The following is a 57,671-nucleotide window of genomic DNA, read 5'->3' on the forward strand; positions in this document are numbered from 1 at the left end:
GTAAAGCCGTTAGTGATTACCAAACGTATTCCATTGAAGGAACGTTTCCCTGAGACACTCATGTCTCATCAACTGGAGAAAAATAAAGCCAGTTGGATTATGTATTCTCATTATTTGTCTCCTGATATTTTCAATGATATGGATTTCTATATCGGTGAAACCAGCCGAATTCTCGACATTTGGCAGGTTGGGCAATATGAAGTGGCACTGATGGATGGCCAGTTAACCGCCGACCATAAAGTGATTCTGAATGAGCTCAAAGTGGATTGCGCAGCACTGTATGATGTTCCCGACCTCAATAAGCCGGGTGTGATTGTCTTGGATATGGACTCGACCGCCATTCAGATTGAGTGTATTGACGAAATCGCCAAACTTGCTGGAGTAGGTGAGCAGGTTGCAGAAGTAACAGAGCGAGCGATGCAAGGAGAGTTGGATTTTGAGGCGAGTTTGCGCCAACGTGTTGCAACATTAAAAGATGCAGATGAAGCGATTCTTGAGAGCGTTCGTTCACAGTTGCCGTTGATGCCAGAGTTAGAAGAAATGCTAAAAACTCTTCAGTCTTATGGCTGGAAAACGGCGATTGCGTCTGGTGGATTTACCTATTTTTCTGATTTCTTAAAGCAGAAATTAAATTTGGATTTTGCTCAATCAAATACGTTGGCGATTGAAAATGGCAAACTGACTGGCGAAGTACTTGGGGATGTCGTCTCAGCACAAACTAAAGCAGACATCTTGCTAGAGTTAGCGGAAGAGTATGATGTTGAGCCGCATAACACCATTGCCGTGGGTGATGGTGCCAATGACTTGGTGATGATGGCGGCGGCTGGTTTAGGTATTGCGTATCACGCAAAACCTAAAGTTGAAGCTCAGGCACAGGTAGCCATTAACCATGCAGGTTTAGGTGGGATTGTGTGTGTGCTGTCAGGGTTACTCGCAAGACAAAAACGAATCAACTGGTAAGTGAAAGATAACAAAGGGCGCATTGAGCGCCCTTTGTTTTATGGATGAAGCTTAATGATTTAGCTCTAAGCGAATTAATACTTCTTCTGTAATGTCGATAAGCTCGCAATAGCCGCAAATTGATGTCATCTCATTTTCTAAGTTGCGAGCGTGGCTCAAACTCAACGAAAGCAGTTCATTGATGTCTTTCTTCATCAAGGTTGTCAAAGCATCATACACCGGACCAGAGGAAATTCTTAACACGTAGAGTTCGCCCATACTTAGCGCATCTTTAATGAACTTAATCCGGCTTTGGGTGGACTCAAAGTCTTCGCGTAATTTGGTATGAATCGACTGAATACGTTGCCCTAGTTTCAATACTCCAATATACAGTTCGTGATAGACCGGCTTTGCTCCGGGCTTCTTCTTCATCGGTTCTGCAATTAACGTATTGCTGCGTCCTTTAAAAATAGGTTCTAAGGCAAATTTTTGATTGTGGCCAATTCGTTCCAAGAACTGCATATAGCCTGGCAGAGGGAAATTGACGCCAACAGTGCGACTCTTTATTGAGGTCCCTCGTTTATCGATATAGATAGGTGTTGAGACCATTTTAGCCAATAAGACGTTATGCAATGATTCCAGTAAAGCGGGACTTGGAAGCAGCTCTTGTTTAGCGATCAGCTTATCTTGGTTGTTATCAATCATGCCATTGAAAAAGGCGATGGTCTTGATGGTTTTGCCGGATTCGACAATCGATAAATGTACGGTTTTGCGATCCTGGGATAACCGAACCACCTCATAGGGGACTCGGTTCAATGGCAATCTGTCGTTATAGCGTTTCAGCTCCAAGTAATCTATCGAGATTAATGCCCCTGTTTTGACAGGCAACGGTTCCAATAGCTCTATGCTTGCACCACGTTTAGACAAGTCGAGCGTTTTTCCACGAATAACTGTGTTTTCATCACATTGAACAAACAGCGGCGTGCTGAATTGATATCGCGGTTCTTTTCGTCTGGATTGCGCATCGAAATACAACCCTCTTGGCTGGCTTTCTACTTTTCTTGGGTGTCTAAAGCGATTTAGACTGTTAGCCGGAAGACGAGGTTTTTCTGTAAATAGGTAGTCAGCGGCTGAATTAGCATCACTGATCTCCTGCAGAATACCGAAGTGAGTCAATTTTTCATTACCATTCACGAGATCGCTGTAGTTGTGCGAAATCGTGGTGACGTCTTCTTCGGACAGCTCGAATACGGAGAGACGAAACGCTTTCCAACTATCTCGACGTCCGCCAATATGCCAGAACAATTGACGTTCTTGACGATCTGCCTCTGGCATCATCATGGAATAAAACAGTTTCATCCCCTGATGTTCGTGGGTAAAGGTATAAAGTACGTTGCTACAGCCTTTGATGCCTGCTTTGACCAGTAAATCCATTCTCTCTCGAGAAAACAAAGCCCCCAGCGATTGTTGATTACGCTCATCATGCCAGTAGTGCCAAATGTCTTGGTTATTTTCTGTTAGCAGTGCCACCTTCAGTTCATTACCGCTAAAAAACAGCGGTAGGTTACAGGCGTGTTTAAGATAACTGTGTTCGAAACCTCGAGTACGAGCTCGGGTAATCCTATCTTGGTTATCGTGGCGGATTTTTTTTGATTCAGTATTCAGTAGCTTTTCAACCACCATTTCGACCGCATTAGTGCGCGACAATCTTAGTGTTCTTAGATACTTAACCGGGGATACACCGTGTAGACCATCGACACCGAGTACACGGTATTCGATCGGTTTGGTGATTTCCTTAACTTGACTGGTTTGGGCGAGTTCGTCAAAGCTAACACTAATCACTTGGCCTAAGTCGTAATCAAAGGTACCTGGCACTTTGAATTTGGCACCTGAACTGGAGAGATCGACACTAAGCCCAGTGACTACGTCTCCATTTTCCAATTGAATAGATACTTGAGATTCGAGTTTAAGGCGATTCTCTTTACGCTTCAGGTCGTAACCTAAGTTAATGGCGTCCGCCAGATAAGGACTTTGTGGATCGGTCAACTCGCCCTCATGCGCGGCGCGTTGCTCATCACCAAGATTGCTCAAGGTTTTCTTATTAACTAACGATTCCCATACGCCTTCGGTGTAGCCGCCAAATTTCTTGGTCAGTTTGTGGTAACTATCAAATGCACGGTCATCAAGCCAGTGAGCTAGCCCATTAAGTTGATACTCGTGGCAATTGCTGGTGACTCGACCACGAAGGTCAATACGCTTATGGCAAGGGGCCATAAGGCGATTAAGTTCCATTTTAACCAGGAGTTTTGTCGAGGGAGACTCACCCTCGGTCACTTGACTAAGTACATAATCAAAGTCATCAGCGTGATACGCCGAAATCAAGCGTTCTGCGATGGAAAGTATTTCAGGTTGCTGCATGAGTTTTGTTAAAGTGTCCCTTTGAGATGATGAGTGTCATCAAGAAATAGCACAGCGTGAAGCTATTATATCGGCTACCATGCCGAAAACCTTAATGTTATCTACTGATAAATATAAGGTAATTATCGGATCTATTTTTAGATTCTTGTCGATTCTTGACAAATTTTATCGCCGAACATTTTCGAAAATTAATACATTTCTCAATAAAAGGTGCAATGGATTGCATTTGTTTGAGTAATTATCGTGACGGGTTGAGTTAAAAATGGCAAAAGCGAAAAGAGCTTATGTATGTAATGACTGCGGGGCTGACTTCCCTCGTTGGCAGGGGCAATGTAATGCATGTGGTAGTTGGAACACCATCAGTGAGGTTCGTTTAGCGGCATCACCTCAAGTCGCTCGTAATGAACGCTTGACCGGTTACGCAGGCAGTTCCACGGAATCCAGCGTCCAAACCTTATCTGAGATTGACTTACAAGAGGTCCCTCGATTTACCAGTGGTTTTAAAGAACTTGACCGTGTACTTGGTGGCGGGGTGGTCCCCGGGGCAGCTATCCTCATTGGTGGTAACCCAGGGGCAGGTAAATCGACACTGCTTTTACAAGCAATGTGCTGGCTATCGTCGCAAATGCCAACCCTCTACGTAACGGGTGAAGAATCCTTGCAGCAGGTTGCCATGCGAGCATCTCGTTTAGGTTTGCCAAAAGAGCACCTAAAAATGCTGTCTGAAACCAACGTTGATCGTATTTGTCAAGTGGCAGAGAAGGAACAACCGAAGCTGATGGTTATCGACTCCATCCAAGTTATGCATGTGGCTGATGTTCAATCGTCGCCAGGCAGTGTGGCTCAGGTAAGAGAGTCGGCAACAGCATTAACTCGATATGCTAAACAGAATAACGTTGCTATCTTCATTGTTGGTCACGTGACTAAAGATGGCACGTTGGCAGGTCCTAAGGTTCTTGAGCATATTATTGACTGTTCGGTGTTGCTCGACGGTGGAACGGACAGCCGATTTAGAACGTTACGTAGCCACAAAAACCGTTTTGGTGCGGTCAATGAGCTAGGCGTATTCGCCATGACGGGACAAGGTTTGAAGGAAGTGAGTAACCCTTCGGCGATTTTCCTCTCTCGTGGTGAAGAAGAAACGTCAGGCAGCTCGGTTATGGTGGTGTGGGAAGGTACGCGTCCACTATTGGTTGAGATTCAAGCACTGGTAGATTATAGCCAGCTAGCAAACCCACGCCGAGTTGCAGTTGGCTTAGAGCAAAATCGCTTGTCTTTATTGCTTGCTGTTTTGCATAAACATGGCGGTCTGCAAATGGCTGATCAAGATGTATTTGTGAATGTGGTTGGTGGTGTCAAAGTGACCGAAACCAGTGCTGACCTTGCCTTGGTGATGGCCTTGCTTTCAAGCTTTAGAGACCGTCCACTACCTAAAGATGTCGTCGTGTTTGGTGAAGTTGGGCTGGCGGGTGAAATTCGTCCGGTTCCAAGTGGTCAAGAGCGATTAATGGAAGCGTTTAAGCACGGTTTCAAAAAAGCCATTGTACCAGCGGCAAATATGCCAAAAGGCGGTATTGAAGGTATGCAAATCCACGGAGTTAAGAAGCTATCTGAAGCGATTTCTGCTTTCGATGAACTTTAATGATGGTTTTTGTGAAAAATTAGGTAGAATGTCGCCAACAAAATGTATGATTTTACGAAATGACATCGAAAAATCACGAAGAGCAGCTAAAATTAACTGCGAACTAACAACAGTAGCCAACACGGATGAAGCTAGGTGTAACAAGCATTTAGAGGCAGTTTTGCTCTATTTGGCACCTTAATACGCCGCGAAGGCATAACTTTTTTTTAATACGAATGCACGCAAAGCTATCCGTCTTGACAGATTGTGATATACTCTGCGCGCATTTTATATCCTATTAACAGAGTAAAACGATGACTGATTTATCAAAATACAGAAATATTGGTATTTTCGCGCACGTTGATGCGGGTAAAACCACAACAACTGAGCGTATCCTAAAACTGACTGGCCAAATCCATAAGACTGGTGAAGTTCATGATGGTGAATCAACTACTGACTTCATGGAGCAGGAAGCTGAGCGTGGTATTACTATCCAATCAGCGGCAGTTAGCTGTTTCTGGAACGATCACCGTCTAAACGTTATCGATACTCCTGGACACGTTGACTTTACAGTTGAAGTATATCGTTCTCTGAAAGTACTAGATGGTGGTATCGGTGTATTCTGTGGTTCTGGTGGTGTTGAGCCTCAGTCAGAAACTAACTGGCGCTATGCGAACGAATCAGAAGTATCTCGTATCATCTTCGTTAACAAACTTGACCGTATGGGTGCAGACTTCTTCAACGTAGTTGATCAAGTTAAGAACGTTCTTGCTGCAAACCCACTAGTAATGGTTCTTCCAATCGGTCGTGAAGACGACTTCGTTGGTGTTGTAGACCTACTAAGCCGTAAAGCATACGTATGGGATGACTCTGGTCTTCCAGAAAACTACGAAGTTAAAGACGTTCCAGCTGACATGGTTGACGACGTTGAAGCTTACCGTGAAGAGCTTATCGAAACTGCTGTTGAGCAAGACGATGACCTAATGGAAGCGTACATGGAAGGTGAAGAGCCTTCAATCGAAGACATCAAGCGTTGTATCCGTAAAGGTACTCGTGACCTAGCATTCTTCCCAACATTCTGTGGTTCTGCATTTAAGAACAAGGGTGTTCAGCTAGTTCTTGACGCAGTTGTTGACTACCTACCATCTCCAACTGAAGTAGATCCTCAGCCTCTAACTGATCCAGAAACTGGTGAACCAACTGGCGAAGTTGCAACTGTATCTGCTGATGAGCCACTACGTGCTCTAGCATTTAAGATCATGGACGACCGTTTCGGTGCTCTAACGTTTATCCGTATCTACTCAGGTGTAATGAACAAGGGTGACACAATCCTTAACTCTGCAACTGGTAAAACTGAGCGTATCGGCCGTATGGTTGAGATGCAAGCAGATGAGCGTAACGAACTAACTACTGCACAAGCTGGTGACATCATCGCTGTTGTTGGTATGAAGAACGTTCAAACTGGTCACACTCTATGTGATCCTAAGCACGAGTGTACTCTTGAGCCAATGATCTTCCCTGAACCAGTAATCTCTATTGCTGTTTCTCCTAAGGACAAAGGTTCTACAGAGAAAATGGGTATCGCGATCGGTAAGATGGTTGCAGAAGATCCATCATTCCAGGTTGAGACTGACGAAGATTCAGGTGAAACTATCCTGAAAGGTATGGGTGAACTTCACCTAGACATCAAAGTAGACATCCTGAAGCGTACTTACGGCGTTGAGCTTGAAGTAGGTCAACCACAGGTTGCTTACCGTGAAACTATCACTCAAGCAGTTGAAGATAGCTACACGCACAAGAAACAGTCTGGTGGTTCTGGTCAGTTCGGTAAGATTGACTACCGTATCAAACCAGGTGAGCCAAACTCTGGCTTCACGTTCTCTTCAACAGTTGTTGGTGGTAACGTACCTAAAGAATTCTGGCCTGCAGTTGAGAAAGGTTTCGCATCTATGATGGAAACTGGTGTTCTAGCTGGCTTCCCAACGCTAGACGTTGAAGTTGAACTATACGACGGTGGTTTCCACGCAGTTGACTCGTCTGCAATCGCATTCGAAATCGCAGCGAAAGGTGCATTCCGTCAATCTATGCCAAAAGCTGGTGCTCAACTTCTAGAGCCAATCATGCACGTTGACGTGTTCTCTCCAGAAGACAACGTTGGTGATGTAATCGGTGACCTTAACCGTCGTCGTGGTATGATCAAAGACCAACAAGCTGGTGCTACTGGTGTTCGTATTAAAGCTGACGTTCCTCTATCTGAGATGTTCGGCTACATCGGTCACCTACGTACAATCACTTCTGGTCGTGGTCAGTTCTCTATGGAGTTCTCACACTACAGCGCTTGTCCAGCAAACGTTGCTGAAGAAGTTATTGCTAAAGCAAAAGAAGAGAAGAAGTAATTCGTCTTTTCCTTTGACTGATAAAACCCGCCTTATGGCGGGTTTTTTATTGCCTTTATAACGACCTGAGTACGTAGTCGGTGTCGATAATATCTAAATGAGACATATCGCACTGCTTAAAGTCAGCGACTTCTTGCTGTAGCCATTGAATAAAGATTTTGAGTTTAGGTCGATTGAAGTAATGCTCTGGAGCACACAGGTAATAGGCAAATTTAGGCTTGAGTGCGTAATTGCCGATTCGCACTAGGGTTCCTTCTTTGATATAGCGATAGGCTAGGCTGTGTTTGATAAGCCCAACGCCTTGAACAGACAGTGCGCCTTCGACAACGAAGTGCGAGCCGTTATATTGTAGCGTTCGATTGCCTACAGGCGCACCGACATGTTGTAGCCACAAGTTCCAATCCATATCCGGCCAAGTATCTTCAATCAGGTCGGCTCGATGCAAATCTTGAACATCATAAATCTGGTGTTGCTGTTGATACAGCGGGTGGCACACAGGGTAGATAATATCTTCCATGAGTAAGTGGCTTTGCACGCCCTCATAGATACCTTCACCATAACGTAGACAAATATCAACGGATTGATCCTGAAAAGAGACCAATTGGTTATTAGGCTCGATCAAAAGCGCAATATCAGGGTTTTGCTGACGAAAGCTTTGTATTCTCGGCACCAACCAGTGTTGAGCAAATGATGGCAATGTCGAGATGGACAAACGATTGGGGTTAGGATCTTGGTTGACACTCTGAACTCCGGTGAATATATGTTCAAAGCCCTTGGCAAGTTCTCTATATAGTTGTTGGCCCTCTGGCGTTAATAACACTTTCCTGTGCTGCCGATAAAACAAATGACAACCTAGGCTCTCTTCCAACTGTCGAATTTGTTGACTTACTGCAGCCGCTGAAACAAACAGGCGATTGGCGGCCATCTTAAAGCTGCCTAGCTCAGCCGCTTTATAGAAATAGTAAAGTCCTTGAAGGGGAGGCAGTTTTTCTTTCACTTAAGCTTTCCTTAACTCAAAGTCAAAATAGATCGTTTGTCACACATTGATGTTTTGCATAAAAATTATACAAAACAGAGGGGGATAGGCAATGGATAAAACAATCAACTCCAATCAATATGTACAAGATAGAGCGGTGAAAGGCTCGTTGACTAAGTTAATCTTAACTTACGTCAGGCAATGGCGTCAGAATCAACGTACTAGAAAAGTGTTATCGGAAATGCCAGATCATTTGTTAGAAGACATTGGAGTGACTAGAGAACAGGCCAATCGAGAAAGTCGAAGACCATTTTGGCAATACAAATAAAAAAGGCGACTAACGTCGCCTTTATCTAGTATGCATGAGTGCTACTCTTCCCAAACGACCAGTTTATCTTTAGGCCAGCTATGGCCGACTTCATGATACTTCTGTTCAAGCAAATGGCGTTTGATTTTCAGTGTTGGTGTTAGTAACCCGTTCTCAATACTCCATGGTTCCTTAACCATTAGCACACCTTTGATTTGCTCATGAGACTCAAGTTCTTGATTCATGCGCTTAACGACACGCTCAGCGGTACGTGCGTAGCGTGCTTTGTCAAAGTTAGGGAAGTCGTGAGGCACAACGAGTAAGATTGGAGCTGGTAAGCCTAAACCGATTAAACACATCATTTCGACACGGCTGTATTCCGCCAGCTTTTTCTCAATAGGTACAGGTGCGACAAACTTACCTTTAGCCGTTTTGAAGGTGTCTTTCTTACGACCCTGAATGGTTAGATAACCTTCGCCATCAATAGCGCCGATATCGCCAGTATGCAACCATCCTTCGCTATCAAATGCTTCTTGAGTCGCAATGTCATTTTTGTAGTAGCCCGAGAAGAGACCTTGTCCTCGAACCATGATTTCATCATCCTCAGCAATCTTAAGTTCAATACCTGGGCCTGCGTTACCAACAGTACCTATTTTGTCGGCCCTAAATGGGTAGTTAATGGTACTGTAAGCGAAAGATTCGGTCATGCCCCAGGCTTCAGTGATATTCAGCCCGACGCTGTGATACCAATCTAACAGAGCTGGAGGCACAGGAGCGGAACCACAACCAAGTACTCGTGCTTGGTCAAGTCCTAAGCCGTCTGCCAACTTCTTCTTAATCAATGAGTTGACGAACGGTATCTTAAGTAGAATGTTGAGTTTCTTCTGTGGCAGTTTATCTTGAATACGCTGCTGAAACAGAGTCCATAGTCGCGGCACTGAAATAAACAGTGTTGGACGCTGCATCTTCACATCTTCGATAAAGGTGTCTAATGACTCTGGGAATGCCGTCTGCACGCCTCCAACTACTGATGAACCAAAGATGTACACTCGCTCAGTAATATGAGCTAGCGGTAAATAAGAGAACAGACGATCGTTGGGTTCAATGCCAATATGGTCGATAAGTCTTTGTACCGACCAGCTAAATGCGCCATAGGTCAACATGGCACCCTTTGGTAGCCCTGAGGTGCCTGAGGTATAAACCAACGACATTAGCTTGTCGTCATAGTGAACAGGGCGCTCTTCACTTGGCTTGCTATCAGCGATCAATTGATTAAATGTGTGCTGGCAATCTGGCGCGGTATCGTAAGGCAGGGAAATCGTGATTAGATCACCAAGAGACTCAATGACAGAGGTGGTGGCTTTAGCATCATCAAGCTTACCTGCAATCAACACCTTACTTTCACTGTGTGTTAGACAGTATTCAATGGTATCGGCACCAGCGGTTGGGAAAATTGGTACACTGATGTAGTCGCCAAGCATCATCGCTAAATCGCAAATAAACCACTCTGCGCAGTTTTTAGAAATGAGCGCGACCTTTTCGCCTGGCTGTATGCCAAGACCACGAAGAGCAGAAACAAGACGTAATGCTTTATCTGCTACGTCAGCATAAGTGAATTCGACGAACTCACGATTGATAATTTGTTTTAAGTAAACTTCATTCGGTCTTTCTTGCGCCCACTTTAGGATCATCTCGTTGGGCGGCGGTAGGGTACAACTTGAGAGAGTGCTTTCATTAGGCAGTATCATTCCTGAACTCCGTTTTCGTGTAGAACGATAATTTATAGTTATTGTAATGTTAATGTGTTGTTAACATTACAATACTAGTCACAATGGGTAAGTACCGCAAGATGCTAATGACGGATTATTGTGGGCTCAAGCACATTATTGGAGCAAAAGCTCCAATAATGTGAGTTAAGTGGAATATAAGGATTTAGATTGTCCAATAAGATTTTAATGCCAAGGAATATGTGTGGAATACATAACAAGCTTGATTGCGTCTTGCTGGCAGCGCAATGCGTGCACACAATCGCTATCAATCTTGCCGAGTGCGACCATCTTTTCTAGTTCCAATAATGCATGGATCAAGGACCAAGATTCACTGTAATGACGGTGACTGGTTAGGGCATCAAAAATGTTAGCAACGGTAACAATACGAGCAGCAATAGGAATTTCGGCATGACTTAGTCCGTTTGGCGCACCTGAACCATCTAAATATTCATGATGATATTGGATGATATCTGTTAACAGTGTCATGCTGGTTGGCTTTCGATCGTGGATCTGTTTTGCGAGCTGGTTGACTAAGTTCAGCCCTTGTTGAATTTGTCCTTGCATTGCGACATTGCTATGCCACATTTCTTGCCACGGAGAGCTCTGTTTCGAACTCAATGAAGAGTACTTACCTATGTCGTGTAACTCTGCAAAGTGCACGATATAGTCGATGGTTTCATCATCGAGTTGATACAGTTCAGCCACTTGCAGCGCAATGAGCCTTGCGTACTGACCGACTCGGTAAGCATGATCGAGGCTCTCATCTAGATGTTCGAAATTGGTACTACGAACGGTATAGCCCATATCAGCCATGGCATTGACGTAGCTGCGCTGTTCGTTGACCGCTTTAGCGAGCTCATTGGTACAAGAGGTTAATTGTTCAACCGTAGTATTGTCGAAAAACTGAGGTTGATTTGCATCTAAAAATAGTAACCCAGTAAAGTGACCATCGTTGAGGACGGGTAAGGTTAATGAGGCCGCATAAGGCTGTTGTAACAACCAACTTGAGTGTTGCGATGAATTGGTAATAGCTGATGAAAGGTCATTAATGACGCGATGTTTATGCTTGCAGGCCAGTTGTCCAAGCGCGGAGTTAGCGCTAATAGGAGCACTGTATCGAAGCAGGGGCTCTCCTTGTAATGTACTATGTGCAAATGTACTCAACCTAGCATGCTGGGCATCGAAGAGCGCGACAGAGATTCTAACGATTTCGGGAGCATGAAGGCTAATAGCATGATGGGCACGTTTTAATTCATCATTAATAGAGCCTCGGCTCGAACTCCGATGATGGCTCCCAATAGAGCAGTCCTTTCTCATAACTCACCCCCTGTTTGTGTAGGTGTTTTAGCACCTAATCACTGCTTGTCGATATAAAACCCTTTTATTGAATTGAAACTGCAATGAGGGGAGCTCCCCTCATTAATTAGTGTATGACTAAGCTGAAACTGTGACGAGAAATATTACCTAAAATCAGAGTGATAATTGATTTAGATTAAACTTACCACGGCTGGTGATAGTAACCCTGCAAAAGCAAAGAACACCACCATCCAAACGATAGGCAGTTTAAACTGCTTCATAAGGAGTGCACCTAAAAGCACCCAAGCAAGATCCATTGCACCAAAAACAGCGCTAACAAAGACAGGCTGGTAGAGGGCAGACAATAACAAACCAACTACGGCGGCGTTTACGCCCACCAATGCACCAGAAATCGCCGGTATTTTAGCGAGCTGCTGCCAGTTTTTTAACACGCCGACAAGGAGCAAAAAGCCAGGAACAAATACACCAAGTGTTGCAACAATCGCCCCCCATACTGGTGCCGAAGGCATTAGCTCATAACCGATGTAAGTAGCAAAAGTGAACATTGGTCCTGGCACTGCCTGTGCTGCGGCATAACCTGTTAAGAACGCGTCTTGCGTTAATTGATCACCCACAATATTTTGTAGCAGAGGAAGAACCACGTGACCGCCACCAAATACCAAACTACCCGCTTGGTAGAAATCGGAGAAAAGTGCTATCGATGACGACCATTGACCTATAAATGGTAGGGCGATAAGAAGTACGACGAAGCTGACTAGTGGCAATACAGAGAAAGACAGTTTACTGGAGGTATTTACGATTTCTGTATTTGGGAGATATCGGACGCCTAAAAGAGCAGCTACAACTAAAACCAGAATTTGCGCAGCAATACTTTGGAACAAAAGCAGTGTAATGGCAGTAGCGATACAAATAGAAACAGTGAGTTTAGACTTGCAGAAATTCTTATACATACCCCACGTGGCGTCAGCGACTACTAACACGGCGAGAAGTTTCAGGCCGTGCACCACATTCTGAAAGTAACTGGATTCAGTGAGCTGACTGCTCAAGACTGCAAGGGCAAGCATGAGGATTACTGATGGCAGTGTGAAGCCAAGAAATGCCATGATACCACCGCCAATGCCTGCGCGTTGATAACCGACAGCAAAACCGACTTGGCTTGAACCTGGGCCCGGTAGAAATTGGCTTAAAGCAACAATTTGAGCGTACTCTTCATCGCTTAGCCAATTGAGTTTCTCAACAAAGGTATTGCGGAAATAACCTATATGAGCTGCGGGACCACCAAAGCTGACCCATCCTAGAGCGAAAAAGATCTTAAATATAGCAAACAATGACTCATTGCTGTTTGAGTGGTTGTTTGTGGTTTCTTTGCTTAACGTAGACACCTGCGCACCTATCTTATGAAAATAACAATTTCGATTAGCGCCGATGCTACTGACTCATCTATAATGATTCAAATTAATAGATTTGATAGATACTATGAGTGAAACTGGACGAGAGAAGATTGATTGGAAACGCATTGATTTAAATTTGTTGATCGTATTCTTTCACCTTTACCAAACACGCAGTGTGTCTGTAGCGGCTGAGAAGAGCTTTGTCAGTCAGTCAGCAATGAGTCACAGTTTATCTAAGTTACGAACTTTGTGTGGGGACCGACTTTTTGAACGCAAAGGTCATCAAATGGTACCGACAGAGCGAGCTACAGAGCTGTATCCAACGGTAGAACAGATATTAAATCTGGTGCAATTTAACGTGTTACCCACAGAACAATTCTTGGCAAAGAATTATCGCGGAATCTGCAAAATAGGATTAACGGATTACGCGGAGTTTATCTTTGCTCCAACTATTTATGACGCCATAGTGTCACAAGCCCCTAGCGCGAAAGTCAGTTTCATCAATGTTAATCGACACAATTACCGTTCAGTCAGTGAGCAGGAAAACTTAGACATCATCATCGGTAGTATCCCCGATTTAGAGCAGCAGTTTAGTGCGCAAAAGCTCTACACTGAAAAACATGTCTGTATCTATGACAGTAGTTTGGTGAAGGTTGGCGAATTGGATATCGAGACCTTCGCCTCTCTGCCGCATTGCTTAGTCAGTCCGGAGGGTAACTTCACGAGTAACGTCGATAAGCAGCTAGAGTCAATTGGATTATCCCGTGAAGTCACTGCCGTCTCGCGAAACTTTCTGACGATAGGGCGTTTAGTTACTGGTCGTGAGATGTTTGCGATAGTGCCCGAAAAAATGGCCAAGATTAACCTGATTCAAACTAACCTTACATCCGCTCCACCACCAGTGCCCGTGGCTGATTTTGATATCTCTATGATTTGGAAGAAGCAGTCGCACATGAGCGATAAAATTCATTGGCTAAAAGACACCATATATGAAGCCATTTTATCGTCGCTGCATGAAACCACACTTTAGTGGTAAGGATTACACAAAATTGCTCTGTAACAATTGTTAACGTATCCAAATTTCGCAGTTAGTTGCATATGGAGGCTAACTGCTAATAATTCTGTTAAGAAAGTGATCAGACCCACAACCTAAGCAATTTCTAGCGGTAATAGATCAAAAATCCCATCTCTCCCCCTTTAATTACAAAAAATAAATGCTAGTTTCTCTGTGTAAACGTTTCCAAATGGAAGCAAAAACCCCTACAAAAAATGAGAATAACAGTTATGAAGAAGCAAATGGTTAAAGGATTAGTGGCCTCTGCAGTAGGTCTAGCTTGTTTCAGTCAAACAGCATTCGCGAAAGACATCACGGTATGGGCATGGGATCCAAACTTTAATGTGGCCATCATGCAAGAAGCCGCTGAGAAATACGAAGCGAAGCATGAAGATGTAAACATTAAAGTCGTTGATTTTGCGAAAGCGGATATCGAACAGAAGCTGCACACTATGCTAGCGTCTGGAATCACGTCGGCATTGCCTGATGTGGTATTGATTGAAGATTACAATGCTCAGAAATACTTACAGTCATATCCTGGTTCATTTGCTCCTATGACAAATGCCGTTGATTATACTCAGTTTGCTCCGTACAAAGTGAATGTAATGACCGTCGGCGATGAAGTATATGGCCTACCATTTGATACGGGTGTATCAGGCCTTTACTACCGTACTGATATTCTTGAAAAAGCAGGTTTCAGCGCTAAGGACATGGAAAATATTACTTGGGACCGTTTCATTGAAATTGGTAAACAAGTGAAAGAGAAGACCGGCGTTTCCATGTTAGGTAATAACCCATCTGACCTTGGTCTACTGCGCGTCATGATTCAAGGTGCAGGCAGTTGGTACTTCAATCAAGACGGTAGCCTAAACATTGCTAACAACAAAGCGCTTGAAGAAGGCATTAAGATTTTCCGTGATCTTCATACTACAGAAATTGCGCGTCCTACCATTGGCTGGTCTGAGTGGGTTGGTTCGGTAAATAGCGGCGCTGTTGCTTCTATTACGACTGGTGTTTGGATTACAGCATCAGTTAAAGCAGGCGAAGGTCAAGAAGGTAAATGGGCGGTTGCGTCAACACCACGCCTGAATGTAGAAGGGGCAGTGAATAGTTCTAACCTTGGTGGTTCAAGCTGGTATGTATTGAGTGCATCGAAAGAAGCAGATACAGCTATCGACTTCTTAAATCAAACTTTTGGCTCTGACAAAGAGTTCTACAACGAAATTCTTAAGAAGCAAGGTGCCGTAGGTTCTTACTTACCTGCTGGTAACACACAAGCCTACCAATATGAAGATAGCTACTTCAATAACCAAAAGATTTACTCAGACTTCAACAAATGGGCTGCTGAAATTCCAGCGGTTAACTATGGCATGTACACCTATGAAGTCGATGCTGCAATTGCAGCGCAGATGCCTTCAATCATGCAAGGTGCACCAATCGATAAAGTCTTAGAAAGTGTTGAGCAACAACTGAAATATCAAATTCAATAATCGTTTTTCCTTTGCCCCCATCTCTGCTGCGAGTCAGGGTGGGGGCCTTTTCTTCTCTTTGTTGGTGTCATTATGAGTGAATTAGTCAAGACGATTAAGTCTAACTCCAAAAACAATAAAAATAGCTTTCAGCGTTTTTATGATATTAATGGCTGGGGTTTCGTATTACCTGCCGTCATATTAGTGTCCTTATTTATGATCTATCCAATAGTGAATTCACTTTGGATGGCTATGCACTCTGGACGTGGTGTTATTATGGAGTTCGTTGGTTTTGGCAACGTAACTCGTTTATTTAACGATCCTGTATTTTTAAAAGCGCTCTCGAATACGTTTATTTTCTTGATTATTCAAGTGCCTATTATGATCTTGCTTTCGTTAGCATTATCGTCTTGTTTAAACTCACCAAATCTTAAGTTCAGAAGCTTATTCCGCTTAGCGATTTTCCTACCATGTGTTACTTCCTTGGTAGCTTACTCGATTCTATTTAAGAGTATGTTTGCGTATGAAGGCATTGTGAACTCGTTCCTTATGTGGACAGGCATTGTAAGCGACCCAATTCCATGGATGGCTGACCCATTTTGGGCCAAAGTAACCATCATTATTGCGATTACGTGGCGCTGGACAGGCTATAACATGATCTTCTTCTTGTCTGCAATGCAGAACATTGATAAGTCAATTTATGAAGCAGCGCGTATTGAAGGTGTGAGTCCTATTAAACAGTTCTTCTTTATTACGGTTCCCTTACTCAAGCCGGTTATCCTATTTACTACGGTTATGTCGACCATTGGTACATTGCAGTTATTTGATGAGGTGGTGAATATTACCGCTGGTGGTCCTGCGAATGAAACTCTAACGTTATCTATGTATATCTATGACCTGTCATTTAAGTTTGTTCCAAACTTTGGTTATGCAGCAACGGTATCGTACGTCATCGTATTCTTTGCCGCTATTCTAGCAATGCTTCAATTTAGAATTGCGAGGGATAAATAATGAATAATAAAAACAAAGCGATGCGTGGTTTAATGTACGCATTTCTATCAATATTCTCGTTAGTCTCATTATTTCCGTTTTATTGGATGATTGTGTCCAGTACTAACACAACGACTCAGGTTAATACGGGTAAATTCACTTTTGGTGACCAATTACTGATTAACTTAGCTAAATTGAATGAGCAAATTGACCTTTGGCTAATTTTCTACAATACCTCGAAGATTGCCATTATTAGTACGCTGTTTACGCTGCTAATCTCATCTATGGCTGGTTATGGTTTTGAAGTGTATAAGAGCAAGGTACGTGACCGTGTTTACAGTGCCATGCTGCTGACAATGATGATTCCATTTGCCGCGCTGATGATTCCACTGTTCACACTAATGGCGAAGGCAGGTCTGTTGGATACTCACCTTGCAGTGATGCTACCGACCATTGCTTCAGTATTCATTGTGTTCTATTTCCGCCAATGTACTAAAGCGTTCCCATCAGAACTTATTGATGCGGCGCGAGTTGATGGTGTGAAAGATTGGAAAATCTACCTGTTTGTTTATATGCCCGTGATGAAAACCACGTACGCGGCTGCCTTTATTATCGTCTTTATGACGTCGTGGAATGCCTTTTTATGGCCGTTGATTGTATTGCAATCTGCCGAACTAAAAACAATTAACTTAGTGCTGTCCTCTTTGTCGTCAGCCTACTTCCCTGATTTTGGCATCATTATGGTGGGGACTGTGGTGGCAACCATTCCAACCCTAGCCGTATTCTTTTTGATGCAGAAGCAATTTGTGGCCGGTATGACTGGCTCTGTGAAATAGAGAGATGTTTAGAATGAGAACTTTCGATCAAGTAATTTCCGCTAGAGAGTGGGAAAACCAGCATGTAACGCATCATAACGTTCTGGACGCACATGCGCCGCTTAATGCGTTTCACAGTGAAGTTGCTGCAAAAGAGAACCTACCGTCTGAGAATATGCGCTCGCTAAACGGTGAATGGAAATTTAAGTTGTTCTCTCAACCAGAGCAGGTTGAAGCATCGTGTGTTGAAACTGCGTTTGACGACAGTCAATGGGACGCGATTCAAGTGCCAAGTAACTGGCAACTGCAGGGTTTTGATAAACCTATCTATACCAATGTTAAGTATCCGTTTGCTGATACCCCACCAATCGTGCCGCAGGATAACCCAACGGGGTTGTATCGTGTGTCATTTGCACTCGACAGCATCAAAGCTGATGAGCGACAAACCATCACTTTCGATGGTGTGAACTCGGCATTTCATATCTGGTGTAATGGAGTCTGGATTGGTTATTCTCAAGACAGCCGTCTAGCGGCTGAGTTTGACCTGACTGAGTTTGTTGTCGAAGGTGAAAACCAATTATCAGTGATGGTTCTGCGATGGTCTGATGGTTCGTATCTCGAAGACCAAGATATGTGGTGGCTGAGTGGGATTTTCCGTAACGTCACTCTGCGCACTAAGCCAAAAACAGCCATTGCTGATGTACAGGTCAATACTGAGCTTGATGCGTGCTACCGCGATGCAGTGCTAAAAGTCACCACTAAGCTTACTGAGAAGGCCTCACCATTCAGCGTCAATATTGAGCTGTTTGATGAATTGGGCAATAGCATCTTTGGGCGCAAGTCTGCACTATGTGGTCAGCGCATCATCGATGAGAAAGGTCCGTGGCAAGAAATTGCTGAACACCGGGTTGCTATTGAAAACCCGAAAAAATGGAGTGCTGAAGAGCCGAATCTTTACCGTCTAGTGGTTTCTCTTAATGACGAAGATGGTCAGTTGGTGGATTGTGAAGCATACAACGTTGGCTTCCGCAGCGTTGAGATCACTGACGGTCAATTGAAGGTGAACGGTAAGGCACTGTTGGTACGCGGGGTTAACCGTCACGAACATCATCCAGAAATGGGTCACACTATGACTCGTGAAGGCATGATTGAAGATATCAAACTGCTGAAACAATACAACTTCAATGCGGTGCGAACCGCACACTATCCAAATGATCCACTTTGGTATGAGTTATGTGACGAATACGGCTTATACCTAGTTGATGAGGCCAACATCGAAACGCACGGCCAGTTCCCAATGTGTCGTCTGTCGGATGATGTTACCTGGATGAACGCGTATATGCGTCGAATGATTCGTTTGGTTGAGCGTGATAAGAACCACCCATCCATTATCATTTGGTCTTTAGGCAATGAGTCAGGTATTGGTAACAACCATCATGCAATGTACCAATGGACTAAACTTCGCGATCCATCACGTCCGGTACAATATGAAGGTGGCGGTTCCGATACGGCAGCAACCGATATTATCGTGCCGATGTATGCTCGTGTGGACAGCGATCAGCGTCATCATATCGACCCAACGGTCACTCCAAAACTTGCTATCAAAAAGTGGCTTGGAATGCCGGGTGAAGAGCGCCCGCTTATCCTTTGCGAATACGCACATGCGATGGGGAACAGTTTAGGTAGCTTCGACAAATACTGGGATGTGTTCCGTGAGTACCCACGCTTACAAGGCGGCTTTATTTGGGACTGGGTAGACCAAGGTTTGACTAAGACCGACGAAAACGGTACTCAGTACTGGGCATATGGTGGTGATTTTGGTGATGACATCAATGACCGACAGTTCTGTATCAATGGTCTCATTTTCCCTGACCGCACCGTGCACCCTACTTTGTTTGAAGCGAAAAAGGCGCAACAATTCCATCAAGTCACCCTTCGCTCTACTGAGCCTGTAGTGATTCGAGTAGAAAGTGAGTACCTATTTACATCGCCAAGCGATGAGGTATTAAACTGGACTATTACAGAAGATGGTTTTGCCATTGCCCAAGGCTCTACGGAGTTAATTATCTCTCCAGAAGGTCACCTTGATATTCAGTTAGCTGAAGCATTACCAGAAACTAAGTTAGGTAGTGATTACCATCTTAATGTTGAGATTGTAAAAACCTCTGCAACCACATGGTCTGAGGCTGGTCATCTTGTGTCAGCAGAGCAAATTACCCTGCCTGCGAAGTTTGGTCTAGCACCGCGACTAAGTAACGATTCTGGTTTGCCTGATGCAGTAGTGAAAGGTGATACCTTGACGCTGACTGCAGGTGAGCAATCTATTACGTTTGATAGCGCAACAGGGTATCTAACGTCTTGGTTAGTAGCAGGACAAGAGTCGTTATTGCAAGCGCCAAAAGATAACTTCTACCGTGCGCCATTGGATAATGACATCGGCACCAGTGAAGCTGACCGAGTGGACCCAACAACATGGTTAGCTCGTTGGGATGCGGCAGGTCTGCCATCGTTGACGGCCGAATGTATTGGCTTTGACCACTTGGCTCGTGGCAAATACCACCAAGTAGAATCTCGCTACGCTCATACGTTTGAAGGGCAGTTGGTGTTTGAAACACTATGGACTTATCAAGTCTTCAATGATGGTGAAGTCAACGTAGATGTAACGGTCAATGCGGCTAAAGGTCTGCCATCACTGCCTCGAGTCGGTATGGAGTTAGCACTTGCTAACACAATCGATTCAGTTAGCTGGTATGGACGTGGTCCTTTTGAAAACTACAGCGATAGAAAACAGGCGGCGCATATGGGACGTTATCAAGCGTCTATTGAAGAGATGCATACGCCCTATATATTCCCAACTGATTGTGGCCTACGCAGTGATGTTAAACAGAGCCAAATTGGCGCGTTATCGATTACTGGTGAGCATCACCTCTCCGTCAGTCGCTATAGTACTGAAGTGATGAAAGCAGCGAAACATACCAATGAATTGGTAGACAGCGGAAAACTGTTTGTGCGCGTTGATGGCTTCCATATGGGCGTGGGCGGTGATGACTCATGGACACCAAGCGTTCATGAAGAATTCAAGTTGCTTGCTGAACAATATCGCTATCAATTGACGCTGCGTATGTCGGCGCACGCATAGCGTTTCATCATTCATAAAGATTGAACTTCGCTTGCTAAGGAGACGCTTAGCAAGCGAACAAAAAGAATAAAGGATAGAACATGGCAGATATTAAACTTTCCAATGTAGTGAAGCGCTATGGTGATGCAACCGTTATTCACGGTGTGGATCTTGATATCAAAAAAGGCGAATTCGTTGTTTTTGTCGGTCCATCTGGCTGTGGTAAATCAACGCTACTACGTCTAATTGCTGGTCTAGAAGAGATCACCGATGGTGTTTTAGAAATTGATAACAAAGTGGTGAACCATGTTGACCCGGCTGAGCGTGGAATTGCGATGGTATTCCAATCGTACGCGCTATATCCGCATTTAACGGTTGAGGAGAACATGGGCTTTGGGATGAAGATGAATGGCTTCCCTAAAGACGAAATCAAAACGCGAGTAGACCGCGCAGCAAAAGCCCTACAACTTGATCATCTAATGGATCGCAAACCTAAAGATATGTCAGGTGGTCAGCGTCAGCGTGTGGCGATTGGGCGTGCGATTGTTCGTGATCCCAAAGTATTCTTGTTTGATGAGCCTTTATCCAACCTCGATGCTGAGCTGCGTGTAGACATGCGCTTGCAAATTGCCAGTTTGCACCGTGAGCTTGATACAACGATGATCTATGTTACCCACGATCAGGTAGAGGCGATGACCCTAGCTGATAAGATTGTCGTATTACGTGATGGTCAAGTAGAGCAAGTGGGTTCTCCGCTTGAGCTCTACAACAGTCCAGCTAACGAGTTTGTGGCTGGTTTTATCGGTTCGCCAAAGATGAACATGCTACCTGCACACGTTACCAGTGTTGGTGATGATAGCATTACCATTTCATTACCAGATGAGCAGTCTATTAAGGTCAAGGTGGATACGTCTAAAGTAAAAGAAGGCGATAAGGTGAGCTTTGGTCTGCGTCCTGAGCATATTGCTTTGGATAACTCTGGTGAGCAGAAGCTTCATTTCTCAACACAAGCGGTAGAGCGCTTGGGGAACAGCACATACCTGTTTGGTATGGTAGCGGGCTTTGATAACTATCGAGTGCACGTTTCAGGTGACTTTGAAGTGGTTCGTGGTGATGAGTTGGATCTGAGTTTCAATGTAGAAGATTGCCATATCTTCTTAGATTCACTCTGTATTTCGAACATCTAACTAAAATGGGCTAGCAATCGCTAGCCCATTTTTCTATCCGCTAATTTTTATCCGCTACGTCAAGGCGAAGCGTGTCCATACTTTAGAGCGCCAGCGTCGAATCATTACGATACCGCGAACCCACTCATCCATACCAATAGCAATCCAAGCGCCTATTACGCCATAGCCCCAATGAATGCCAAGCAGATAGGCAAACAGCACCGCAATACCCCACATGCTCAAGATTCCCATTTTTACAGGGAACTTGATATCGCCAGCACCTTTGAGTGCGGCGATGAATATTAAGTTGGATACGCGTCCAGACTCGACAAATATTGATCCGCCAATAAGCAGTGCCACTAAAACAACAATTTCGCTATCTTGTGTGAACAGATCAATCAATGGATAACGGAACAGAAACAGCAGTACAACAATACCAGTCGATGCGATTAGACCCACTAAATAGTATTTTTGAACTCGGCCTAAGATGTCATCGATCCAGCCTTTACCGATAAAGTAGCTGGCCTGAATTTGTCCGGCTTGCCCAAGAGCTAATGCAAAAGCAAACGACACGCGAGTGATGTTCTGTGCGTAAGTGTAAGCGGCAAGGGAGGAGGTTCCCATCTGCACCACGAAATATACGATGGTCATTTGCGCCATGTTGTAAGAGAGAATCTCTCCGGCGTTCATGGCCCCGATCTTCATAATCTTTTTGTACAGCGCTTTAGGGATCTCGCGCCATTGGTTAAATGGCAGCTCAATGCGTTTTTTACGAACGACCCAGATCATCAATAAGGTACCGATCACTTGGCTGATAACTGTCGCAGTCGCAACGCCACTAACGCCAAAGACTGGCAACCCAAATGGTTGGTACAGCGCGACATAGTTACCGGCGATATTAATCACCCCTGCGATGAGGTTGATGACCATAGGGGAACGTGAGTAACCATGACTACGCAATATTGTAGTCAGTACTATGCCTATGGTGACATTGAACGTCATGGAGCCGCTGATGATCAGGTATTCGTAACCAAAGGCTGCGACTTGGTCTTCAAGACCAAATAGCGCGATAAAATGTTCCGCTCCTAAAAACAGTGACAGACTGAGAACGCCACCGACCACTACCGCTAACAGGATACTGGCAACACCAGTTTGTGCTGACTCGCTGAATTTAGAGGCACCGTTGTATTGAGCGATAAGTATTCCTGTACCACTGCTTACCATCATGGAAACAACAATCAAGAAGAAAGTAATTTGGGTAATAACACCAACAGCGGATACCGCTAAGTCGGAGTACCCACTGAGCATAAACACATCCGTGGTATTAAGTGCGGTTCTTAGCAAAACTTCAATAAAGATTGGCCAAGTCAACGCTACGATATTCATTCGTTTGCTGAGCGCTGAAGCATTTTCAGACATTCGATTACGCCTAATTAAATAGAGGAGCTGATTAAAGGGGCGGCAAGTGTACTCTCAAATAGAGTAAACGCAATACCACTAGTAAAGGTAGGGGATAGTTTGACATATTTCGAACCATTGTAAACGTTCTCATAGAAGATCGAAAATGCGTAAGAATTACAGCAGCAAAATTCGGTAAAAAAGGAGACCAAGATCTCGATGTTACACTATGAAACGTTCAGAGAGCTTGTTTTTACATGATGTGTTAACCATTTCAAACAAATTAAACAACTCGTTACAGATGTTGTTACGTTTGTAAATTTTTTTAACTTCCTCACATTAATTGTTCATTTTATCACTATACTCTGGGTTAAACGTTTTCACTTTGAATGCAATTTAGTCAAACAATAACGTTTTTATCCCCTACACAAACACTATAAAATTAACAAATAGGACTTGTTCAATGAAAAAGTTAACTCTTCTAGCTGCGCTATGTGCTGGTATGGGCTTCGGAACTCAAGCAGTTGCAAGCACAACAGTAGGTTTTACTATCTACAAGTACGACGATAACTTCATGTCTGTAGTTCGCCAAGCTATCGAGAAAGAAGCAGGCCAAGACAGCGATACTCGCATCCTGATGAACGATTCTCAGAACAGCCAGTCTATGCAAAATGACCAAGTTGATGTAATGCTTGCTCGTGGCGTTCAAGCGCTTGCTATCAACCTAGTTGACCCTGCAGCGGCACCAACCATCATCCAGAAAGCGAAAATGGATGACGTGCCAATTGTTTTCTATAACAAAGAACCAAGTGCTAAAGCACTAGCAAGCTATGATAAGGCTTACTATGTAGGTACTGACTCTAAAGAGTCAGGCATCATTCAAGGTGACTTAATTGCTCAGCAATGGAAAGCGAACCCATCTTGGGATAAGAACGGTGACGGCGTTCTATCTTATGTTCTTCTTAAAGGCGAACCAGGTCACCCAGATGCAGAAGCACGTACTACGTACTCTGTAAAAACTATCAATGACAACGGCATCAAGACTGAAGAGCTACACATGGATACAGGCATGTGGGATACAGCGATGGCGAAAGATAAGATGGACGCATGGTTGTCTGGCCCTAACGGTAACAAGATTGAAGTGGTTATTGCTAACAACGACGGTATGGCAATGGGCGCAGTAGAAGCTCTGAAAGGTGCGGGTGCTGATATCCCTGTGTTCGGTGTTGATGCTCTAGCGGAAGCACTAGCGCTTATCAAGTCTGGTGAAATGGCGGGTACTGTACTTAACGATGCAGACTCTCAAGCAAAAGCAACATTTGAATTGGCTCGTAACCTAGCAAATGGTAAAGCGGCAACTGAAGGCACTCAGTGGGAACTGAACAACAAAGTTGTACGTGTTCCTTATGTTGGCGTTGATAAGTCAACTCTAGAATAATCTCGCAAATAAGGGAGAAGTGATAACTTCTCCCTTAATCCCTACCAAGCATATCGATACCAATCATTAAAATTATTGGTATGGGATTGTTTTGTCTGATTTCTACCTAATACCAGATAATTAATAAGTGATGCCATGGAAAATCAACAGCATGAATTTCTGTTAGAAATGACAGGGGTGAGTAAGTCTTTCCCAGGGGTTAAGGCATTAGACAAGGTAAATCTTAAAGTTCGACCACACTCTATTCATGCGTTAATGGGTGAGAATGGGGCGGGTAAGTCGACGTTACTAAAATGCCTATTCGGAATATACGAAAAAGATGAAGGCGATATTGTTTTCCTAGGAAAGCATGTCGATTTTCAATCATCAAAAGAAGCATTGGAATCTGGGGTTTCAATGGTTCACCAAGAATTGAACCAGGTACTTCAATGTACCGTTATGGATAATATTTGGCTTGGCCGCTATCCAAAGAAAGGCCTCTTTGTCGATCACGACAAAATGTATCAAGATACCAAAGAGATCTTTAAAGAACTCGACATCAATATCGATCCTAAAGTGAAAGTGAATACCTTATCGGTATCACAAATGCAGATGTTGGAAATCGCTAAAGCGTTCTCTTACGATGCAAAAATCGTGATCATGGACGAGCCAACCTCCTCTCTGACTGAGAAAGAGGTAAACCACCTGTTTACCATCATCAAGAAATTGAAAGATAAAGGGTGTGGCGTTGTTTATATCTCACACAAAATGGAAGAGATCTTTGCCATTTGTGATGACATCACCATTCTCCGTGATGGTCAATGGGTCGATACGCGCCCTCTTGAAGGTCTCACTATGGACTCTATTATCGCCATGATGGTAGGTCGTGAACTGACGCAGCGTTTCCCAGAAAAAAGTAATGTACCTAAAGAAACGATTCTTGAGGTCAAAAATCTCACCGCACTTAACCAACCTTCTATTCAAGATGTTTCATTTGAACTTAAAGCCGGCGAAATCCTAGGGGTTGCAGGTTTGGTGGGTTCAAAACGAACTGACATCGTAGAAACCATTTTTGGTGTTCGAGAGCGCAGCGAAGGCACCATTTTGCTTAACGGCAAAGATATGCGAAATCGAGATGCGCATGAGGCGATCAACAATGGTTTTGCTTTGGTTACCGAAGAGCGTCGCTCGACCGGTATCTACGGCAATCTTGATATTACCTTTAACTCCTTAGTGGCGAACGTTGAGGAATACAAAACCAAGTCTGGTTTGCTAAGCAATAAGAAAATGAAAAGTGACACTCAATGGGTGATTGATTCAATGAGCGTGAAGACGCCGGGTCATGAAACGGCGATTGGATCACTGTCTGGTGGTAACCAACAAAAGGTCATCATTGGTCGCTGGTTGTTAACGCAACCTGAAATTCTCATGCTTGATGAACCAACTCGTGGTATCGACGTTGGTGCGAAGTTCGAAATCTATCAACTTATTTTAGAGTTAGCGAAGAAGAACAAAGGCATCATCATTATCTCTTCAGAAATGCCGGAACTATTGGGTATCACCGACCGAATTCTTGTGATGAGTAATGGTCGTGCTGCTGGTGTCGTCGAGACGAAGAATACTACTCAGAATGAAATTTTAGAGCTGGCCTCTCGTTACCTCTAGGAAAAATATTATGGACTCAGTAAAAACATTTGCACTAAAGCACCTCAAAGAAGGGGCTATTTATGCGGTTCTTTTTATCTTGTTAGCGGTAATCGTGATTCAAGAGCCGTCTTTCTTAAGTTTACGTAACTTCAGTAACATCCTGACTCAGTCCTCGGTGCGTGTCATTATCGCTCTGGGTGTGGCTGGCTTGATCGTGACTCAGGGTACTGACCTTTCTGCGGGCCGTCAGGTTGGTTTAGCAGCGGTGGTCTCCGCGACGTTACTGCAATCCGTTGATAACGTAAACAAGGTTTTCCCAAGCATTGGTGAAGTGCCAATTGTTGCGGTTATCCTTGTTGTTTGTGCTATCGGTGCAATTATCGGTTTAGTGAACGGTATCATCGTTGCTTATCTTAAAGTAACACCGTTTATCGCTACTCTAGGTACGATGATCATCGTTTATGGTATTAACTCTCTTTACTACGACTCTGTAGGTGCATCACCGATTGCAGGTTTCGATGAGCGCTTTTCTGTGTTCACGCAAGGTTTTATACGGATGGGAGATTTTAGGTTCTCCTACATAACCTTCTACGCCATTATCGCCATCATCTTTATGTGGATTCTATGGAACAAGACGGTCTTTGGTAAAAACATCTTTGCAGTGGGTGGTAACCCGGAAGCTGCGAAAGTATCGGGCGTTAACGTACCAATGACGCTGTTAAAAGTGTACGCGTTGTCTGGTGTATTCTACGCTTTCGGCGGTATGTTAGAAGCAGGCCGTATCGGTAGTGCCACCAACAACTTAGGTTTCCTCTACGAGCTTGATGCCATTGCGGCCTGTGTGGTGGGTGGTGTGTCCTTTGCAGGTGGTGTCGGTAGTATCGCCGGGGTCGTTACCGGTGTTCTTATCTTCACCGTTATCAACTATGGTATGACTTATATTGGTGTGAGTCCGTACTGGCAGTACATCATTAAAGGTTCCATCATTATCTTCGCGGTCGCACTTGACTCAATGAAGTACGCGAACAAGAAGTAACTTCCAATAGGCGTCCATTTCGGGCGCCTTTTTGTTTCCTTTTCACAGCTATTGGTTAAATTTGTGTAATCGTTTAACTTTGGTTTATGGGTTTAGGGTCCTTGACTAAAGGTGTTCATATCCACTTTTACGCTATCGGTAGCTGTTTTTTATTGAAATTTGTGTAAACGTTTACACTTTTTGCGCTTGATCACAGAACGATCTTGCTGGCTATTGTTACAATTTCCTCAGTTTGAAAATAACGAGCGTATTCGCGTAACAACTCGCTCAATAATCAGAGTTTAACGTAGGAGTGTAATGTGAAAGTACTAGTGACGGGTGGAATGGGCTATATCGGCAGTCATACCTGCGTTCAAATGCTGGAAAGTGGTATCGAGCCTATCATCATCGATAACTTGTGTAATGTGAATCAAGCCGTGCTATCACGCATTGAAGCATTAACGGGTCAAGCACCGACATTTTATCAAGGTGATATTCGCGATGAAGCACTACTTGACCGTATTTTTGAAGAAAATGAAATTCAGTCGGTGATCCATTTTGCTGGTCTCAAGGCTGTGGGTGAGTCTGTTGCCAAACCTATCGAGTACTATGACAACAATGTGAATGGCACATTAGTACTTGCACGTTCAATGAGAAAAGCAGGCGTGAAGAGTATTATCTTCAGTTCTTCTGCCACGGTCTATGGTGATCCAGAAGTAGTACCTATCACTGAAACATCTCCTGTTGGCAATACGACTAATCCGTATGGTACCAGCAAGTTTATGGTTGAGCGTTGCTTAAGCGATGTATTCACATCGGATGAAGAGTGGAGTATTACCTTACTGCGCTATTTCAACCCAGTTGGCGCACATCCGTCGGGCACTATGGGCGAGGATCCAAAAGGTATTCCGAACAACTTGATGCCATTTATTGCTCAAGTAGCTGTTGGTCGCCGTGAAAAGTTAGCGGTGTTTGGTAATGATTACCCAACACCAGACGGCACTGGCGTTCGCGATTATATTCATGTCATGGATTTAGCGGATGGTCACATCGCTGCGTTAAAAGCCGTTGGTCTTAAGTCTGGATTGCATATCTATAACCTTGGCACAGGCAAAGGCAGCAGTGTACTAGAGATGGTGGATGCTTTTGCGAAAGCTTGTGGTAAGCCAATTCCTTATGATTTGCAGCCTCGCCGTCCTGGTGATATCGCAGAGTGCTGGGCAAGTACGGCCAAGGCAGAAGCCGATTTAAACTGGAAAGCAACACGTACATTGCAAGACATGACCGCTGATTCATGGCATTGGCAGTCAAACAATCCTAATGGTTATGACAGCGAATAGACCGCCTTGTTATCCCAATTGATTTTTAGAATTTAACTATTGAGTAAGCATTATGTCGAGCATTGAATTTAACCCAGTAGATCACCCACATCGCCGTTATAACCCTCTCACAGGCCAATGGATCCTAGTATCGCCACACCGTGCTAAGCGCCCTTGGAGTGGTCAGAATGAAGAGGTCTCTCACGTTCAATTACCAACTTACGATGAGAAATGCTTTTTGTGTCCGACCAACGAGCGCATTTCTGGTGATGTAAACCCAGATTACCAAGGCACTTACGTGTTCGGTAACGACTTTGCGGCTTTGATGCCAGATTCTCCGGATGCTCCTGAATCAGACAATCCGTTGTTTAAAACCCAAGGGGTACGCGGTTTAAGTCGCGTTATCTGCTTCTCGCCAGACCACAGTAAAACGCTTCCTGAGCTTAGCCCCCAAGAGCTTCGTTGTGTCGTTGATACTTGGAATGAGCAAATTGAAGAATTGGGCAAAGAATACCTTTGGGTTCAAGCATTTGAAAACAAGGGTGAAGCAATGGGCTGCTCACAGCCGCACCCTCATGGCCAAATTTGGGCGAACAGTTTTCTTCCTAATGAAATTGAACGAAAAGATCGCTTAATGCGCGAATACTATCAGCAACAAGGCTCAAACCTGCTGGTGGACTATGTCACTGCGGAGATGCAAGACGGTGCCCGTACGGTAGTAGAAACAGAGCACTGGCTTGCAGTGGTCCCATACTGGGCGGCGTGGCCATTCGAAACTATGTTGCTCCCTAAGACACACATTCGTCGCATGAGTGAACTTAGTGAAGAACAAAAAGACGATTTAGCGGTAGCAATTAAGAAGCTGACGTCTCGTTACGACAACTTATTTGAGTGTTCATTCCCTTATTCCATGGGTTGGCACTACGCGCCATTCTTTGATGAAGGTGAGAGCACAGAGCATTGGCAGCTGCATGCTATTTTCTATCCACCATTATTGCGCTCTGCAACCATTCGTAAGTTTATGGTGGGATATGAAATGCTGGCCGAATCGCAGCGTGATTTAACCGCTGAGCAAGCAGCAGAGCGTCTAAGAGCATTGAGCGACGTTCATTACAAACAACAATAATTTAAGAATTTGATGTTGCTGCGTGCCGAACGCATTAGTTGGTACGCAAACCAACATCAGGTATTGAGAGACGAAAACATGAAAGACCTAATCCAAAACGTAGCGAACTCTTTTGAAAACGTACTGGGCTACAAGCCGACACACGTTATCCAAGCTCCTGGTCGTGTAAACCTGATTGGTGAGCATACCGACTATAATGACGGTTTTGTCCTACCGTGTGCCATTAACTATCAAACGGTAGTTGCGGCCGCTAAGCGTAACGATAATCTCGTCCGCGTTGTGTCTGTGGATTACCAGGATGCCACTGACGAATTTGATATCACTAAAGAGATTACTTTCCAACAAGACAAGATGTGGGCGAACTACATTCGCGGTGTGGTTAAGTTCTTAATGGCTCGCGGTTATCAAATTAGTGGCGCGGACATTTCTGTGTCTGGCAATGTACCGCAAGGCGCAGGTCTGAGCTCTTCTGCGGCACTAGAAGTGGTTATCGGTCAAACATTTAAAACGCTTTATAACTTAGAGATCACGCAAGCTGAAGTCGCACTTAACGGCCAGCAAGCAGAGAATGAATTTGTGGGCTGTAATTGCGGCATCATGGATCAACTTATTTCTGCTGAAGGCAAAGAAAATCACGCATTGTTGATTGACTGTCGTAGCTTAGAGACTCAAGCAGTCTCAATGCCAGAAGATATGGCGGTTGTGATTATTAACTCCAACAAAAAGCGTGGCTTAGTAGACAGTGAATACAACACTCGTCGTGAGCAATGTGAAGAAGCTGCTCGCATTTTTGGTGTGAAAGCGTTGCGTGATGTCACTATTGAGCAATTTAATGATCGTGTCTCTGAGTTGGATGAGATGGTCGCTAAACGTGCTCGTCACGTTATTACTGAAAACAATCGTACCGTTGAGGCGGCAAAAGCACTAAGTGCTGGTGATATGAAGCGTATGGGTGAGCTAATGGCACAGTCCCATGCATCGATGCGCGATGATTTTGAAATCACAGTGAAAGAGATAGACACCATTGTTGATATCGTTAAAGCGGTAATCGGCGACCAAGGTGGTGTGCGTATGACTGGCGGTGGTTTCGGTGGTTGTGTGGTTTCTCTTATCCCACCAACGCTTGTAGAAGCAGTTACGACGGCTATTGCAGAGCAATATGAAGCGGCTACAGGTTTGAAAGAGTCGATTTATGTCTGCCAAGCAAAAGATGGCGCAGGAGTTGTCTCACAATGATCACCACAAGCGAGCATTTTAGTACGATTGAAGACGCGATGACCCAATCCGCGTCATTTGATGGACTGCCTGCAAAGGTGATCCACCTTAAAAATGCATCTGGTATGACGGCTTCTTTTATGGATATCGGAGCAACGTGGCTGAGTTGCTCGCTCCCTTTGCCAAGGGAACAACGTGAAGTGTTGTTGCGTTCGCCAAATATGGTTGAGCACATGAGGCAAGGGGCTTATTTTGGTTCAGTGGTGGGGAGATACGCCAATCGAATTGATAAAGGGCAATTCGAGATAGGTGGCACGTCGTATCAAGTCACTTGTAATAATGGCGAAAACGCTTTGCATGGGGGTGTAGAGGGTTTTGATAAGCGTCGTTGGAGTATCGACTCGCACACTGAATCAACTCTTGTTATGTCATTACAGTCGGAAGATGGTGATCAAGGTTTCCCTGGTACGGCTAAGGTTCAAGTTGAATACCAGCTAACTGACGATAATGCGTTGATGATTACTTATCAGGCGTCTTGCGATAAGACAACGCCGATGAACTTGACCAATCATGCGTATTTCAACCTAGCTGGTGAATCTAGCACGGCGAAGAGCACGGATCATAAACTGCAAATGTTTGCTGATGCCTATCTACCTACTAGAGAGGATTTGATCCCTCTTGGTGAGCTAAAACCGGTAGAGGGAACCAGCTTTGACTTCACACTGCTAAAGCAAGTGGGTCGAGATTTTCTGTCGGAGCAGGACCAAATCACAGCAGGTGGTTACGATCATGCGTTTGTGTTTGACGCTAAGCTCACCGATGGCTGCGCTGTGGTGGTGACATTGGAATCCCCTGAGCAAGATGTCTTGATGGAAGTCCTGACCACCAAGCCTGCAGTACAATTCTATTCGGGTAATTTCCTTGATGGCACACCTGGCTTAAGCCGTACTTACGATAAACTTGATGGTTTAGCTCTCGAGACCCAGTTCTTCCCTGATGGGCCAAATCGCCCAGAGTGGGGGAGCAGCAATGGTGTACTTGAAGTAGGAGAAAACTACCAACATCAAACCACCTATCGTTTCAAGTTTTAGTGTATTGGTGAAGTAACTTGCCTAGTAAAAAGTGAGCAACTGCTCACTTTTTTTATGCCTTAGTGGAAGAAGCACGAACAATCAGTTCGCCTTCGACTTTTCGTATTTGCGACAGTAACGGCTGTTCTTGGATTTGTGCAAGGATATTATCTACAGCCAGCCTACCCATGTCAGCGTAAGGCAGTTCAATAGAAGAAAGTGCTGGGAAGCTCTCTGAGGCAATTTGTTGGTTGTCATAACCAACAACTGCAATGTCTTTAGGGATTTTTAATTGACGTTCAGCAATCGCTTGGTAACAGCCCATCGCCATATAATCACTACTACAAAATATAGCTTCGGGCGGAATAGCCAAATCCAGTAAACGATTTGTTTGCTCGTAAGCTTCTTTGAGGGACCAGTTGGCCTCTAAGACGTAATCCTCGTTAGGAATAATATCCGCATCAATAAGCGCTTGTCTGTAGCCATCAATACGTTGTGTCGATGCATACATCCAACTCTCTCCAGCTAACATAGCAATTCGTCTGTAGCCTTGATTCGTTAGGTGCTTGATGGCTTTATAAGCTCCGATCATATCTGCTGGTAGGATGGATGGCGTGTTTTGTTGATCGCTCATGGTGCAATTGAGTAAAACCGTCGGTAGGTGAGTTTGTACTCTTTGCGTTGAAAGCTCACGTGTCATGCTCGATGCATAAATAAGCCCCGCATAATCACCGTTATTGATCTCTGTTTCTATTTTATTGGCGAGTATTTCATCGTGATTGTAGCTAAAGGTAATCAGTAGATAGTCGTTGTTCCACGCTTCTTCTCTTGCCGTATTGACAGCGTCTATGAAAGGATCGTAACTGGTTAGCCCATTGACGACCATAGCAATTTTCTTCGACCTTCCTAATGCATGAGCGACCTTCTTGCTTTGATAGCCCAATTCTTTCGCAGTATCGAGAACTTTGCGCTTCGTTGCTTCTGAGATTTTTACCGTCTGAGAGCCATTGAGAACTAACGATACGGTAGGTTGTGATACGCCCGCTGCTGCAGCAATGTCACTCATAGTGATCTTTTTACTTTTCGTCATTCTGTCTCTGCCAATATTTTTATTAGCTATATATTAGCGAATTGCCTACTTAAATGCACCTTCGAAAGATCTTGATCACAGAATACCTTAATGATCCTCTAGTAGATGTGACGCATAACACGTATTCATTGCTTTTATCTTTAATTGAAATAATTAATAAATATATTAGCTAATATTATTAGTTGGGTTATTAATCTTATTAATTCAAGGTGAGTAAGATGCAAAGATGGTCTGAAGAGAAAGCGTGGCAATGGCAAGAAACTCATGGTTGGTTGCGTGGCTTTAATTATTTACCTCGTACGGCTGTGAACTGGACGGAAATGTGGCAGGCAAACACTTTTGACCCTGAGATCATGGAGCAAGAACTCGAGTGGGCGGCAAGCGTGGGGTATAACACGCTGAGGACCAATCTGCCGTTTATTGTGTGGCAAGTCGATCGTGAAGGTTTACATCAAAGGATTGACCGTTTCCTTGATATTTGTGAGCGAAACAAAATCAAAGTAATGATGACTCCAATGGATGACTGCGGTTTCTCTGGTGACCATCCATATCTTGGAGAGCAGAAGTTACCTGTACCAGAGCTTCACAATAGTCAAGCAGCAGCAAGTCCAGGCCGTAATGTTGTTATGGACAAGTCTCAATGGGGAGAGGTTGAAGCGTATATTCGTGACATTATCTCAACTTACAATACCGATGAACGCATCGTTATTTGGGATCTATATAACGAGCCAACTAACCGAATGATTTTTACCACCTCCGGTGAGCTTGCTTTCGATGAAGAGATGGAGCGTTATAGTCATGAATTGATGGAAAAAGCATTCCAGTGGGCGCGTGAAGAACAACCCGTACAACCTTTGACGGTAGGTGCTTGGCACGCTCCGAGTATTCTTGACCTATCTTTGCCTCTCTATGAGCACCCAACAGATCGGAAAGCGATGGAGCTATCTGACATCATCACTTTCCACGCCTATTTGCCTCTTGAACAGTTCAAACAAGCTGTCGAAATCGTTAAACAACATAACCGACCAATGATGTGTACCGAATGGTTAGCGCGTCACGCTGACTCACATCTTCTTGAACAGCTGCCAGTGTTTCAGGCGGAACAAATCGGTTGCTATCAATGGGGGCTAGTTAAGGGCAAAACACAAACACACTTACCATGGCCTGAGATTAAGCGTAGCGATGAGAACTACGCCCAACGTTGGTTTCATGATCTGCTTAATGATGACGGCACACCTTATGACCCCAACGAAGTTCACCTAATTCAATCGCTAGCAACATTGGACTGAGGCTAGTGTTCGCCAGTGGCTTAAAGAAGCAACTGGCTTTACTATAATAATTCTGGATGAGTACACATTATGACTACCCTACAAAACAAACTCTCGAATAAGGAACTGATGTCCTATTTTGGATATGGCGTAGGCCAATGCTTTAGCTTTGGTCTCGTGGGTTCCTTTATCCTCTACTTTTATACTGATATTTTGGGCATTTCTCCCATCGCGGCGAGTACCATATTTCTAATTGCTCGAGTGTGGGATGCGGTGAATGACCCTATCATCGCCGGATACATGGATACCTTAGAGTCTCGTTTTGGTAAATTCAGACCTTATATGTTGTTTACGCCAATACTTATCGTATTGGTGACTATTGCGTCGTTCTACAATATAGATGCCGATACATCTACAAAAGTAATGTACGCCGGTATCACCTATATTCTTTGGGGCACGCTATACACTATTTCGGATGTTCCATTTTGGTCGATGTCTTCTGTTATGACAGATGAACCACAAGAGCGTGCAAAAGCGGCAACATGCGCAATGCTAGGTGTTAATGCGGGTATTGGTGCAACACTGGTGCTATTTCCTAAACTGAGCGCTTACTTTGCTGACGGCCGCGCGGACCAAGGCTATTTACCTGCAGTTATTGTCCTGATGGTGGCAGGTTTGCTGTTCATGTGGAATGGCTTCTATAACACCAAGGAACGAATTTCTACGGCGAGTGAGAAGGTTACACTTAAACAGACATTCCAAGCAGTGCGCAAGAATAAACCGTTGTTTTTTATTCTTGCTGCGTTCTTTATGAATGTGTTCTTTAACTTAGTTAATGGTCTGTATATTTTCTTCTTCACTTACAACATGGGTGATGCTGGACTAGTCTCACTGATCGGTACGATTACTTTAGTCAGTGCGATTGCCTGCTTAGCGACGCCAGTGTTAACGAAGCGCTTTAAGAAACGTGACATTTTTATCACGCTGTGTGTATTAGAAATTATGGCACGTGTTGGTTTCTACATGACCGGTTACGATAACCCGACGGTTGTGATGTCATGGTTAGCCGTGATTACCGCTATCTTTATGATGACTAACCCCCTGATTTCAGCAATGATCGCTGACACCGTAGAGTATTCGTACTATCACAGTGGTAAGCGTACAGCGGCAATTACTTTCTCTGGTCAAACGTTTACTGGCAAATTATCTGTAGCGGTTGCTGGTGGGTTAACAGGCCTTATTTTAGCTTCGATAGGGTATGTACCTAATGCAGAGCAGACTGAGACAGCGCTTGATGGCATGTTCTTCTGTATTGCGTTATTGCCTGCACTAGGGGCGCTGATTCGAATCTTTATTATGTCGAAATACACGTTTACGGAAGATCAACATGCGATTCTTCGTGAAAAATTACAGCGTGGTGAGTTTGCTGAAGGCGTTAATGTTGAAACGGTTAAAGCACAGCAAGTAACAAACTAACGGATTGATAAACAAAAAACACGGCAAAAGCCGTGTTTTTTGTTTTTGTGATTGAGACCAAACTAGTTCTTACGTCCTACAGATGCTCGCTGTACTAATGTTGGTGAGTAAATCATTGGATCGGTTTCAACCGATTCACTTTTTGATAATGCCAAAGCGATTTGCGCTGCTTTTTCCGCCATCATTTGAATTGGGTAGCGGATCGTGGTGAGTTTTGGGTGAAGGTATTTGGCAATCAAACCATCATCAAAGCCGATAATGGACATTTGATTTGGCAAGGCATATTGGTTTTCTTCAAGCACTGATAGAGAGCCCGCTGCCATATTATCGTTGTACGCCACCACAGCAGTAATTGGGAGTGATTTGGTTAGTAGGTTGGTCATGGCGATTTCGCCGCCATCACTGTCTGGAGAGCCGTATTCAATATAGCTGGCGGACAGCTTTATGTTATTGGCTTTAAGGGCATCTCGATAGCCTTCTAGTCGCTGGTCTACGTCTTCGATATTGTGTGAAGATGCTACACAAGCAATGTTGGTATGTCCGTTACGAATGAGATGCTCGGTCGCGATATAGGCTCCTTTATAGTTATCTAGCGAGATACAACGGCCAGGGAGTTGGGGAATGTCGCGATTAATGTAGACCAAGCCTTTTACTTCTTCAGCGTATTGAATGAGTTCTTCATCAGACAAGGCTTTGGAATGTATAACTAAGGCATCACAGCGGCTGTTGATGAGCAGTTCAATTGCTTTACGCTCTTCTTCAGCATCGTGATAGCCATTGCCCACTAAGATATGTTTTCCATGTTGGTGTGCAACTTTGTCTACGGCTTTCACCATGGTGCCAAAGAATGGGTCAGACACATCACTTACCAAAACACCTACAGTATTGGTACTTTGACTGACTAAAGCTCTAGCGTTTGCATTTGGGCGGTAGCCTAACTTTTTCATTGCGCTGGTGACGGACTCTATTGATGCCGCGCTTGCTTTTGGGGACTTGTTGATTACCCGGGAAACCGTTGCTACTGAAACGCCAGCTTCCTTTGCTACGTCTTTAATCGTTGCCATTTGAAACCTCTCATTCGATATGACTTTATTAGACTCCTATCGTGTAAATATCGCAATGTAAGTTTCACAAAGTTAGACATTTTGTGATGTGTAACGCCTTGTAGATATTGAACTTGATGCCGATGTAAACGTTTCGCACTTTGAGGGGTTTATATATCGTTCTAGAACAAAAAAAGCCCCGAGTCGGGGCTTTAAAGATAGGCGCAGGGGGCACCTCTAGGAGCTCGGATTATGCAACAGCCATTTCTGCTTTTGCTGCACGCATTTTTTTCAAGCTGATACAAACTAGTGCGGTCACAACCGTACCTGCTGCCATACAAACTAGAGCAAGTAGAGGTTTGTTCATTGCGCCAAGTAGAGCCACAACTGGACCACCGTGTGCCACGCTGTTAGTGATACCGAATGAGAACGCCATAACTGCCGCAACCATTGAACCAACGACGTTTGCAGGAATTACTGACATTGGGTCTTGTGCAGCAAATGGGATAGCACCTTCGGAGATACCAACTAGACCCATTGCACCTGCAGCTTTACCAGCTTCAAGTTCAGACTCTTCGAACAGGTTGAACTTACGGCCTAGCACAGTCGCTAGTCCCATACCGAGTGGCGCAACTGGGATAGCACATGCCATCGCACCCATGAATTGAGTTTGACCACTTGCAATCATGCCAACAGAGAATAGGAACGCTACTTTGTTGAATGGACCACCCATATCAAAGCCAGCCATGCCACCCAGTACGATACCGAGAAGAATAACGCTACCTGTACTCATGCTGATAAGCATCGCATTCAAGCTGTCCATAAGGCTTGCAATTGGCGCGCCGATTACGAAGATGAACAGTGCTGAGATGAAGAGAGAGCCAGTAATAGGTGCAATCATAATCGGTACAAGTGGTTGAATAAACTTGTGATAGTTACGAGTGACAACCCATTTGACGAAGTAACCGACAAGTAGACCAGCAACGATAGCGCCGATAAAGCCTGTACCTGCCTCAGCACCATAGAATGAACCGTTGTTTGCAATCCAGCCACCAATCAAGCCAGGGGCAAGTCCAGGGCGGTCGGCAATAGCGTAAGCAATATAACCGGATAGAACAGGAATCATTAGAGTGAACGCGACGACACCGACATCAAGTACTTTCTGCCACATGCTGCCTTCAGGGATAGCCATGCCAGCTTCGCTAGGTTGACCACCCACCGCAAGAGCCAAAGCAATCAAGAGACCACCAGTTACAACAAACGGGATCATGTGTGATACGCCGTTCATCAAGTAACGGTATAAGTCAGAACGCTTCGAAGAATTGTCTTCCGATTTGGCTGCTTTGGCATCAGCAACAAATTCAGGCGCCTCAAGCGCTTGGTTGATAACAGCTTTTGCATCGCTGATAGGGGCTTTAACGCCAGTTTCGATCAGCTTTTTACCCGCGAAGCGATTCATATCCACTTGCTTGTCTGATGCGACGATGATGGCATCAGCGCGAGCAATTTCATCAGCACTTGGTGAATTTTTCACGCCGATTGAGCCATTAGTTTCTACCTTGATTTGATAACCAAGCTCGGCTGCGCCTTTTTCTAATGCTTCTGCTGCAAGGTAAGTATGTGCGACGCCCGTTGGGCAGCCTGTTACGCCGATAAGAAAGCCTTTGTTTGCTTCCAGCTGATTAGCTGGTGCTTCAGATTTAGCCAGCAGCAACTCTAACGCTTGCTGCTCCGTTTCTGCCTTTAGGAAATTCTCAATAAAACCATCTTCAATTAGTTTGGAAGATAATTCAGCAAGCACTTCAATATGATGATCAGAGCCGCCATCTGGAGAGGCGATCATGAAAAAGAGTTTTGATGGTTGACCATCTTCAGCGCCGTAGTCGATCCCAGATTGGCTAACACCAATCGCAACGGCTGGTTCAACAACCGCCTTACTTTTCGCGTGCGGTAGCGCAACACCATCTTCAAATCCGGTATTGCCAATTTCTTCACGAGCATAGATATCGGTTAGGAATTGTGCTTTATCGCTAATTCTGCCTTGAGCATGGAGCAACTGCGCCATTTCTGCGAATACTTCGTCCTTGCTCGTTGCTTTTAGATTTAGGCAGATCAGTTTTTCATTAATGAGATCCGTAATCATAATGATTGTCCTATTGACCATTGTAGGTGGAGGTTGGACTACACGATTTCTCATTTACAACATATTGGCATCCCAAGTAGTGGGGTGACCGATTCGCTGAGAAGTGATGTAGTCATTCGATAGGGTAATTATCGGTGGCTTTGGCAAGAAATTTTAGAGCACCATAAAGGCTTTTACTGGATTATTGTACCTATGGAATTTTAATGTGAACTGGCTCAATATTTTATATAACCCATTTATGGTAAGTAAACTGTATTAAACTTTTTATTTATCAAGTGCTTATTTATTTGTTTCGAGTTGTTATTATTGTCGTAATTGTCATTATGTTAGACTTGGCTAGAGCTTTGTAACCTCCTGAATGTCGCAGGAATGCATGACGTAGCTCACGAAAATAGCTCGTATTTCTATTTGGTCGCTGGAGAAATTCGCCAATGTTCCACAATTTAATTGAAACGTTAATTGCTGAAAGGGAGCATTTCAACCGAATTTGGTTTGCTGCCGATCAGCTCACGCCACCTCCGTTTAGCTATCAAGTTAATTTTCCAAGGCTTGAGCTGGTAATTAGTGGAGAGTATGAGAATGAACTTGAAGATCCTGAACAGGGTATATCCTCAATCAAGGTATTATCGGGTGATGCGTTGTACATTCCTCCGAACTGCTGGAACAAACCAAATTGGCAAGGGGACTGCTCAGTATTAAGTTTGCTGTTTGGGAAGCGCCAACTAGGCTTTAGCTTAGTGAGTAAGAGACACGGTGAAACTGGGTTTTACGATATCCAAAAGCACAGTGTGCAAACACGCACGGGTCATGCCATTGACCATATTCTCGAGGCGCTCAATGCGATAGCAAGAGAGCCGAAGAAGTCCCCAATGGATGAGCACTTGCTCATGGCGTTACTTTCCTATAGCCAGTCTATGGTGTCAGAACCATCGGATAACTTACGAAGTGGCGACCTGTACCAGGGTATCTGTATTTACATTCAGGAGAATTTCCACCGCACTATTACTCGCAGTAGTATTGCGAAGAGATTTCATATTAGTCCTAATCACCTATCGAGACTGTTCCGCCAGCAAGGGCACATGACTTTAGCGGACTACATCACATGGGTGAGAATGGAACGCGCGAAGTTTATGCTGAAAAAATACGACTTTAAGCTGCAGGAAGTGGCAACACGCTGTGGCTATCAAGATGTGAATTACTTTTTTAGAGTATTTAAGTCAAGAACAGGGCAAACGCCAAGCGAGTACCGGCAGGTATTATAAGGCATTTGCCCGTTGACCTTTGACCAGCTGATGAATCAATATCGCTTTTATTGCTTCAGGCTCTCTACTGGAGGTCAGCAGTTGACAAAACTCCTCATCCAATAGCGATTTGGTGAGATGAGTAAAACTCACTAATAGCGAGCGCTCCGGAGGAGAGGGGAGTATTAGGGCAATAACCAGAGTAACGGGTCCTAGTTTAGGTGCTTGCCAATCGACAGGGTTCTCACACTTAATGACGGTCAGCGATGCTTTATCTACGTCACTAGTGAGTATGTGTGGTAATGCGATCATTTTACCCGTTGCAGTTGACGAATACTGTTCTCGTTTCAGTAAGTTCTGTGTCATCTCTGCGGAGTTAACTTGGGCTGTCAGATTAGCGACTTGCTCAAGAATGGCGGTTTTATCGTTGCTGCTATCACGAGCAAAATGGTAGTCGATTTCAAATGGTAACCGGAAGGTGCTTAATCCTCTCAATAACGATAGATTGGCGTGTTTATTGGAGCGATGAGCCGTATTCACCAACATAAAGTGTTCAGCAATAAAGTCCATCAAGACCATACAAGCAAGCTCAGCATCTGAGCCTTCAATGTGCAGCTGGCAAAGGTCATCTTGTTTGCCTGCTAGTGAAAGAATACGCAGTGGATGCTCTATATTAGCACTATCCCAGCAGGTTAAATTACGCAGAATCACCACTGAGCGAAACATGTTACTCAGTGTTTTTAATCGATTGATTTTCCATCCAGAAAACCCGTCTTCCGGTAGGACAAAGGTGATTCTACGTTCTATCAAGGTTAACCTCTAACAAGCCCCATGCAACGCTGTATAACCGAATCAACATCAGTCAGAACCTCTTCGATTGTGACGCAGTGTATTTTACTACCCGTAAATCGAGCTCGGTGCTCAACTTCAATATCGGAAGCAATGAGGACAAGATCGGCATTAGCGATATCTTGGGTGCTCAGTTGTCCTTCAATACCCATTGCACCTTGAGTCTCTACTTTGATGCCTATATTTTCTTTTTGAGCCGCTTTTCGAATAGCGTCAGCTGCCATATACGTATGAGCAATACCAGTTGGGCAAGCTGTGACCGCAACCATTTTCATTGTCTATTCTCTATATTATCAACCAGAATAAAGTGAGCGTTAGAGTACTAATTTGTCATTGATTCGTATAGCAAAGAGATCAAATTCTGGATGATTTAAATTAAACCTATATGAGTCATAATGACTTGTATTTTACCTATGTCCATTTGACTTTATTTTAAGCAATTTGGACTCGTGGTGCCCGAAATATGGGGCCTTTGTTACTTGGTATGATTTGTGCACTTACACAAATGTATGTCATTTTAAGTGAGTCGTTATGCTAAATATTACTGATAAAAAGGTTGAAGAGAAGATACCAGCTTGGCTTCGTCTTGGTTTTCGTCCTTTTTTCTTACTCGGAAGCGTTTATGCCATCTTTGCGGTGGTGGCCTGGGTCATCATGTTCCAAAAAGGTCAGCCCGAAGCGTTGCAAGTCCCCGCGTTATGGTGGCATGCCCATGAAATGATATTCGGTTTTGCGATGGCAATCGTGGTCGGTTTTGTCCTTACAGCAGTGCAGACATGGACCGGAGTTAACGGAACTAAGCATTATCGCCTATTATTGCTCGTTACACTGTGGGGGCTAACACGTGTTTTGTTTTGGACACCAGTACCGTTGTGGTTGACGTCTAGTATTGAGTCGTTGTTCATCCTGCTAGCCGCATACGAAGTGGGTTTTAGGGTTTACCAGTCAAAAGGCTGGAAGAACTTGTTTTTTGTGCCTTTGTTTTTGTTAGCTATTTTTGCCAACTTTGCCAGTTATGCCACTGTTAAAGGAATGCCTCCATTTAGTTCAAGTGCGGTATGGGGCGCGATGATCTGGTGGTTCACTATCCTGATCTCAGTAATGGGCGGTAGAGTGATTCCATTTTTCTCTGCGCGCCGATTCCAGTTTGATAAACCCCAGCCATTAGTTTGGCTGGAGTGGCTAGCGACGCTGCCTCTGATGGGGTTATTTGTGTTGAGTTTCTTCCCGTTATCATTTGCTGTGCTGGGTAAACCGCTTATGTTGATTGCAGGGCTGTTTCAATTAGTGCGTTGGTTGCGTTGGAAGCCTTGGCTGACGCTTTCTGAACCTTTAGTTTGGTCATTAATGCTGACTTATTTATGTCTGCCATTAAGCCTGTTGTACCGAGGAATGCTAAGCGATGCTTTTGCATCACACGCTATGCTGCACTTGTTTGCGGTCGGTGCGTTAGGTGGCGTAGTTTTATCTATGATCAGTCGCGTGACGATGGGGCATACCGGTCGTGCTATCTATAAGGGCCCTAATATGACATGGGCATTTGTCGCTATTATTGTTGCAGCAGTCATTCGTAGTATTGGTGTTGCCGTGTGGCCACAGCACATGTTCCTGATGATTGATATTAGTGCGGGGCTTTGGGCCTTTGCGTTCGGTATGTATGTATACCACTTTGGCAAAATGCTAGTCACTCCAAGAGTGGATGGTCACCCGGGCTAACGTCAATTTAGTGTTCAAATAAAAAAACCAGCCGTGAGGCTGGTTTTTTTGGATTAGGTTAACTTTGACACTTAGTAAGAGTCGTTGTGAACTGCTTGAACAGCTCGACCTGAAGGATCAACACAGTTCTGGAAAGATTCATCCCATTCAAGTGCTTTTGCAGAAGAGCACGCTACCGACGGGCCACCTGGAACACATTGGGCCGCAGATTCGAGTGGGAACAGCTCTTCGAAGATTTCACGGTATGCGTAACCTTCTTTTGTTGTTGGCGTGTTGTATGGGAAGCGGAATGCTGCGGTTTCCATTTGTTGGTCAGTCACTTTCGCTTCAGCCACTTCTTTTAGTGTATCAATCCAGCTGTAACCTACACCGTCAGAGAACTGCTCTTTTTGACGCCATGCGATTGACTCTGGAAGGTAGTGTTCAAAACACTCACGCAGGATGTGTTTTTCCATCTTACCGTTGCCACACATTTTGTCTTCAGGGTTTAAGCGCATTGCTACATCGATAAACTCTTTATCTAAGAAAGGTACACGGCCTTCAACGCCCCATGCTGCAAGTGATTTGTTGGCACGTGCGCAGTCAAACATGTTCAATGCAAGCAGCTTACGAACTGTTTCTTCGTGGAACTCTTTTGCGTTTGGCGCTTTGTGGAAATACAGGTAGCCACCAAAGATCTCGTCTGCCCCTTCACCAGAAAGAACCATTTTAATACCCATTGCTTTGATCTTACGTCCCATTAGGAACATAGGCGTTGAAGCACGGATTGTGGTGACGTCATACGTTTCGATGTGGTAGATAACATCGCGAATCGCATCCAAACCTTCTTGAATGGTATAGGTCATCTCGTGGTGAACGGTACCGATTTGGTCAGCCACTTCACGAGCGGCTTTGAGATCTGGAGCACCTTCGAGGCCAACTGCAAATGAGTGAAGTTGAGGCCACCATGCCGCTGACTTTTCATCGTCTTCAATACGCATTGCTGCGAAGCGTTTTGCGACAGCAGAAGTGATAGAAGAGTCAAGACCACCTGAAAGTAGTACGCCATAAGGTACATCTGTCATTAGCTGACGTTTAACCGCCGCTTCTAGTGCTTCAGTCAGTTCTTCTTTGCTTGTACTGTTGCCTTGCACTGCTGCGTATTCGTTCCAGTCACGAATATAGTAACGCTGCGGCTCTGCATCTTTAGAGCCATAGTAACTACCAGGAGGGAATTCGCTAATAGTCTTACAAACAGGAACTAGCGCTTTCATTTCTGACGCAACATAGTAGTTACCGTGTTCGTCATAGCCCTGGTAAAGCGGGATGATACCAATATGGTCACGGCCAACAAGATACTCATCTTTCTCTTCATCATAAAGGACGAAAGCGAAAATGCCGTTTAGCTCTTCTAGTAGGTCTGCACCCATGTCTTGGTATAGCGCTAGAATGACTTCACAATCTGAGTCAGTTTGGAACTCATATTTGCCTTCATAGCGAGCACGAATTTCTTTGTGGTTGTAGATTTCACCATTAACAGCAAGGATGTGTTTTTTATCTTGGCTGTAAAGTGGTTGAGCACCACTATTAAGGCCAACGATAGCCAGGCGCTCATGCGCAAGAATTGCTTTGTCTGAAGCATAGATACCAGACCAATCTGGTCCACGATGACGAAGCTTTTTAGACATCTCTAACGCGACTGGACGTAGAGCGGCTGCATCACTTTTTATGTCTAAAATGCCAAATACTGAACACATACAACTTCCTTTTAGATGAAATTTAACGCTGTTGAGTTCAATTTGCCATCTGCTCAAAAAAAAGCAACCGTGATGAACGAAAAAGATGATAAAAGTGAGGTTTGATTAAATATTTTTTAATTGAATGGCCTTTTTGGTATATGGCATTTAGATATTGGTGCTTTGATGGTCAATTAACCACAAAAAAAGCCGGATTGACCGGCTTTTAATTATGTTTGTAGAGGTTGCTATTTGAGGTTAGGTTGCAGCTGATCGCACACATGGCGTGCGAAACCACTACCTGCTTCGCTGTAGATATTAAATGCCGCATTAACACCCATCTGCTCCAACTCATCCAATTGATCTGGGTAAGCGGCGATAGCAGCAATTTGCCCTTTAAACTGCTTTTGGTGAAGTAGGTCTAACGCAGTTTGATTACCTTGATGGTGGGGCATTGCCAGCAATACCAACTTTACATGAGCTGTGTCGAGAATACGTTCCCAGAAATCAGGGTCGGTGGCATCGCCGGCTATAACATTTCTGCCTTCCTCTCGATGTTGCTTAGCGGCTTCTTCGCGCACTTCAACACCTAGGCTAACTTTTCCATATCGTTGGTAGAGCTCGTCATAAGCACCAGTGCCGATTCGTCCCATGCCAAGAATCAGAACCTGAGCTTCGCCTGGATTGATGAATTGGTCGCGGGTATTGATCTTCTCTGCTGCTTGTTCCTTTAGCCACTTCGCACTGCGCAAGTAAATGCTGTGCCCAATTCGGTTTAGAGGGGCAGAAACGATAAAGGACAACGATACGGCAATGGCTAACGCGACTAAGATGTCACCGGAAATCCAACCCAGTTTGTAAGCCAAGCCACCGACAATGAGACCGAACTCACTGAAGTTAAACAGAGTGAGTGTAGTTAGAAGGCACGTACGGACACGGAATTTAAATGCGTTGATGACCACGAAGTAAAGAATGCCTTTCAGTGGCAGTAACAAGAGGAGCAATGCACCGAGCACAAAACCTTCGATTGTAGGCTGATCAGCAAGACCAATATTGAGGAAAAAGCAGACTAAGAACAGCTCTTTTAAATTGAAAAGTGATTTTGACAGCTCAGAAGCTTTAGAATGTGAAGCTAACAGCATACCCAAGATAAGCGCACCCAAATCCGGCTTCATTCCAACCAATTCAAATAACCCTGCACCCATGACGAGTGCGAAGAAAATGCCACTTAATACGAGCATTTCGCCATGTCCGGCTTTATTTAATAGCTTGAACATGATGGGACGAAGGAGAGGAAGAGCAAATAGTCCGATGGCATACCATTCTGGGAACTTGCCTGTTGATGCTGTTAAAAAGATGACCGCGAAGATATCCTGCATAACCAGGATACCAATGGCGAGAGTGCCATAGGTAGCATTCATCTCACCTTTTTCTTGTAAGGTTTTTACTGCAAATACAGTACTTGAGAAGGAAAGAGCAAAGCCCAACAGAATAAGTTGCTCAACGTCGAGCGTAGCAAGGCTAGAAACACCCAGAATTTTCAAACCAAGTAACAAAACGGCGAACAAAAGTGTCGAAAGCAGATTATGAATGGTTGCGCCGGCCCAAATTTCTTTGGACAACAAAGTTTTAATGTCGAGCTTTAAGCCAATAGTAAACAGTAGAAGTGTCACACCAAGGTCTGCAAGAGTGGTAATGGTATCGGTCGATTCAAAACCAAAGTGATGCAGAATAAACCCAGCAAGTAGAAAACCTACTAAGGGTGGTAGTTGACATTTCAATGCGAGGAAACCCGCGATGAAGGCGACGGTTATAAGGATCAGTTCCATAGTATTTTTTATTATCTGAAGACAAAAAGACCACACCGAAGTGTGGTCACATATTCTACATAATTTATGTAAGGGTTTGTTTGTTATTTCAAAACATTTTCTCAATCTTCGAGTAGTTTTTGTAACAAAACCCCATTTAGCATGGCGCGTTTGATCATAGCGAAGGCACCCATTGTAGGTTGCTTATCGATTTCTGAAGCAACAATTGGTAGCTCTGTGTGGAATGTCGTTAACGACTGGTTTTCGACATTACGACGAATCGCTGGGAAGACAATCTCTTTTGCCATGGTAATGTCACCAGCAATAATGATTTTCTGCGGGTTGAACAGGTTAATAGTGATTGCGATGGCTTTGCCGAGCTGGTTACCCACTCGAACTAAGCTCTGTTTGGCTAACTCGTCGCCATTTAATGCGTGTGAGCAAACATCTTCAATAGTGATGTGCTCTTTTAGAGCAAGTGTTGACTCATACCCTTGTTCAATCAGCTTTTTAACGCGTTTGACAATTGCTGGGTTAGCCGCAACCGTTTCTAAGCAGCCAAAGTTGCCACATTGGCATTGTTCACCTAGCGGATCGATTTGGATGTGACCAATTTCACCCACATTGCGGTTGTGCCCTAAGAACACTTGGCCATTGACGATAATACCAGCACCAGTACCACGGTGAACACTGACCAATATGGAATCTTGGCAGTCGCGGCTTGCGCCAAAGTAATGCTCAGCCAGAGCTAAACCACGAATATCGTTACCTACAAAACACTCTACTTTGAACTGAGCACGAACTAAGTCAGCGAGCTCGAGTTTGTCGATGTCGGTATTTGGCATGTATTCAACAACACCCGTAGTCGGGTTAACCAGCCCGGGTAGGGTAATGCCAATAGCAATAAGCTGTTCGATTTTAGGGCTGTGTTCTTTTAGAAATTCGCGAAGCGATGTCACCAAGCCTTCGCTAAGTTCACTTTGATTGGTGTAGTAAAAATCATTATGGGAAAAGGCCATTTCACGGCCACCCAAATCGTAAAGAGAGAACTGCACATAATCTCGACCGAGACGTACAGCGACAGAGTGGAAAGGTTCCACTGCTGTCGTTAGAGAGATGGCTCTGCGTCCACCTGTTGAGGCTTGTTGAGCGACCTCTTTGATAAGGCCGCGCTCCAATAATTGGCGGGTAATTTTGGTAACGCTTGCAGGTGCCAGCTGGCTAACATCAGCAACTTGAATGCGAGAAATAGGCCCTTGTTGGTCTATTAAACGGTAAACCGCTGCACTGTTAAGTTGTTTTACTAAATCTACGTTACCTATTTGTCCGCCATTCATGCTCAATTTTGCTCGTATTGTCCGTTAACAATTGTGCCTTGGACATTATAATCTCTATCGAATACGGTCAAGTTAGCAATCATGCCTTTCTTAATGCGGCCAAGCTTGTCTTCTAAACCCATTGCTTTAGCAGGGTAAAGCGTCGCCATTCGTAGAGCTTCGTCCAAAGCGATACCAGCGTGTTCAACTGTGTTCTGAACCGCCTCAATCATTGTAAGTGCGCTGCCACCTAGTGTGCCGTTTTCATCCACGCACTTACCATCCTTGTAATATACTTTCTTACCGACAAAAATAAAGTAATCCATGTCAGCACCCGCTGGAGCTGTGGCGTCCGTCACTAATACTAACTTTTCACCTTTCACTTTATGCGCGATGCGAATGTTCGCATAGTCAACATGGAAACCATCGGCAATCACACCGGCGTAGACATCTGGCGTATCGTAAATAGCACCAACAACGCCCGGCTCACGACCTGTCATTGGCGTCATCGCATTAAATAAATGCGTTGCGAATGTAATGCCAGATTCAAAACCTTTACGGGCTTCTTCGTAAGTGGCATTAGTGTGGCCAATTGAGACCACAATACCTGCTTTACGTAGCTTTTCGATATGCTCTGGTGCGTTTTGTTCCGGAGCTAAGGTCACTTTTGCGACGAGGTCGCGGTTTTCACAGATAAGGTCGATCATTGCATCGTCAGATTGACGAATGAAGTCAGGGCTATGAATGCCTTTTTTCGCAACGTTTAGGTAAGGACCTTCTAGGTGTAGGCCAAGAGAGTGGTTTTGGTACTGGCTGTGGTATTCGCGAGCTGCGGTCAATGCTTGGCGCATATTGTCATCAGATGAAGTAATCAGCGTAGGTAAGAAGCTAGTACAGCCTGACTTAAGGTTAGCTCTATGCATGGTATGGATAGTGTCGGCGGTAATTTCGTCATTGAACATTACACCGCCACAGCCGTTTAGCTGCAAATCAATAAAACCCGGGCTTAGGTTTGCGCCGTTTAAATCCACGCACTTAATGTCACTTGGAAGCTCTGCATTAGGCAGAACCGACTCGATTTGGTCACCATTGATTAGCACCGCATGATTGGTGAGAACGTCACTACCCGTGAAGATCTTACAGTTAGTTAATGCATACATAGTTAGCGAATCCTTGTGTTGTATTCTCTTTAGCTCATTGCGGTTATCGAAACAGTGAAGATTCGACTTAGTTTTCTGCTTGTAGCAATGAGACGGATTTAGTAGTCAGCAAGTTTTAATTAGATAAAACAGTCAAAGTAACTTAATGATAATGAGGGAGTTATTGTTATTTTATGTGTAGTCATTACATTGGAAAAGTTGATTCCAATCGCAAAATAATCGCTACTTAGTGCAACTCTCTCAGGCAAAATCCTACTTAGATTTTGCTATTTTTTCGTATGATAAAATAAGTTTTATGATCTAGCTAGCAAAAAGCCTCTATTTTGGCAAAAACTGGTGATTATGATCACAAATGGTGAGGTTTTAATTTGCGGAGCAAAATTAATTTCATAAACTGAATAGGACTAAATTGAACGGCTAAAATAAGTCGTCCAACAAAATTCAAATCCTATAGGGGGAACTTAAGGTGAATATGCTAGGATATGCACAGAAGCTAGGTAAAGCGTTAATGCTACCTATCGCAACGCTTCCGATTGCGGCGCTTCTACTACGTTTGGGTCAAGGCGACCTTTTAGACATTCCATTTATGGCGCAAGCTGGTGGAGCGATTTTCGGTCAACTGCCTCTGCTATTCGGTCTAGGTATTGCGATTGGTCTTTCTAAAGACGGTAACGGTGCAGCAGGTCTTGCTGGTGCAGTTGCTTACTTCGTTCTAACTGCGACAGCAACAACAATCAACGCTGACGTTAACATGTCATTCTTCGGTGGTATCTTCGCAGGTATCATTGCAGGTCACTCTTACAACGCATTCCATGCGACTCGTCTTCCAGAATGGTTGGCATTCTTCGCAGGTAAGCGTCTAGTTCCTATCATGGCTGGTCTATTTGCTCTAGTAGCAGGTGCGATCTCAGGTGTGGTTTGGCCTAGCATCCAAGGTGGTCTTGACGCTCTAGCACACGCAGTATCAACTTCTGGCGCAATTGGTCAGTTCGTTTATGGTACGCTTAACCGTGCACTTATCCCTGTAGGTCTTCACCACGTTCTTAACTCATACTTCTGGTTCGGTATGGGTACGTGTCAAGAAGTTCTAGTTACTGGCGCTCAAGCTGCTGGTCAAGCGCTTCCTTCTCTACAACAGCTTTGTGTAGACCCAGCTCTTGCTAAGACTCTAGTAGCTGGTCAAGCTCATACATTCGAGTTTGCTAACTCTGTAACTCCTGAAATCACAGCAACAGTTAAAGAAGTTACTGAAACAGTGAAAACTGGTGACCTACACCGCTTCTTCGGCGGCGATAAGAGCGCTGGTGTATTCATGAACGGCTTCTTCCCTGTAATGATGTTTGGTCTACCAGGTGCAGCACTAGCAATGTACCTAGCAGCACCTGCTGAGAAACGCAGCCAAGTTGGTGGTGCACTATTCTCTGTAGCATTCTGTTCATTCCTAACTGGTATCACAGAGCCACTAGAGTTCATGTTTGTATTCCTAGCACCTGCACTATATGCAATGCACGCAGTATTTACTGGTCTAGCTCTAGTTGTTGCTAACATGTTTGGTACGCTACACGGCTTCGGCTTCTCTGCTGGTCTAATCGACTTCGTATTGAACTGGGGTCTAGCTACGAAACCATTCACACTACTACTAATCGGTCTAGGCTTCGGTGCTCTATACTTCTTCACATTCAGCTTCGCAATCCGCGCTTTCAACCTGAAGTCGCCTGGTCGTGAAGACGATGATGTAGAAGTAGAAGTTGACGGTGACGTGAAAAACGGTGACCTAGCTCGCCAATACCTAAAAGCCCTAGGCGGTCACGATAACCTAACTTCAATCGATGCTTGTATCACACGTTTACGTCTAACGCTTAAAGACCGCTCTGTTGCTGACGAAGCTGTACTTAAAAAGCTAGGTGCGAAAGGTGTAGTGAAACTAGGTGAAAATAACCTACAAGTTATCCTAGGCCCTCTAGCTGAAATCATTGCCGGTGAAATGAAGTCTATCGGTGCTGGTGAAGACTTATCAGAAGTAAAACTTCCATAGTCTAGCTACTCATTGATTTCCATAGTAAAGCCTCTCATTTGAGAGGCTTTTTTTATGCCTCTTTTCTTCTGCTTTTTCACCGTTCAAGTTTCAGTACTAAAATAATCTTGTGAAAATGCGAGTTCTTGTTGAGGTTTCGCAAGGAATTGTGGATCATTAGCGTTTATATATCTGACAATACTTAAAACATAGAGGTGTTATAGATGAGTGAAGCTGAGGCTCGTCCATCGAACTTTATTCGCCAAATCATTGATAAAGATTTAGCGGATGGCAAGCATACTAGCGTGCATACTCGTTTTCCGCCGGAGCCAAATGGTTACCTGCATATCGGTCACGCAAAATCTATTTGTTTAAACTTCGGTATTGCTCAGGACTATCAGGGACAATGTAATCTTCGTTTTGATGATACAAACCCTGAAAAAGAAGACGTTGAATACGTTGAGTCGATTAAGAATGATGTAAGCTGGTTAGGCTTTGAGTGGTCTGGTGACGTGTGTTATTCATCAAACTACTTCGATAAGCTTTACGAGTATGCGGTTGAATTGATTAATAAAGGCTTAGCGTATGTTGACGAGCTAAGTCCAGAGCAGATCCGCGAGTATCGAGGAACGCTTACCGCACCTGGTAAACCAAGCCCATATCGTGATCGTTCAGTTGAAGAGAACTTAGCGCTATTCGAAAAAATGCGTGATGGCGGCTTCGAAGAGGGTACAGCTTGTCTTCGTGCCAAGATCGACATGAGTTCATCATTTATGGTTATGCGCGATCCTGTGCTTTATCGTGTTCGTTTCGCTCACCACCATCAAACAGGTGACAAGTGGTGCATTTATCCGATGTATGACTTCACTCACTGTATTTCAGATGCGCTTGAGGGCATTACCCACTCGCTATGTACGTTAGAGTTCCAAGATAACCGTCGCTTGTACGACTGGGTTCTTGAAAACATCACTATTGATTGCCAACCGCATCAGTATGAGTTCAGTCGTCTGAACTTGGAATACACGGTGATGTCAAAGCGTAAGCTTAACCAACTGGTGACTGAGAAACTGGTTAACGGCTGGGATGACCCGCGTATGCCAACGATTTCTGGTTTGCGTCGTCGTGGATTTACGCCTGCTTCAATTCGTGAATTCTGCAAACGTATCGGTGTGACAAAACAAGAGAACATGATCGAGTTTGGTTCTCTAGAGTCATGCGTTCGTGATGATTTGAATGAGAACGCTCCTCGTGCAATGGCTGTTTTAGATCCTGTGAAAATTGTGATCGAAAACTACCAAGGTGAAGGTGAAACCTTATCAATTGCAAATCACCCGAATAAACCAGAAATGGGTACACGTGAAGTACCATTTACTCGTGAAGTTTGGATTGAACGTGAAGATTTCCGCGAAGAAGCCAACAAGAAGTATAAGCGTCTTGTTTTAGGTAAAGAAGTTCGTTTACGTGGTGCTTATGTGATCAAAGCAGAGCGCATTGAGAAAGACGAAGCTGGCAATATTACTACGATTTTCTGTAGTTACGATGCTGATACGCTAGGTAAAAATCCAGCTGACGGTCGTAAAGTGAAAGGCGTTATTCACTGGGTATCAGCGGATAAAGGTCTACCTGCTGAGATTCGCCTGTATGATCGCTTGTTTACTGTTGCTAACCCTGCGGCGGCGGATAACTTTGCTGAAACCATCAATCCAGAGTCTCTAGTTGTGTCAAAGGGCTTTGTAGAGCCAAGTTTGGCAGCAGCAGATGCTTCTCAAGGTTACCAATTTGAGCGTATGGGTTACTTCTGTGCGGACATCAAAGACTCTAGTGCTGAATCTTTGGTTTTCAACCGTACCGTTGGTCTACGTGACACTTGGGCTAAGGTCGAAGCAAAATAATCACTTTAAGCCTCTCTTTTCTGAGAGGGGCTTTAGATACTAAAAAACCAGCCACAATGGCTGGTTTTTTTAATTCTACCCATTTAGCGTGTTAACGAGGTTCGTGCGCTTTAGGGTTATCTTTGCATGCACCACCAATGCACTTACCATAGAGGTAAAGGCTGTGGTTGGTGAGTTCGATATTATAACGAGCTGCAATCTCTTTTTGACGAGTTTCAATCACATCGTCAGAGAACTCGATAACCTCACCACAATCTAGGCACACAAGGTGATCATGATGGTGCTGAGTAGAAAGCTCAAATACCGATTTACCACCTTCGAAGTGATGGCGTGTAACAATACCCGCATCATCAAATTGGTTTAGAACACGGTAAACCGTAGCTAAACCGATCTCTTCTCCAAGATCGATGAGCTTCTTGTACAGATCTTCTGCACTGATATGTTGGTACTCTGGCTTCTGCAGTACTTCTAAAATTTTTAGTCGCGGCAGCGTGACTTTCAGTCCCGCGTCTTTAAGTGCCTTATTGTTGTCTGACATAAACTTTCCTGTAATGATCTGCAGCAATAAACAGATTTCAGTAATCTATTCATTATAGGGTACTACAGCGTAACAATAAACCTCGAACTTCAAAGGGTTACTAAGTATTAACATAGAAGGCGAACAATGTCACTTTACAAACACGTCTGACCAGTTACAATTCGTTTACATATGAAGTTGGATTGCGAGTTATGGATAAACGATTAGCGAAAATTTATAAACCCAAATACGTGAAGTTTGCATTGAACATCTGGCCACCTTTTTGGGGAGCCGGGATAAAAATCACTGAGATCAGTGAGGATTTTCGTTCAGTTAAAGTGCGCTTAAAACTGAAGTGGTGGAACAAAAATGCCAATCGTTCCCAGTTTGGCGGCAGTATTTTCGCTATGACTGATCCTATCTATTCGTTGATGTTGATGGGAATTCTTCGCGAGCAATATTATGTTTGGGATAAAGAAGCCAGTATCGATTTTATCAAGCCAGGTTTTTCTGACTTAAATGCTGAGTTTGTGGTGAGCCAAGATATGCTGGACGGCATTCTACACAGTACGGCAACAGGGGATAAGTGCTTTCCAGAGTTTGTCACCCACATTCACAACCAGCATGGTGAGGTCGTCGCCACCATTCAACGTAAACTTTATATCCGTAAGAAGCCTAAATACCGCGCAGAAACAGAAAATGATACTACGTCGGTGCAAGCTTAGTTTTTGCCAGTAGTACACAACAGGGTTATGGTTTGGTTTATTATTAACTGAATTAATGATGTAGTGAGGTGTCAGTGAAGCGTTTAGTCATTTTAGGTTTAACAGTGCTCTTTAGCGGCACTGCACTTTCAGAAACCTTAACACCTGAAATTTTGAGACAGCTCAACGACGATCTTGCTCATACTCAATTTAAGCAAGTTGACCCTAAAATCACAATCTCTGATATGCATCTTGCGCTCAATGATGGGATTTTGTTTAGAACGACCACATATCGATATGCGGGAGACCCTGAAACAGAATCAATGACTACCTGGATGCTAGAGGCGATGACTCAGCAAGTCTGTCAGCAACTGATGCCTATACTTAATGGACGGTTTAGCAATGTTAGCCAAATTGCTGCGACAGAGTCGATTGAGTTTGAAACAGGGCAAATTGCTTCAAAAACCCGAATTTGTAGTATTTCTGATACACAATCAAAATAAAAAAACCTCCGAAATGGAGGTTTTTTTGCATTCACTTTGGCGAGTGAATTAATCTTCTAGCTCAGCTAAGCACATTTCTTCATAAAGTTGCTTAGTCCAGTTAGATACACGCTCGTCAGTTAGTTCTGGCTGGCGGTCTTCGTCGATACATAGGCCAACGAATTGTGACTCATCGCCTTCAACAAGTGCTTTAGAAGCTTCAAACTCGTACCCTTCAGTTGGTGTGTAACCAATGATAGTACCGCCTTTTGCTTCAACGATGTCACGTACTGTACCCATAGCATCACAGAAGTACTCTGCGTAGTCTTCTTGGTCACCACAGCCAAAGATAGCAACAAGCTTAGTTGAGAAGTCAATGCCTTCTAGCTCAGGGAAGAAATCATCCCAATCTGCTTGAGCTTCGCCGTAATACCAAGTTGGGATACCTAAAAGCAGTAAATCGAAATTGTCGATATCTTCTTTGCTGCTTTTTGCAATGTCTTGAACGTGAACGAGCTGTTTACCCAATTGTTTTTGGATCATCTTTGCAATAGCTTCTGTGTTGCCAGTATCGCTACCAAAGAATAGACCTACACTTGCCATAGATTCAGTACCTTTTCATTGTCTGTGTTGGATTAAGGAACCGGAACGTTAGCCGAGTCCTGTGCCTTCCCAGCTGAGCTGAATAATGCCTTTTGCGACAAAACCTGCACACCCTAAGAACAGCACAAGCCATACAATACGTCGACCAAAAACAGGAACATTACCTTGTTTGAGGACATCTTTGATTGCCATACCGATCAAAAAGAAGATCGCTGCAAACAGTAGATCCAAACCAATAGATTCCAGTTTGTTTATGTAGTCGTAAAGCATGGTATTCCTTTATGCCAATATGCTTGCGCGGAACTATACCACTGTTGTTCGATAAAGTTAATGCGTGCTCGCAGTCGAGTAATGGTTTGACGTCAAATTTAGATAAATTTGCGTATAGCTCTTAGTACTTCTGCCGGTTTTTCTGCATGAAGCCAATGCCCAGTATTGGCAATAACATGCGCTTTGGCATTTGAAAATTGAGCTTGTATCAAAGGCTGATGTTCGGCCGTGAGGTAATCTGAGTCTCCGCCTTTAATAAATAAAATCGGAACATTACTTTTCTCAATTGGTTGCCAGCTCAAGATAGCTAAGTAGTTACGCTTCAAACTCTCAACATTAAAACGCCAAGCAAGATAGTCATCCTGTTTATACAAAGATTTACCAAGAAATTGGCGAACCCCTTCCATTTCGATGTGTTGACTCATCAGTCCCATAGCATCGGCGCGCGACGTTGGCTTACTGGCAATCACCGCGTCTAGTCCAGACAATACATTGTCATGTCTGCGCACAGTGTACTCGACTGGAGACATGTCCATCACAATCAGTTTTGAAAGTGGATAATCAAAATCACACAAACGCATAGCAACTTTGCCACCCATTGAATGACCGATGACAATTGGCTTAGTGATATCTAATGACTCAAGCAGTTGCACCACATCTTGAGCCATCAAGGTGTAGTTATGATCATCGCTATGGAAAGAACGACCATGGTTACGTAGGTCGATACTAATGACATCAAAGTCTTGTTTTAGGTCTCTAGCCAAAACACCAAGGTTGTTCAAGTCTCCGAACAGACCGTGGATGAGGACGACAGGTAAGCCTTGACCTTCTCTTTTATAGTTCAATAAAGCTGACATTTTTCTGTTATTCGTGATGTGTTTAACGTAGAGGTTCATCGCGGAACTCGTTATAATCACCCAGAGTTTAAACATAGAGACTGTGAAAAGCGAATGAAAACAATTGAGGTTGATGAGGATCTATACCGTTATATTGCAAGCCAGACCCACCACATTGGCGAAAGTGCTTCAGATATCTTACGACGTTTATTAAAGGTAGATGCAGCCGAAACGGAACAGAAACCAGCTGCCGCTAAAACTATCGTCGTTAGTAAAGAGAACCCTCAGGTAGAGGCGGTAGATTCAGTAAAAGAAATGCGCTCACTGCTGATTTCTGACGAGTTTGCTGGATTGAAAAAAGCTATCGATAGATTTATGTTGGTACTATCAACTCTGCATCGCTTAAATCCAGAAGGCTTCTCTGAAGCTTCACAAGTTAAAGGTCGCAAACGCGTTTATTTCGCAAATAATGAAGCGGCTTTGCTAGAAAGCGGCAATACGACTAAGCCGAAAGCAATTCCTAATACCCCTTTCTGGGTTATCACCAACACTAATACCAGTCGTAAAAGGCAAATGGTGGAGCAGGTGATGACCATGATGGATTATCCCGCCGAACTCATCGAAAAAGTGACGGCATCCATCTAAGATTTCGATTCAAACCTCATAATGTTCATATTGAAACGAGTATTATGAGGTTTTTTTTATTTTTAAGCTTAATTTTGAAAGGACGTCTGTTATGGCTATACACCCACGCGCGGGCCAAAAGGCTCAGCAAGAAGACCTGCATAATATTCCTGCGCTCGTTGCTAATTACTTTTTAATTCAACCTGAAGCTGGCAACCAAGCACAAAGTGTGCAATTTGGTACTTCCGGTCACCGTGGTTGCGCTGACAAAGCAACCTTCAATGAAAACCACATTTTAGCAATAGCGCAAGCTGTTGCTGAAGTTCGTGCAGAAAAGGGCACTACAGGTCCACTTTTCGTAGGTAAAGATACTCACGCATTGTCAGAGCCTGCATTCTCAACTGTCGTTGAAGTGCTTGTAGCAAACGGCGTTACTGTTATCGCTCAAGAGAACAATGGCTACACCCCAACACCGGGTATTTCTCACGCTATTCTTACACATAACTCAGCAAATGCGGATAAAGCGGATGGTATTGTTATCACACCATCGCATAACCCACCGCAAGATGGTGGCATCAAGTACAACCCAACGCATGGCGGTCCAGCAGAAGCAGAACTTACTCAGGCTATTGAGGATCGTGCTAACGACATCATTGCTAATGAAATGAAAGACGTGAAACGTCTTCCTATTGCAGTAGCAAAAACTCAGCCTTTATTCCAAGAGCGTGACCTTGTTAAGCCGTACATCGATGACTTGGTAAATGTGATTGATATGGAAGCGATTCAGAAGTCAAACCTGAAAATCGGCGTTGATCCATTAGGTGGTTCAGGTATCGATTATTGGCGTCAAATTGCCAGCGCTTACAACTTGGATCTGACGTTAGTCAGCGAAGCGGTAGACCCATCATTCCAGTTTATGTCTTTAGATAAAGACGGCGTGGTTCGCATGGA

Annotated in this window: 46 protein-coding genes (2 of these 46 only partly in view); 27 read left to right on the plus strand and 19 right to left on the minus strand. The window is 44.1% G+C overall.

Annotated elements, in window-relative coordinates; all coding sequences use genetic code 11:
- On the plus strand, positions 1-960 hold the 3' portion of the coding sequence (serB, locus tag MMA19_RS14620) for a phosphoserine phosphatase (RefSeq protein ID WP_240206526.1). The gene continues 9 nt to the left of window position 1, outside the view; 960 of the gene's 969 nt are visible here — the last part of the coding sequence; the start codon falls outside the window, past its left edge; its stop codon occupies positions 958-960.
- Positions 961-1,011: 51 nt separating this feature from the next.
- Here serB and MMA19_RS14625 read toward each other — a convergent pair whose 3' ends face one another.
- Complete coding sequence (locus MMA19_RS14625; RefSeq protein ID WP_006071969.1) at positions 1,012-3,357, minus strand: PilZ domain-containing protein; 2,346 nt, start codon at positions 3,355-3,357, stop codon at positions 1,012-1,014.
- Positions 3,358-3,619: 262 nt separating this feature from the next.
- Here MMA19_RS14625 and radA point away from each other — a divergent pair, with 262 nt between their 5' ends.
- Together radA and fusA are read left to right on the plus strand one after the other, a co-directional pair.
- Entirely contained in the window at positions 3,620-4,999 is a 1,380-nt protein-coding gene (gene radA / locus MMA19_RS14630) for a DNA repair protein RadA (RefSeq protein ID WP_006071967.1), read from the plus strand.
- 293 nt (positions 5,000-5,292) lie between these two features.
- A complete protein-coding gene (gene fusA / locus MMA19_RS14635; RefSeq protein ID WP_006071965.1) occupies positions 5,293-7,374 on the plus strand; it encodes an elongation factor G in 2,082 nt (693 codons plus the stop codon).
- 55 nt (positions 7,375-7,429) lie between these two features.
- Here the strand turns inward: fusA and MMA19_RS14640 are convergent, their stop codons facing one another.
- Entirely contained in the window at positions 7,430-8,371 is a 942-nt protein-coding gene (locus MMA19_RS14640; RefSeq protein ID WP_240206527.1) for a LysR substrate-binding domain-containing protein, read from the minus strand.
- A 91-nt stretch (positions 8,372-8,462) separates the two neighbouring features.
- On the opposite strand from MMA19_RS14640, the gene MMA19_RS14645 reads away from it, so the two are divergent.
- Positions 8,463-8,678, plus strand: coding sequence for a DUF1127 domain-containing protein (locus MMA19_RS14645; RefSeq protein ID WP_240206528.1), 216 nt, complete (start codon positions 8,463-8,465; stop codon positions 8,676-8,678).
- Positions 8,679-8,719: 41 nt separating this feature from the next.
- Here the strand turns inward: MMA19_RS14645 and MMA19_RS14650 are convergent, their stop codons facing one another.
- From MMA19_RS14650 to chrA, 3 genes are all read right to left on the minus strand, one after another.
- Complete coding sequence (locus MMA19_RS14650; protein WP_038222495.1) at positions 8,720-10,405, minus strand: AMP-binding protein; 1,686 nt, start codon at positions 10,403-10,405, stop codon at positions 8,720-8,722.
- A gap of 204 nt (positions 10,406-10,609) precedes the next feature.
- Positions 10,610-11,743, minus strand: a complete 1,134-nt coding sequence (locus MMA19_RS14655; protein WP_240206529.1) for an HD domain-containing phosphohydrolase — start codon at positions 11,741-11,743, stop codon at positions 10,610-10,612.
- 170 nt (positions 11,744-11,913) lie between these two features.
- Positions 11,914-13,071, minus strand: a complete 1,158-nt coding sequence (chrA, locus tag MMA19_RS14660) for a chromate efflux transporter (RefSeq protein ID WP_240206582.1) — start codon at positions 13,069-13,071, stop codon at positions 11,914-11,916.
- A gap of 148 nt (positions 13,072-13,219) precedes the next feature.
- Between chrA and MMA19_RS14665 the strand changes: the two genes are divergently transcribed.
- The 6 genes from MMA19_RS14665 (at position 13,220) to ugpC (ending at position 21,767) form a co-directional block, all read left to right on the plus strand.
- Positions 13,220-14,164, plus strand: coding sequence for a LysR family transcriptional regulator (locus tag MMA19_RS14665; protein WP_240206530.1), 945 nt, complete (start codon positions 13,220-13,222; stop codon positions 14,162-14,164).
- A gap of 254 nt (positions 14,165-14,418) precedes the next feature.
- Entirely contained in the window at positions 14,419-15,678 is a 1,260-nt protein-coding gene (locus MMA19_RS14670; protein WP_038225465.1) for an extracellular solute-binding protein, read from the plus strand.
- Positions 15,679-15,750: 72 nt separating this feature from the next.
- The gene (locus MMA19_RS14675; RefSeq protein ID WP_006071943.1) at positions 15,751-16,668 is read left to right on the plus strand and encodes a sugar ABC transporter permease; all 918 of its coding nucleotides are present in this window, start codon (positions 15,751-15,753) and stop codon (positions 16,666-16,668) included.
- Positions 16,668-17,483 carry a carbohydrate ABC transporter permease gene (locus tag MMA19_RS14680; protein WP_006071941.1) on the plus strand — a complete coding sequence of 272 codons (816 nt, stop codon included), beginning with the start codon at positions 16,668-16,670 and terminating at the stop codon, positions 17,481-17,483. The genes MMA19_RS14675 and MMA19_RS14680 overlap by 1 nt, the downstream gene beginning before the upstream one ends.
- A gap of 13 nt (positions 17,484-17,496) precedes the next feature.
- Positions 17,497-20,601, plus strand: a complete 3,105-nt coding sequence (locus MMA19_RS14685) for a beta-galactosidase (protein ID WP_240206531.1) — start codon at positions 17,497-17,499, stop codon at positions 20,599-20,601.
- A gap of 80 nt (positions 20,602-20,681) precedes the next feature.
- Positions 20,682-21,767, plus strand: a complete 1,086-nt coding sequence (gene ugpC / locus MMA19_RS14690; protein ID WP_006071937.1) for a sn-glycerol-3-phosphate ABC transporter ATP-binding protein UgpC — start codon at positions 20,682-20,684, stop codon at positions 21,765-21,767.
- Between the two features lie 54 nt (positions 21,768-21,821).
- On the opposite strand, the gene MMA19_RS14695 is transcribed toward ugpC, so the two are convergent.
- On the minus strand, positions 21,822-23,165 hold the full coding sequence (locus MMA19_RS14695) for an MATE family efflux transporter (protein WP_240206532.1): 1,344 nt from the start codon (positions 23,163-23,165) through the stop codon (positions 21,822-21,824).
- A 442-nt stretch (positions 23,166-23,607) separates the two neighbouring features.
- Here MMA19_RS14695 and mglB point away from each other — a divergent pair, with 442 nt between their 5' ends.
- From mglB to galM, 7 genes are all read left to right on the plus strand, one after another.
- Positions 23,608-24,582 (plus strand): galactose/glucose ABC transporter substrate-binding protein MglB, encoded by a 975-nt coding sequence (mglB, locus tag MMA19_RS14700; RefSeq protein WP_006071934.1) that lies wholly within the window; start codon positions 23,608-23,610, stop codon positions 24,580-24,582.
- A 135-nt stretch (positions 24,583-24,717) separates the two neighbouring features.
- Entirely contained in the window at positions 24,718-26,226 is a 1,509-nt protein-coding gene (gene mglA / locus MMA19_RS14705; protein WP_240206533.1) for a galactose/methyl galactoside ABC transporter ATP-binding protein MglA, read from the plus strand.
- 10 nt (positions 26,227-26,236) lie between these two features.
- A complete protein-coding gene (mglC, locus tag MMA19_RS14710) occupies positions 26,237-27,244 on the plus strand; it encodes a galactose/methyl galactoside ABC transporter permease MglC (protein ID WP_006071930.1) in 1,008 nt (335 codons plus the stop codon).
- Positions 27,245-27,543: 299 nt separating this feature from the next.
- Positions 27,544-28,563 (plus strand): UDP-glucose 4-epimerase GalE, encoded by a 1,020-nt coding sequence (gene galE / locus MMA19_RS14715; RefSeq protein WP_240206534.1) that lies wholly within the window; start codon positions 27,544-27,546, stop codon positions 28,561-28,563.
- Positions 28,564-28,615: 52 nt separating this feature from the next.
- Positions 28,616-29,668, plus strand: coding sequence for a galactose-1-phosphate uridylyltransferase (gene galT / locus MMA19_RS14720; RefSeq protein ID WP_038225459.1), 1,053 nt, complete (start codon positions 28,616-28,618; stop codon positions 29,666-29,668).
- 78 nt (positions 29,669-29,746) lie between these two features.
- Complete coding sequence (gene galK / locus MMA19_RS14725; RefSeq protein ID WP_240206535.1) at positions 29,747-30,904, plus strand: galactokinase; 1,158 nt, start codon at positions 29,747-29,749, stop codon at positions 30,902-30,904.
- A complete protein-coding gene (gene galM / locus MMA19_RS14730; protein ID WP_240206536.1) occupies positions 30,901-31,974 on the plus strand; it encodes a galactose-1-epimerase in 1,074 nt (357 codons plus the stop codon). The genes galK and galM overlap by 4 nt, the downstream gene beginning before the upstream one ends.
- Positions 31,975-32,026: 52 nt before the next feature.
- On the opposite strand, the gene MMA19_RS14735 is transcribed toward galM, so the two are convergent.
- On the minus strand, positions 32,027-33,043 hold the full coding sequence (locus MMA19_RS14735; protein WP_006071920.1) for a LacI family DNA-binding transcriptional regulator: 1,017 nt from the start codon (positions 33,041-33,043) through the stop codon (positions 32,027-32,029).
- 218 nt (positions 33,044-33,261) lie between these two features.
- Between MMA19_RS14735 and MMA19_RS14740 the strand changes: the two genes are divergently transcribed.
- Both MMA19_RS14740 and MMA19_RS14745 read left to right on the plus strand, forming a co-directional pair.
- The gene (locus tag MMA19_RS14740; protein ID WP_240206537.1) at positions 33,262-34,332 is read left to right on the plus strand and encodes a cellulase family glycosylhydrolase; all 1,071 of its coding nucleotides are present in this window, start codon (positions 33,262-33,264) and stop codon (positions 34,330-34,332) included.
- 69 nt (positions 34,333-34,401) lie between these two features.
- Positions 34,402-35,787, plus strand: a complete 1,386-nt coding sequence (locus MMA19_RS14745) for an MFS transporter (protein WP_240206538.1) — start codon at positions 34,402-34,404, stop codon at positions 35,785-35,787.
- 62 nt (positions 35,788-35,849) lie between these two features.
- Here MMA19_RS14745 and MMA19_RS14750 read toward each other — a convergent pair whose 3' ends face one another.
- The gene (locus MMA19_RS14750; protein ID WP_096991816.1) at positions 35,850-36,851 is read right to left on the minus strand and encodes a substrate-binding domain-containing protein; all 1,002 of its coding nucleotides are present in this window, start codon (positions 36,849-36,851) and stop codon (positions 35,850-35,852) included.
- A gap of 229 nt (positions 36,852-37,080) precedes the next feature.
- On the minus strand, positions 37,081-38,973 hold the full coding sequence (locus MMA19_RS14755; protein WP_038225452.1) for a fructose-specific PTS transporter subunit EIIC: 1,893 nt from the start codon (positions 38,971-38,973) through the stop codon (positions 37,081-37,083).
- Positions 38,974-39,404: 431 nt separating this feature from the next.
- Here MMA19_RS14755 and MMA19_RS14760 point away from each other — a divergent pair, with 431 nt between their 5' ends.
- A complete protein-coding gene (locus tag MMA19_RS14760; protein ID WP_031496930.1) occupies positions 39,405-40,235 on the plus strand; it encodes an AraC family transcriptional regulator in 831 nt (276 codons plus the stop codon).
- On the opposite strand, the gene MMA19_RS14765 is transcribed toward MMA19_RS14760, so the two are convergent.
- Positions 40,230-41,024 carry a PTS sugar transporter subunit IIA gene (locus tag MMA19_RS14765; protein WP_038222491.1) on the minus strand — a complete coding sequence of 265 codons (795 nt, stop codon included), beginning with the start codon at positions 41,022-41,024 and terminating at the stop codon, positions 40,230-40,232. The genes MMA19_RS14760 and MMA19_RS14765 overlap by 6 nt on opposite strands.
- Before the next feature lie 2 nt (positions 41,025-41,026).
- The gene (locus MMA19_RS14770; protein ID WP_038225448.1) at positions 41,027-41,338 is read right to left on the minus strand and encodes a PTS fructose transporter subunit IIB; all 312 of its coding nucleotides are present in this window, start codon (positions 41,336-41,338) and stop codon (positions 41,027-41,029) included.
- Positions 41,339-41,594: 256 nt separating this feature from the next.
- Between MMA19_RS14770 and MMA19_RS14775 the strand changes: the two genes are divergently transcribed.
- Complete coding sequence (locus tag MMA19_RS14775) at positions 41,595-42,779, plus strand: NnrS family protein (RefSeq protein WP_240206539.1); 1,185 nt, start codon at positions 41,595-41,597, stop codon at positions 42,777-42,779.
- A 71-nt stretch (positions 42,780-42,850) separates the two neighbouring features.
- On the opposite strand, the gene asnB is transcribed toward MMA19_RS14775, so the two are convergent.
- The 4 genes from asnB to nagA all read right to left on the minus strand — a co-directional run bounded on the left by asnB (position 42,851) and on the right by nagA (position 48,778).
- Positions 42,851-44,515, minus strand: coding sequence for an asparagine synthase B (gene asnB / locus MMA19_RS14780; protein ID WP_006071905.1), 1,665 nt, complete (start codon positions 44,513-44,515; stop codon positions 42,851-42,853).
- Between the two features lie 227 nt (positions 44,516-44,742).
- On the minus strand, positions 44,743-46,323 hold the full coding sequence (locus tag MMA19_RS14785; RefSeq protein WP_038225443.1) for a cation:proton antiporter family protein: 1,581 nt from the start codon (positions 46,321-46,323) through the stop codon (positions 44,743-44,745).
- 101 nt (positions 46,324-46,424) lie between these two features.
- Positions 46,425-47,639: an ROK family protein gene (locus tag MMA19_RS14790; RefSeq protein WP_006071900.1), complete on the minus strand. Its 1,215-nt coding sequence runs from the start codon at positions 47,637-47,639 to the stop codon at positions 46,425-46,427.
- A 2-nt stretch (positions 47,640-47,641) separates the two neighbouring features.
- A complete protein-coding gene (gene nagA / locus MMA19_RS14795) occupies positions 47,642-48,778 on the minus strand; it encodes an N-acetylglucosamine-6-phosphate deacetylase (protein ID WP_198557391.1) in 1,137 nt (378 codons plus the stop codon).
- 466 nt (positions 48,779-49,244) lie between these two features.
- Between nagA and nagE the strand changes: the two genes are divergently transcribed.
- Entirely contained in the window at positions 49,245-50,813 is a 1,569-nt protein-coding gene (gene nagE / locus MMA19_RS14800) for an N-acetylglucosamine-specific PTS transporter subunit IIBC (RefSeq protein ID WP_038222489.1), read from the plus strand.
- Between the two features lie 203 nt (positions 50,814-51,016).
- Positions 51,017-52,684 (plus strand): glutamine--tRNA ligase, encoded by a 1,668-nt coding sequence (gene glnS / locus MMA19_RS14805; RefSeq protein WP_006071895.1) that lies wholly within the window; start codon positions 51,017-51,019, stop codon positions 52,682-52,684.
- Positions 52,685-52,775: 91 nt separating this feature from the next.
- Here glnS and fcrX read toward each other — a convergent pair whose 3' ends face one another.
- Positions 52,776-53,222 (minus strand): ferric iron uptake transcriptional regulator FcrX, encoded by a 447-nt coding sequence (gene fcrX / locus MMA19_RS14810; RefSeq protein WP_006071894.1) that lies wholly within the window; start codon positions 53,220-53,222, stop codon positions 52,776-52,778.
- Positions 53,223-53,413: 191 nt separating this feature from the next.
- Here fcrX and MMA19_RS14815 point away from each other — a divergent pair, with 191 nt between their 5' ends.
- On the plus strand, positions 53,414-53,926 hold the full coding sequence (locus MMA19_RS14815; RefSeq protein ID WP_006071893.1) for a DUF4442 domain-containing protein: 513 nt from the start codon (positions 53,414-53,416) through the stop codon (positions 53,924-53,926).
- Positions 53,927-54,000: 74 nt separating this feature from the next.
- A complete protein-coding gene (locus MMA19_RS14820; protein WP_236109101.1) occupies positions 54,001-54,408 on the plus strand; it encodes a hypothetical protein in 408 nt (135 codons plus the stop codon).
- Positions 54,409-54,456: 48 nt separating this feature from the next.
- Here MMA19_RS14820 and fldA read toward each other — a convergent pair whose 3' ends face one another.
- The 3 genes from fldA to MMA19_RS14835 form a co-directional block, all read right to left on the minus strand.
- Positions 54,457-54,990, minus strand: a complete 534-nt coding sequence (fldA, locus tag MMA19_RS14825) for a flavodoxin FldA (RefSeq protein ID WP_006075773.1) — start codon at positions 54,988-54,990, stop codon at positions 54,457-54,459.
- Positions 54,991-55,038: 48 nt separating this feature from the next.
- On the minus strand, positions 55,039-55,260 hold the full coding sequence (locus MMA19_RS14830) for a DUF2788 domain-containing protein (protein WP_006075772.1): 222 nt from the start codon (positions 55,258-55,260) through the stop codon (positions 55,039-55,041).
- Between the two features lie 98 nt (positions 55,261-55,358).
- Positions 55,359-56,117 (minus strand): alpha/beta fold hydrolase, encoded by a 759-nt coding sequence (locus MMA19_RS14835; protein WP_031494283.1) that lies wholly within the window; start codon positions 56,115-56,117, stop codon positions 55,359-55,361.
- A gap of 93 nt (positions 56,118-56,210) precedes the next feature.
- On the opposite strand from MMA19_RS14835, the gene seqA reads away from it, so the two are divergent.
- Both seqA and pgm read left to right on the plus strand, forming a co-directional pair.
- Positions 56,211-56,741 carry a replication initiation negative regulator SeqA gene (gene seqA, locus MMA19_RS14840; RefSeq protein ID WP_171389018.1) on the plus strand — a complete coding sequence of 177 codons (531 nt, stop codon included), beginning with the start codon at positions 56,211-56,213 and terminating at the stop codon, positions 56,739-56,741.
- A gap of 91 nt (positions 56,742-56,832) precedes the next feature.
- A protein-coding gene (gene pgm / locus MMA19_RS14845) for a phosphoglucomutase (alpha-D-glucose-1,6-bisphosphate-dependent) (RefSeq protein WP_240206540.1) crosses the window boundary here: on the plus strand, positions 56,833-57,671 show its 5' portion. It continues 808 nt past the right edge of the window; the window shows 839 of its 1,647 coding nt (coding positions 1-839); its start codon is at positions 56,833-56,835; its stop codon lies off the right edge, out of view.

Source organism: Vibrio sp. CyArs1 (genome assembly GCF_022432925.1).
GTDB lineage: Bacteria > Pseudomonadota > Gammaproteobacteria > Enterobacterales > Vibrionaceae > Vibrio > Vibrio mediterranei.

What these genes read in the sequence shown, in the direction of transcription:
- MMA19_RS14625 (WP_006071969.1), bottom strand. Translation starts at nt 3,357, where the DNA reads ATGCAGCAACCTGAAATACTTTCCATCGCAGAACGCTTGATTTCGGCG.
- radA (WP_006071967.1), top strand. Translation starts at nt 3,620, where the DNA reads ATGGCAAAAGCGAAAAGAGCTTATGTATGTAATGACTGCGGGGCTGAC.
- fusA (WP_006071965.1), top strand. Translation starts at nt 5,293, where the DNA reads ATGACTGATTTATCAAAATACAGAAATATTGGTATTTTCGCGCACGTT.
- MMA19_RS14645 (WP_240206528.1), top strand. Translation starts at nt 8,463, where the DNA reads ATGGATAAAACAATCAACTCCAATCAATATGTACAAGATAGAGCGGTG.
- MMA19_RS14650 (WP_038222495.1), bottom strand. Translation starts at nt 10,405, where the DNA reads ATGATACTGCCTAATGAAAGCACTCTCTCAAGTTGTACCCTACCGCCG.
- MMA19_RS14655 (WP_240206529.1), bottom strand. Translation starts at nt 11,743, where the DNA reads ATGAGAAAGGACTGCTCTATTGGGAGCCATCATCGGAGTTCGAGCCGA.
- MMA19_RS14665 (WP_240206530.1), top strand. Translation starts at nt 13,220, where the DNA reads ATGAGTGAAACTGGACGAGAGAAGATTGATTGGAAACGCATTGATTTA.
- MMA19_RS14670 (WP_038225465.1), top strand. Translation starts at nt 14,419, where the DNA reads ATGAAGAAGCAAATGGTTAAAGGATTAGTGGCCTCTGCAGTAGGTCTA.
- MMA19_RS14675 (WP_006071943.1), top strand. Translation starts at nt 15,751, where the DNA reads ATGAGTGAATTAGTCAAGACGATTAAGTCTAACTCCAAAAACAATAAA.
- MMA19_RS14680 (WP_006071941.1), top strand. Translation starts at nt 16,668, where the DNA reads ATGAATAATAAAAACAAAGCGATGCGTGGTTTAATGTACGCATTTCTA.
- MMA19_RS14685 (WP_240206531.1), top strand. Translation starts at nt 17,497, where the DNA reads ATGAGAACTTTCGATCAAGTAATTTCCGCTAGAGAGTGGGAAAACCAG.
- ugpC (WP_006071937.1), top strand. Translation starts at nt 20,682, where the DNA reads ATGGCAGATATTAAACTTTCCAATGTAGTGAAGCGCTATGGTGATGCA.
- MMA19_RS14695 (WP_240206532.1), bottom strand. Translation starts at nt 23,165, where the DNA reads ATGTCTGAAAATGCTTCAGCGCTCAGCAAACGAATGAATATCGTAGCG.
- mglB (WP_006071934.1), top strand. Translation starts at nt 23,608, where the DNA reads ATGAAAAAGTTAACTCTTCTAGCTGCGCTATGTGCTGGTATGGGCTTC.
- mglA (WP_240206533.1), top strand. Translation starts at nt 24,718, where the DNA reads ATGGAAAATCAACAGCATGAATTTCTGTTAGAAATGACAGGGGTGAGT.
- mglC (WP_006071930.1), top strand. Translation starts at nt 26,237, where the DNA reads ATGGACTCAGTAAAAACATTTGCACTAAAGCACCTCAAAGAAGGGGCT.
- galT (WP_038225459.1), top strand. Translation starts at nt 28,616, where the DNA reads ATGTCGAGCATTGAATTTAACCCAGTAGATCACCCACATCGCCGTTAT.
- galK (WP_240206535.1), top strand. Translation starts at nt 29,747, where the DNA reads ATGAAAGACCTAATCCAAAACGTAGCGAACTCTTTTGAAAACGTACTG.
- galM (WP_240206536.1), top strand. Translation starts at nt 30,901, where the DNA reads ATGATCACCACAAGCGAGCATTTTAGTACGATTGAAGACGCGATGACC.
- MMA19_RS14735 (WP_006071920.1), bottom strand. Translation starts at nt 33,043, where the DNA reads ATGACGAAAAGTAAAAAGATCACTATGAGTGACATTGCTGCAGCAGCG.
- MMA19_RS14740 (WP_240206537.1), top strand. Translation starts at nt 33,262, where the DNA reads ATGCAAAGATGGTCTGAAGAGAAAGCGTGGCAATGGCAAGAAACTCAT.
- MMA19_RS14745 (WP_240206538.1), top strand. Translation starts at nt 34,402, where the DNA reads ATGACTACCCTACAAAACAAACTCTCGAATAAGGAACTGATGTCCTAT.
- MMA19_RS14750 (WP_096991816.1), bottom strand. Translation starts at nt 36,851, where the DNA reads ATGGCAACGATTAAAGACGTAGCAAAGGAAGCTGGCGTTTCAGTAGCA.
- MMA19_RS14755 (WP_038225452.1), bottom strand. Translation starts at nt 38,973, where the DNA reads ATGATTACGGATCTCATTAATGAAAAACTGATCTGCCTAAATCTAAAA.
- MMA19_RS14760 (WP_031496930.1), top strand. Translation starts at nt 39,405, where the DNA reads ATGTTCCACAATTTAATTGAAACGTTAATTGCTGAAAGGGAGCATTTC.
- MMA19_RS14770 (WP_038225448.1), bottom strand. Translation starts at nt 41,338, where the DNA reads ATGAAAATGGTTGCGGTCACAGCTTGCCCAACTGGTATTGCTCATACG.
- MMA19_RS14775 (WP_240206539.1), top strand. Translation starts at nt 41,595, where the DNA reads ATGCTAAATATTACTGATAAAAAGGTTGAAGAGAAGATACCAGCTTGG.
- asnB (WP_006071905.1), bottom strand. Translation starts at nt 44,515, where the DNA reads ATGTGTTCAGTATTTGGCATTTTAGACATAAAAAGTGATGCAGCCGCT.
- MMA19_RS14785 (WP_038225443.1), bottom strand. Translation starts at nt 46,323, where the DNA reads ATGGAACTGATCCTTATAACCGTCGCCTTCATCGCGGGTTTCCTCGCA.
- MMA19_RS14790 (WP_006071900.1), bottom strand. Translation starts at nt 47,639, where the DNA reads ATGAATGGCGGACAAATAGGTAACGTAGATTTAGTAAAACAACTTAAC.
- nagA (WP_198557391.1), bottom strand. Translation starts at nt 48,778, where the DNA reads ATGTATGCATTAACTAACTGTAAGATCTTCACGGGTAGTGACGTTCTC.
- glnS (WP_006071895.1), top strand. Translation starts at nt 51,017, where the DNA reads ATGAGTGAAGCTGAGGCTCGTCCATCGAACTTTATTCGCCAAATCATT.
- fcrX (WP_006071894.1), bottom strand. Translation starts at nt 53,222, where the DNA reads ATGTCAGACAACAATAAGGCACTTAAAGACGCGGGACTGAAAGTCACG.
- MMA19_RS14815 (WP_006071893.1), top strand. Translation starts at nt 53,414, where the DNA reads ATGGATAAACGATTAGCGAAAATTTATAAACCCAAATACGTGAAGTTT.
- fldA (WP_006075773.1), bottom strand. Translation starts at nt 54,990, where the DNA reads ATGGCAAGTGTAGGTCTATTCTTTGGTAGCGATACTGGCAACACAGAA.
- MMA19_RS14830 (WP_006075772.1), bottom strand. Translation starts at nt 55,260, where the DNA reads ATGCTTTACGACTACATAAACAAACTGGAATCTATTGGTTTGGATCTA.
- MMA19_RS14835 (WP_031494283.1), bottom strand. Translation starts at nt 56,117, where the DNA reads ATGTCAGCTTTATTGAACTATAAAAGAGAAGGTCAAGGCTTACCTGTC.
- seqA (WP_171389018.1), top strand. Translation starts at nt 56,211, where the DNA reads ATGAAAACAATTGAGGTTGATGAGGATCTATACCGTTATATTGCAAGC.